General features: G+C 69.5%; 47 protein-coding genes and 3 tRNA genes (2 of these 50 only partly in view). 35 read left to right on the top strand and 15 right to left on the bottom strand.

The genetic code is table 11. The annotated features are described in order from the left end of the window. Positions 1-633, bottom strand: the beginning of a protein-coding gene (locus tag QQX02_RS05835) for a polysialyltransferase family glycosyltransferase (RefSeq protein ID WP_301141835.1). 711 nt of this gene lie to the left of the window's left edge; only the first 633 of its 1,344 coding nucleotides appear in the window; it begins with the start codon at positions 631-633; the stop codon falls past the left edge of the window. After that, the gene (locus tag QQX02_RS05830) at positions 630-1,595 is read right to left on the bottom strand and encodes a glycosyltransferase family 2 protein (protein ID WP_301141834.1); all 966 of its coding nucleotides are present in this window, start codon (positions 1,593-1,595) and stop codon (positions 630-632) included. Before QQX02_RS05830 ends, QQX02_RS05835 begins: the two co-directional genes overlap by 4 nt. A gap of 223 nt (positions 1,596-1,818) precedes the next feature. On the opposite strand from QQX02_RS05830, the gene QQX02_RS05825 reads away from it, so the two are divergent. After that, positions 1,819-3,684, top strand: a complete 1,866-nt coding sequence (locus QQX02_RS05825; protein ID WP_301141832.1) for a SpoIID/LytB domain-containing protein — start codon at positions 1,819-1,821, stop codon at positions 3,682-3,684. A 66-nt stretch (positions 3,685-3,750) separates the two neighbouring features. Here the strand turns inward: QQX02_RS05825 and QQX02_RS05820 are convergent, their stop codons facing one another. Continuing rightward, a complete protein-coding gene (locus tag QQX02_RS05820) occupies positions 3,751-5,964 on the bottom strand; it encodes an acyltransferase family protein (RefSeq protein WP_301141831.1) in 2,214 nt (737 codons plus the stop codon). A 68-nt stretch (positions 5,965-6,032) separates the two neighbouring features. Between QQX02_RS05820 and QQX02_RS05815 the strand changes: the two genes are divergently transcribed. Beyond that, the gene (locus tag QQX02_RS05815) at positions 6,033-8,120 is read left to right on the top strand and encodes a glycosyltransferase family 10 domain-containing protein (protein ID WP_301141830.1); all 2,088 of its coding nucleotides are present in this window, start codon (positions 6,033-6,035) and stop codon (positions 8,118-8,120) included. Positions 8,121-8,222: 102 nt separating this feature from the next. Continuing rightward, positions 8,223-9,410 carry a DegT/DnrJ/EryC1/StrS family aminotransferase gene (locus QQX02_RS05810; protein ID WP_301141829.1) on the top strand — a complete coding sequence of 396 codons (1,188 nt, stop codon included), beginning with the start codon at positions 8,223-8,225 and terminating at the stop codon, positions 9,408-9,410. A gap of 61 nt (positions 9,411-9,471) precedes the next feature. Here QQX02_RS05810 and QQX02_RS05805 read toward each other — a convergent pair whose 3' ends face one another. After that, entirely contained in the window at positions 9,472-10,425 is a 954-nt protein-coding gene (locus QQX02_RS05805) for a GDP-L-fucose synthase family protein (RefSeq protein WP_301141828.1), read from the bottom strand. 135 nt (positions 10,426-10,560) lie between these two features. On the opposite strand from QQX02_RS05805, the gene gmd reads away from it, so the two are divergent. The 3 genes from gmd (at position 10,561) to QQX02_RS05790 (ending at position 16,418) form a co-directional block, all read left to right on the top strand. Further along, positions 10,561-11,586: a GDP-mannose 4,6-dehydratase gene (gene gmd / locus QQX02_RS05800; protein ID WP_301141827.1), complete on the top strand. Its 1,026-nt coding sequence runs from the start codon at positions 10,561-10,563 to the stop codon at positions 11,584-11,586. A gap of 122 nt (positions 11,587-11,708) precedes the next feature. Then, the gene (locus tag QQX02_RS05795) at positions 11,709-13,643 is read left to right on the top strand and encodes a DUF2264 domain-containing protein (protein ID WP_301141826.1); all 1,935 of its coding nucleotides are present in this window, start codon (positions 11,709-11,711) and stop codon (positions 13,641-13,643) included. A 156-nt stretch (positions 13,644-13,799) separates the two neighbouring features. After that, positions 13,800-16,418, top strand: a complete 2,619-nt coding sequence (locus QQX02_RS05790; protein WP_301141825.1) for a glycosyltransferase — start codon at positions 13,800-13,802, stop codon at positions 16,416-16,418. 32 nt (positions 16,419-16,450) lie between these two features. Here QQX02_RS05790 and QQX02_RS05785 read toward each other — a convergent pair whose 3' ends face one another. Continuing rightward, on the bottom strand, positions 16,451-17,476 hold the full coding sequence (locus QQX02_RS05785; protein ID WP_301141824.1) for a glycosyltransferase family protein: 1,026 nt from the start codon (positions 17,474-17,476) through the stop codon (positions 16,451-16,453). Between the two features lie 92 nt (positions 17,477-17,568). Here QQX02_RS05785 and QQX02_RS05780 point away from each other — a divergent pair, with 92 nt between their 5' ends. The 6 genes from QQX02_RS05780 (at position 17,569) to QQX02_RS05755 (ending at position 25,805) form a co-directional block, all read left to right on the top strand. Next, positions 17,569-18,618, top strand: a complete 1,050-nt coding sequence (locus tag QQX02_RS05780) for a hypothetical protein (RefSeq protein WP_301141823.1) — start codon at positions 17,569-17,571, stop codon at positions 18,616-18,618. A gap of 35 nt (positions 18,619-18,653) precedes the next feature. Continuing rightward, positions 18,654-20,999 carry a glycosyltransferase gene (locus tag QQX02_RS05775; RefSeq protein ID WP_301141822.1) on the top strand — a complete coding sequence of 782 codons (2,346 nt, stop codon included), beginning with the start codon at positions 18,654-18,656 and terminating at the stop codon, positions 20,997-20,999. Positions 21,000-21,225: 226 nt separating this feature from the next. Then, the gene (locus QQX02_RS05770) at positions 21,226-22,068 is read left to right on the top strand and encodes a class I SAM-dependent methyltransferase (RefSeq protein WP_301141820.1); all 843 of its coding nucleotides are present in this window, start codon (positions 21,226-21,228) and stop codon (positions 22,066-22,068) included. 107 nt (positions 22,069-22,175) lie between these two features. Further along, the gene (locus QQX02_RS05765; protein ID WP_301141819.1) at positions 22,176-23,321 is read left to right on the top strand and encodes a thiamine pyrophosphate-dependent dehydrogenase E1 component subunit alpha; all 1,146 of its coding nucleotides are present in this window, start codon (positions 22,176-22,178) and stop codon (positions 23,319-23,321) included. Then, positions 23,321-24,337, top strand: a complete 1,017-nt coding sequence (locus tag QQX02_RS05760) for an alpha-ketoacid dehydrogenase subunit beta (protein ID WP_301141818.1) — start codon at positions 23,321-23,323, stop codon at positions 24,335-24,337. Before QQX02_RS05765 ends, QQX02_RS05760 begins: the two co-directional genes overlap by 1 nt. A gap of 10 nt (positions 24,338-24,347) precedes the next feature. Continuing rightward, positions 24,348-25,805, top strand: a complete 1,458-nt coding sequence (locus QQX02_RS05755; RefSeq protein WP_301141817.1) for a dihydrolipoamide acetyltransferase family protein — start codon at positions 24,348-24,350, stop codon at positions 25,803-25,805. Here QQX02_RS05755 and QQX02_RS05750 read toward each other — a convergent pair. After that, positions 25,802-26,398, bottom strand: coding sequence for a TetR/AcrR family transcriptional regulator (locus QQX02_RS05750; protein WP_301141816.1), 597 nt, complete (start codon positions 26,396-26,398; stop codon positions 25,802-25,804). The two genes, QQX02_RS05755 and QQX02_RS05750, sit on opposite strands and share 4 nt — an antisense overlap. Before the next feature lie 77 nt (positions 26,399-26,475). Between QQX02_RS05750 and QQX02_RS05745 the strand changes: the two genes are divergently transcribed. Both QQX02_RS05745 and QQX02_RS05740 read left to right on the top strand, forming a co-directional pair. After that, the gene (locus QQX02_RS05745) at positions 26,476-27,087 is read left to right on the top strand and encodes a dihydrofolate reductase family protein (protein WP_301141814.1); all 612 of its coding nucleotides are present in this window, start codon (positions 26,476-26,478) and stop codon (positions 27,085-27,087) included. Between the two features lie 52 nt (positions 27,088-27,139). Continuing rightward, positions 27,140-27,649, top strand: a complete 510-nt coding sequence (locus QQX02_RS05740; RefSeq protein ID WP_301141812.1) for a hypothetical protein — start codon at positions 27,140-27,142, stop codon at positions 27,647-27,649. Here the strand turns inward: QQX02_RS05740 and QQX02_RS05735 are convergent, their stop codons facing one another. Beyond that, positions 27,650-28,768, bottom strand: a complete 1,119-nt coding sequence (locus QQX02_RS05735) for a winged helix DNA-binding domain-containing protein (protein ID WP_301141811.1) — start codon at positions 28,766-28,768, stop codon at positions 27,650-27,652. It lies immediately after the preceding gene. 252 nt (positions 28,769-29,020) lie between these two features. Here QQX02_RS05735 and QQX02_RS05730 point away from each other — a divergent pair, with 252 nt between their 5' ends. Next, complete coding sequence (locus tag QQX02_RS05730) at positions 29,021-30,052, top strand: DUF2332 domain-containing protein (protein ID WP_301141810.1); 1,032 nt, start codon at positions 29,021-29,023, stop codon at positions 30,050-30,052. Positions 30,053-30,065: 13 nt separating this feature from the next. On the opposite strand, the gene pgm is transcribed toward QQX02_RS05730, so the two are convergent. Then, the gene (gene pgm / locus QQX02_RS05725) at positions 30,066-31,745 is read right to left on the bottom strand and encodes a phosphoglucomutase (alpha-D-glucose-1,6-bisphosphate-dependent) (RefSeq protein WP_301141808.1); all 1,680 of its coding nucleotides are present in this window, start codon (positions 31,743-31,745) and stop codon (positions 30,066-30,068) included. 127 nt (positions 31,746-31,872) lie between these two features. Here pgm and QQX02_RS05720 point away from each other — a divergent pair, with 127 nt between their 5' ends. Both QQX02_RS05720 and pheA read left to right on the top strand, forming a co-directional pair. Further along, entirely contained in the window at positions 31,873-32,844 is a 972-nt protein-coding gene (locus QQX02_RS05720) for a glycosyltransferase family 2 protein (RefSeq protein ID WP_301141806.1), read from the top strand. Further along, a complete protein-coding gene (pheA, locus tag QQX02_RS05715; protein ID WP_301141805.1) occupies positions 32,841-33,809 on the top strand; it encodes a prephenate dehydratase in 969 nt (322 codons plus the stop codon). The genes QQX02_RS05720 and pheA overlap by 4 nt, the downstream gene beginning before the upstream one ends. A 21-nt stretch (positions 33,810-33,830) precedes the next feature. On the opposite strand, the gene QQX02_RS05710 is transcribed toward pheA, so the two are convergent. Then, positions 33,831-35,057: a diacylglycerol/lipid kinase family protein gene (locus QQX02_RS05710; RefSeq protein WP_301141804.1), complete on the bottom strand. Its 1,227-nt coding sequence runs from the start codon at positions 35,055-35,057 to the stop codon at positions 33,831-33,833. 37 nt (positions 35,058-35,094) lie between these two features. On the opposite strand from QQX02_RS05710, the gene serS reads away from it, so the two are divergent. The 3 genes from serS (at position 35,095) to QQX02_RS05695 (ending at position 38,743) form a co-directional block, all read left to right on the top strand. Beyond that, positions 35,095-36,366, top strand: a complete 1,272-nt coding sequence (gene serS, locus QQX02_RS05705) for a serine--tRNA ligase (RefSeq protein ID WP_301141803.1) — start codon at positions 35,095-35,097, stop codon at positions 36,364-36,366. 207 nt (positions 36,367-36,573) lie between these two features. Further along, positions 36,574-37,434, top strand: coding sequence for an HAD family hydrolase (locus tag QQX02_RS05700; protein WP_301141801.1), 861 nt, complete (start codon positions 36,574-36,576; stop codon positions 37,432-37,434). Positions 37,435-37,510: 76 nt separating this feature from the next. After that, complete coding sequence (locus tag QQX02_RS05695; protein WP_301141799.1) at positions 37,511-38,743, top strand: AGE family epimerase/isomerase; 1,233 nt, start codon at positions 37,511-37,513, stop codon at positions 38,741-38,743. A gap of 40 nt (positions 38,744-38,783) precedes the next feature. Here the strand turns inward: QQX02_RS05695 and QQX02_RS05690 are convergent, their stop codons facing one another. Next, positions 38,784-39,749, bottom strand: a complete 966-nt coding sequence (locus QQX02_RS05690) for an NAD(P)H-quinone oxidoreductase (protein WP_301141798.1) — start codon at positions 39,747-39,749, stop codon at positions 38,784-38,786. A gap of 176 nt (positions 39,750-39,925) precedes the next feature. On the opposite strand from QQX02_RS05690, the gene QQX02_RS05685 reads away from it, so the two are divergent. From QQX02_RS05685 to QQX02_RS05640, 10 genes are all read left to right on the top strand, one after another. After that, positions 39,926-44,902: a sensor histidine kinase gene (locus tag QQX02_RS05685; protein WP_301141797.1), complete on the top strand. Its 4,977-nt coding sequence runs from the start codon at positions 39,926-39,928 to the stop codon at positions 44,900-44,902. Between the two features lie 73 nt (positions 44,903-44,975). Continuing rightward, the gene (locus QQX02_RS05680) at positions 44,976-45,416 is read left to right on the top strand and encodes a roadblock/LC7 domain-containing protein (RefSeq protein ID WP_436968501.1); all 441 of its coding nucleotides are present in this window, start codon (positions 44,976-44,978) and stop codon (positions 45,414-45,416) included. Between the two features lie 15 nt (positions 45,417-45,431). After that, entirely contained in the window at positions 45,432-45,827 is a 396-nt protein-coding gene (locus QQX02_RS05675) for a DUF742 domain-containing protein (RefSeq protein WP_301141795.1), read from the top strand. Then, the gene (locus QQX02_RS05670) at positions 45,808-46,407 is read left to right on the top strand and encodes a GTP-binding protein (protein ID WP_301141794.1); all 600 of its coding nucleotides are present in this window, start codon (positions 45,808-45,810) and stop codon (positions 46,405-46,407) included. The genes QQX02_RS05675 and QQX02_RS05670 overlap by 20 nt, the downstream gene beginning before the upstream one ends. An 88-nt stretch (positions 46,408-46,495) precedes the next feature. Continuing rightward, positions 46,496-46,927 carry a hypothetical protein gene (locus QQX02_RS05665; protein WP_062137608.1) on the top strand — a complete coding sequence of 144 codons (432 nt, stop codon included), beginning with the start codon at positions 46,496-46,498 and terminating at the stop codon, positions 46,925-46,927. Between the two features lie 10 nt (positions 46,928-46,937). Beyond that, a tRNA-Ser gene (locus tag QQX02_RS05660) sits at positions 46,938-47,025 on the top strand. A 71-nt stretch (positions 47,026-47,096) separates the two neighbouring features. Next, positions 47,097-47,186, top strand: a tRNA-Ser gene (locus tag QQX02_RS05655). A gap of 75 nt (positions 47,187-47,261) precedes the next feature. Further along, positions 47,262-47,334 (top strand) — tRNA-Arg (locus QQX02_RS05650). A gap of 95 nt (positions 47,335-47,429) precedes the next feature. Continuing rightward, complete coding sequence (locus QQX02_RS05645; protein ID WP_301141790.1) at positions 47,430-49,064, top strand: DUF885 domain-containing protein; 1,635 nt, start codon at positions 47,430-47,432, stop codon at positions 49,062-49,064. Between the two features lie 109 nt (positions 49,065-49,173). After that, entirely contained in the window at positions 49,174-49,566 is a 393-nt protein-coding gene (locus QQX02_RS05640) for a PLDc N-terminal domain-containing protein (RefSeq protein WP_301141789.1), read from the top strand. 27 nt (positions 49,567-49,593) lie between these two features. On the opposite strand, the gene QQX02_RS05635 is transcribed toward QQX02_RS05640, so the two are convergent. The 3 genes from QQX02_RS05635 to QQX02_RS05625 are packed head-to-tail and all read right to left on the bottom strand — an operon-like array spanning position 49,594 to position 52,432. Beyond that, entirely contained in the window at positions 49,594-50,634 is a 1,041-nt protein-coding gene (locus QQX02_RS05635) for a DUF8320 family protein (RefSeq protein ID WP_301141788.1), read from the bottom strand. After that, positions 50,631-51,803, bottom strand: coding sequence for an ATP-binding protein (locus QQX02_RS05630; RefSeq protein WP_301141787.1), 1,173 nt, complete (start codon positions 51,801-51,803; stop codon positions 50,631-50,633). Before QQX02_RS05630 ends, QQX02_RS05635 begins: the two co-directional genes overlap by 4 nt. Then, entirely contained in the window at positions 51,800-52,432 is a 633-nt protein-coding gene (locus QQX02_RS05625) for a response regulator transcription factor (protein ID WP_301141785.1), read from the bottom strand. Before QQX02_RS05625 ends, QQX02_RS05630 begins: the two co-directional genes overlap by 4 nt. 267 nt (positions 52,433-52,699) lie before the next feature. On the opposite strand from QQX02_RS05625, the gene QQX02_RS05620 reads away from it, so the two are divergent. After that, a complete protein-coding gene (locus tag QQX02_RS05620) occupies positions 52,700-53,221 on the top strand; it encodes a variant leucine-rich repeat-containing protein (RefSeq protein WP_301141783.1) in 522 nt (173 codons plus the stop codon). A gap of 54 nt (positions 53,222-53,275) precedes the next feature. Here the strand turns inward: QQX02_RS05620 and QQX02_RS05615 are convergent, their stop codons facing one another. Together QQX02_RS05615 and QQX02_RS05610 are read right to left on the bottom strand one after the other, a co-directional pair. Beyond that, on the bottom strand, positions 53,276-53,920 hold the full coding sequence (locus QQX02_RS05615; protein ID WP_301141781.1) for a septum formation family protein: 645 nt from the start codon (positions 53,918-53,920) through the stop codon (positions 53,276-53,278). Beyond that, a complete protein-coding gene (locus QQX02_RS05610; protein ID WP_301141779.1) occupies positions 53,917-54,708 on the bottom strand; it encodes an exodeoxyribonuclease III in 792 nt (263 codons plus the stop codon). The genes QQX02_RS05615 and QQX02_RS05610 overlap by 4 nt, the downstream gene beginning before the upstream one ends. A gap of 89 nt (positions 54,709-54,797) precedes the next feature. On the opposite strand from QQX02_RS05610, the gene QQX02_RS05605 reads away from it, so the two are divergent. From QQX02_RS05605 to QQX02_RS05590, 4 genes are all read left to right on the top strand, one after another. Continuing rightward, positions 54,798-55,562: an SDR family NAD(P)-dependent oxidoreductase gene (locus tag QQX02_RS05605; protein ID WP_301141778.1), complete on the top strand. Its 765-nt coding sequence runs from the start codon at positions 54,798-54,800 to the stop codon at positions 55,560-55,562. 61 nt (positions 55,563-55,623) lie between these two features. Beyond that, positions 55,624-56,190 (top strand): orotate phosphoribosyltransferase, encoded by a 567-nt coding sequence (gene pyrE, locus QQX02_RS05600; RefSeq protein WP_301141776.1) that lies wholly within the window; start codon positions 55,624-55,626, stop codon positions 56,188-56,190. A 46-nt stretch (positions 56,191-56,236) separates the two neighbouring features. Further along, entirely contained in the window at positions 56,237-57,145 is a 909-nt protein-coding gene (locus tag QQX02_RS05595) for a hypothetical protein (RefSeq protein ID WP_301141775.1), read from the top strand. Positions 57,146-57,234: 89 nt separating this feature from the next. Continuing rightward, on the top strand, positions 57,235-57,671 hold the 5' portion of the coding sequence (locus QQX02_RS05590; RefSeq protein WP_301141773.1) for a LemA family protein. Its footprint extends 124 nt past the window's final position; the window shows 437 of its 561 coding nt (coding positions 1-437); the start codon lies at positions 57,235-57,237; its stop codon lies off the right edge, out of view.

The following is a 57,671-nucleotide window of genomic DNA, read 5'->3' as shown; positions in this document are numbered from 1 at the left end:
GCCCGCATCCCCCCAGCGCTCGCCGAGGATCAAGGCTTCGTCGCCGGGAGTCGGCGCCTGGCTGCCCGCGAGGCCGGCGATCACCGTGCGAATCGCTGGCGACCCCACGGTCACAGTCTCGACGCCGAACTCCACCAGCTGTCGTGGCTGCGCCCCGGGGACGAGGTCCGCGTGGACCACGCGCTCCACGCGCTCCGTGACGCTGCGGGGGATCGACCGGGGTGTGGGTCCGTAGGCGACGAGTCGATCGACCACCAGGTCGATGCGCGCCTCGGGGAACATGCGCGCGAGCGTCATCGACACCTCGCTGTCCAGCGACGCCAGCACGAGTCGCGAGACCGGTCCGCCGGCCATCTCGGCCAGGCGTGCGCGTGCGGCCCTCGCGTGCGAGTCGCCAGCGACCACCGACCCCGGGAGGTGAGGGGCGACGGCCTCGTTGAGGTCGAGCACGGCGTCGAATCGCGAGGCGAGCGACTCGAATCCTGGGGCATCGGCCACTCCCGCCATGACCTCTGGTATCGCGGCCTCGTTCACGGTGACGAGCACGCGGCGCCCGGGAAGGAGATCCTCGTCCACTGCGGCGGCGACGATCGCCGCCGAGAGCATGGAGGCAGTCACGGCAATCGTCGTCATGAGGCTCGACCTTTCGCCGTCAGTGCTCGGGCGATGATGCGCTCGGACATCGACAGGGTGCGCAGGGCATCATCCATCAGGTCGTGGGGGTAGGACGCGAGGAGCGACGACGAGCGGTCGAACAGCTCCGTCTGCAGCGGCGGCGACAGGCGCGCCCGCCGGGCGACGTGAAAGGCGCAGATGCGTGCCGCCGCGGCGGCGGCCTTGGTGATCCAGTCCTCGCGTCCCGTGGGAATCACGATGTCGCGGACCACGCCGGAGGCGTCGAGGAAGTGGAGCGTGTGGGCGTTGCCTGCCTGCGTGAGGGCGGTCGGGTTGTGGTCCTTGCGGTAGAAGTAGCCGTGGAGGTCGACCACCGCCGTGGTCTCTGCCTGCATGTAGAGCCGCCAGAACCAGGGCCGGTCGGCAGCCGTGCGCAGGCGCTCGTCGAAGAGGAACAGGTCGCGAGACAGCCGAGTCGTGTCGTAGATCCCCGCCCACAGGAACGGGTAGTCGACCATGGAGCGAGTCCCAGCGGGGCCGATGCCGGACTCGGCAGGCATCGCCTGGCCCCTCCGCGCATCGGGCGCTCGCTCGAGCGTGCGTCGTGACCGGTCGACGCGCACGTGATCGGTGCGAACGAAGTCGACCTCGAGTTCCTGGATCGCTCTCACCAGCGCGCTCAGGTGGCCGGGCGCGTACCAGTCGTCGACGTCGAGGTAGGTGAGGTACCGGCCGTCGGCGAGGTCCAGTGCGATGTTGCGCGAACGGGCCACGCCCAGGTTGGAGTCGTTGCGCACCACCGTGAGCTCGGGCATGCGTCGGCGGGCCTCGTCGAGGATGTGCGGTGTCGCGTCCGTCGAGTGGTCGTCCACGACGATGAACTGGGTGCCCTCGGCCTGGTTGAGCCGCATGACCTCGACGCACGTGGGCAGGAAGTCCTCAGCGTTGTACATGGGGACGATCACGCTGACGGTGTGCACGACGAACTCCTGAGGGTGATGAGGCAGGGCGACCGGCCTGGACCATCCTATGCGGGGCGGGACCAGGGCCCGAGTGGGACGAACCGCCATCAAGCCCGGCGTGAGCGCGTTACTTCTGTCACACTGGCCCCACCTGTCACGCGACTTCGCGTAATGTGACGACCGTCTGCGTCCGCGCGCATCGCCGAGTCGCATCGGTCACGTGCTATCCAAGGTGGTTCCCATGCCCTTCCCGACACTGAGGGCCCTCGGCCGCGCCACGGCCGCGCTTGCTGCGGCCGTCCTCGCCGTTCCGCTGTTCGCCGTGGCCGCATCGGCCCAGGACTTCTCGGACATCCCGCCGAGCCACAAGTTCTACAAAGAGATCACGTGGGCTGCCCAAGAAGGCATCACCAACGGACTCAGTGACGGCAGGTTCGGGCCGAACTCGTCGGTGACCCGCGACGCCTTCGCCGTCTACCTGTACGAGCTGGCCGGCAGCCCCAGTGTGACGCTTCCCTCGAAGTCCCCGTTCAAGGACGTGACCCCGAGCACCACGTTCTACCGGCAGATGGTGTGGATGGATCAGCAGGGCATCAGCAATGGCTATGCCGATGGCACCTTCCGTCCCAAGGACAACATCAACCGCGACGCGATGGCGGTGTTCATGTATCGGTACCTGGGGGAGCCGTCCTTCACTCCGCCGAGCAGGTCGCCCTTCACGGACATGACCCCCAGGTCGAAGTTCTACAAAGAGGTCGCCTGGATGGATCAGTCGGGGATCTCGGGCGGATACTCGGACGGGACCTTCCGCCCGCGCGACGATGTCACGCGCGGCGCGACCATCGTGTTCCTGTACCGGGCCTCAGGGAGTCCAGACGTCGATCTTCCGGCCATCGTGCCGACGTCCTTCACCGTCAAGGGTGCCGGATTCGGTCACGGCGTCGGCATGTCCCAGTACGGCGCTCAGGCGATGGCACTCGAGGGATACTCGGCCAACAGCATCCTTCAGAAGTACTACACCGGCACGTCCGTCAGCACGGTCGCGGCCGATCGCAACCTCAAGGTCGAAGTGTTCGGATCGGGCACCGACTCCCGCAACAGTGTGGATCTCATCGCCCGCGGCAAATGGCGACTGAGTTTCTATGACGTCGGAGCCACGCCCGCCGACACCTGGTACGGCAATGCGGGAGAGCGTCTCAAGGTCACCCGCGACGGCAATGAAGTGGAGGTCGAACGACCCGATGGACGCACGTTCACGGCAGAGCGTGTGATCCTGAACTGGGAGGGCACTCGCGACTACCAGAGCGGGTCGAGCGTCAAGGCGTACGCCGAGCTCTACAAGCGGGGCACGAGTACGCGCGCTTCGCATGGCACGTACCGTCACGGTCAGCTCCGCGTGAGCGTCCCGAGCGAGTCGTACCCACGGCTCATCATCTCGAACCAAGTGAAGCTCAACACCGAGTACCTGTACGGCATCGCCGAGATGCCCTCGTCGTGGGATCCCGATGCGCTCCAGGCGCAGGCGATCGTCGCCCGAGGGTACGCACTTCGCCAGATGGGCAACTTCTCGGACAACTGCGACTGCCACATCTACGACGACACTCGTGATCAGCAGTTCTCGGGTTGGCAGAAGGAGAACGAGGGAACCAACGCCTACTACGGCAAGCGCTGGGTGGCGGCCGTCGACGCGACCAATGCCTCGAGCGGCACCACGGGGAAGGTCCTCACCTCCGGTGGCTCGATCGCCCAGACGTACTACTACTCGTCCTCCGGCGGACAGACGGAGAACAGCGAGGACATCTGGAGCGCGGCCCTCCCGTACCTGAGATCGGTCGACGACCCCTGGTCCGAGACGAGCATCAACCCCAACCGTGCGTGGACGCAGACCATGTCGCAGTCCAAGGCACGGTCGGTCTTCGGTCTCGCAGACGTGGTGTCGATCCGAGTGGTATCGCGCACGGCTGGTGGCTCGGACGCGGCGGCCACGAAGGTCACGGCGACCTCGTCCACGGGGAAGACGTCCTCGATCACCGGCGCGGAACGCATCCGGAGCAGACTGGCGAACGGCAAGTCGCCGTGGCTGTGGTCGTTCACCCCCAACCACTGACGGGCGGAGTTTCGGCGCGGGGTTGTCCGAAGACCTCTCACCCCTGAGTGTCTGCGGCCTCGCGCGTCAGCTCTCCCGTGCGACTCTGTAGGCGCCGCTGAGGCGTTCGACGAGAACGTCGTGCATCGACTGCGCATAGGTGCTCGTGATGTGGGACCCCTGCCGGTAGACCAGCGCGCCGCCGATGACAGGGGTGCAGGACTCCCCGGGACAGATGTAGTCGTGGAAGTCCACCACCTGGACGTCTGGGACGAGCGCCGCCGCCTTGAGCTGCGTGGGCGCGGCGCTCCATGCGATCGCATCGGCGCGGTCGAACGAGCAGGTATCCATGGCGTCGGGGTTGGCGGCGGTGCACTCGAGCATGATGAGATCCTTCGGCGGCGCCGGATTGTCGAGCACGACGATGATCTCGGTGCCCCGGTCCTGCAGCGCGGTCCAGCGGGCTGCGAGCCCGGCAACCATGTCCTCTTCAGTCCGCTCGCGAAAATCGTCGCCAAGGTACCCGAGGCTCAACCGCTGTGATGTGATGGCGAGATCCTGGGGATTCTCGTCGAGCCACTCGAGCACTCGGCCGTTGAAGACTTCGCACCCGGTGTACGGACGTGTACCACCGTCCGCGGCAGAGCGCGCGTCCGAGAAGGCGCAACTCGACTTTGTCATCACGGTGCCCGACCACCCCAGTTCTGCGAACACTCCGTCGAACGCGTCGGCGTACTGCTGGATCTTGGAGTCCCCGAGGACGACCACCGCGACGTCTCCATCGGGGTCCCCAATGGCGCAAGGGTTGAGTTCATCGCTCGCGGTAGTGGCCGACCAGCATTCGGGGATGTCCTCGTGGGCGACCAAGGGGTTCGGCTCGACTGATCCGTACGACGCGCGCGGTGTCGCCTCGACGGAGGACTCTGGATCGTCTCCCAGCGCCCGGGCCCCGATCACGTCCTCAGGTGGACCCGACGGGGACGTGCTGGTCGTTGCCCCGAGGAGCGGGTTGATGACGACCATGAGCGCCGCAACGACGCTCGCGAGGACGAGGTTGAGACCCACCGAGAGGGAGCCGCTGGCATTGCCGCGGAGCGTGCGCGAGAAGCGGACGGGATCCTCGACGAACCGCCGACTCAGCCACGCCGGAAGAATGCTCGCGAGCACGATCACGACCCCCCACCGACGCCCCTCGAACCCCATCCAGTCCTGCAGCACCACCAGCATCGGCCAGTGCCACAGGTAGAGCGAGTACGAGAGTCCACCGATCCACACGAGCGGTCCCCAGGACAGCACGCGCTGTGCCAGTCCGGACCCTCCGCCTATCGCGGCGGCGATCACGAGGGCCGCTCCCACGACCGGCACCGCGGCGCGCCATCCAGGGAACGGGTCCGTCGCCTCGAGGCCGAATGCGGCGATCGCGATCAGGATGAGCCCCACCCAAGCGAGCACGGCCCGCGTGCGCTGTCCCACGCGGGTCAAGTGCACGGACGCCACTGCGATGATGGCCCCGACGGCGAGCTCCCAGAGGCGGGTGGTGGTCACGAAGTATGCCTTCAACGGCTCCGACGAGGTGTAGAGGAGCGACCACCCGAAGGACGGAATGAGAATCGCCGCCAGGGCGTACAGGCTCGTGGAGCGGAGACCGCGCCCTCGCTTCAGAGCAACGGCCGCCACCACCGCTATGAGCAGGGGCCAGACCACGTAGAACTGCTCCTCCACCGCAAGCGACCAGAAGTGCTGCACGGGCGACACTCCGACGTCCTCGGCCAGATAGTCGACCGAGCGATCCGCGAGTCGCCAGTTCACCACTGAGGTGGCGGAAGCGATGATGTCGCCCGCGAACAGGGTGCGCTGTGTCACCGGCCCCACCGCCCACGTGGCGGCCACGGTGGCAAGGAGGACCACCGTCGCCGCTGGCAGGAGGCGCCGCACGCGGCGCGCCCAGAAAGATGCCATGTGGACGCGGCCCGTCGTCTCGATCTCGCGCAGCAGCAAGCTGGTGATGAGGAAGCCGGAGATCACGAAGAACACGTCCACGCCGACGAAGCCGCCCGAGATGAGCGGAAGGCCAGCGTGGTACGCCAGGACGAGCCCTACCGCGACGGCGCGTAGCCCCTCGATGTCTCGGCGGAAGCCACGCCCATCCGCGCTCCCGGCAAGCGCGCGGGCCGCGTGGCGCGGCTGGGACGCCGGCGGTGCCGTCATTGAGGCCTTCTCCTTGTCGATCGGCTGCTCTCTCGTCACACGGCTGAGCCGCAGATCTCCGCACACCTCGGTGCCGCAGACCAGGAAAGTCAAGCACAAAGGGGAGCACTCGGGTGCTAGCCTGGGCGCGTTCACCTCCCACGCATGCGAGAGGCCTCCCGTTGTCCAGGGTCTTCATCAGCGCCCGCTCGACCTACATGGCGAGTCCCCAGGCGCGAGCGAGGCTCGAGTCCTCCGGTCACGAGCTGGTCGCAGCTCCCGGCGATGCGGACTGGGCGATCGCCTACCACCAGGACGAACTCGACGGCATTCTCGGGGTCGTGCCCGAGGTGGTGCTTCACACGTACGAGCCCTTCTACACGCCTGCGTGGCCCCTCGATGCCTCCGCCGACGGCACGCGCGTGAGGTCGTTCAGCCCGTGGACCGTGGGTCTCGAGGAATCATGGCGGCATTGGCTGACCAATGGTCCGCGCGAGTACGTCGACCCGAGGCAGGGGCGACGGTCCGGCACGGCGCTGCTGGCATCGGTCAAGCCCTTCCGTCACGGCGTGGTGAGCGAAGATCTCACGCAGATCCGCTACGACCTCGGAGTCCGGGGCTACGAGCGCGGCCAGGTGGACGTCTACGGCCAGGGCTGGGACGGCGTCGAGATCGTCGAGGACTCGCGGCATCCGAAGGGAGAGTCGTTCTCGGACGCCAAGCACCGGATCCTCCAAGGGTGCGCCGTCAACATCAGTCTCGAGAGCGCACACGTGCGCGGCTTCGTGACGGAGAAGCTCTGGCAGGCGATCCGGGCCGGGTGTCTCCCGGTGTACTTCGGGTCGTCCTGGCTCGACGAGCTCATCCCCCGAGGCGCATACGTCGACCTGCGCGACTTCGACGGCGTCGACGCGGTCCTGGATGGCATCGCGTCGCTGCGGCGATCGAAGATCGCTGACCGCGTGCTGGAGCTGCAGCGCGCCCTGCGCGAGCTCGAGAGCGGAGCCAAGGGGCGCGATCCCGTGCGCACGCGCTGGATTGACGACGTCGTGGGCTACATCGACTACCGGAATGACACCGCAGTCCGCGCGCAGGGCGGGCTCGGCGCCGGTGCGGCCAGCATCCTGGACTACCGCGACAAGCGTCTCGGTCGGTTCGTCGCCGACATCGAGACACACGTCGCCGAGACGGCGCCGACGACGAGCGTCGCGGACCGCCCTGCCGCGCGCACCGTGTATCTCTCCGACGCGATCCCCTACATGAACAGTGAGGACCGCAAGGACGTCTGGCGTGAACGCGGATTCACGGTGGTCGACGACCCCGCAGACGCCGCGTGGGCTGTCGCCTATCACCAGCGCGAACTGTTCGATCTTGCAGGCCAATCGCCCCGAATCGTCTTTCACACCTACGAGCCGCTGTTCACCAGAAGTCTTCCGCTCTACTCGCGGATCGGCACGTCAGAGGTCTTCTCGTTGGGGGTGTGGACGGCGGGCCTGGAGGACACGTGGCGCTACTGGCTCCGGTCCGGGCCGCGGCAGTACCTCGACCCGGCCGAGGGCGACCGGTCGCGCGCCGTGGTGCTCGCATCGACCAAGGCCTGGGCGCATGACAAGTTCGCCGAAGACCTCACGGGCCTGCGCCACAGGATCGCGGTCGGAGGTCAGCAGCGAGGGCTGTTCGACATCTACGGTCGCGACTGGGGCGATGTCACCACCATGGGCGAGTCTCGGAGCCCCACGGGCGGGTGGCCCGAGGCGAAGCATGCGATCCTCGGTGGCTATTCGTTCAATCTCTGCCTCGAGAACAACCACGTGCCTGGCTTCGTGACAGAGAAGCCGTGGCAGGCCATTCGCGGTGGATGCCTCCCCATCTACTACGGCTCGAGCTGGATGGACAGACTGTTTCCGTCGAAGGAATATCTCGATCTCCGCGACTACGAGTCGATCGAGGCGCTCTACGAGCACATGGAGCGGATGCCTCGCGACGAGATCGTGGCGCGGGTGCGACGCCTGCAGGACCAGTTGAAGGAGCTCGAGCAGGCAACGGAGGGTGGCAAAGCGGCCCAGGGCCTGTCCTGGCTCCAGGACGTGGCCTCGTTCATCGAGGGAGTCGATGAGAATGACGCGCGTCGCGGCACGGCGTGGGACGTCTCGCACCTGGCCGCGCGTGACTTCGCGCTGCTCGCGCAGCGGGGAGATCCCCTCCCGGAGCCGCGTCCGCTCCGTGCGGTGCAGCCACCCCGCCGTCGCTGGTGGCAGTCGCGGAGTTAGGCCGGGGCTTCCGTGCCACAGGTGCGCGCGGGCTCTTCATCACGCGTACGTCATGGAATGATGGGGACTTCCGAGTGCTCGGCTGACCCGCATTGGAGTGACGTGCCCCCTTCTGACGACTTCTCGTTGCCTCTCGCCACGTCCACATGGGATGACCGCGAGCGCGCGGCGCTCATCGATGTCATCGACTCCGACCGGTTCACTATGGGCCCTCGCGTCGCAGAATTCGAGAGGGCGTTCGCAGAGTTCGTGGGCTCCGGCCACGCAGTGATGGTCAACTCTGGCTCGTCGGCGAACCTGCTGGCCGTGGCGGCGGCGATCCTGAACCCCGAGATCCGCCTCGCCCCGGGTGACGAGGTGCTGGTGCCGGCGGTCTCGTGGGCCACCACGTACTCACCGCTGCATCAGTACGGTCTGCGCCTGGTCTTCGTCGATGTCGATCCCGAGACGTTGAACATGGACCTCGACAAGGCTCGGGAGGCGATCACTCCTCGCACCCGCGCCGTGTTCGCCGTCAACCTGCTGGGCAATCCTCAGGACTTCGACGCCCTCGGCGCCCTCACCGCGGAGCACGACCTGCTTCTTCTCGAGGACAACTGCGAGGCCCTCGGCGCCACGTTCGCGGGGCGCCAAGCGGGCACCTTTGGGCTGCTCGGCACCTACAGCTCCTTCTTCTCGCACCACATCTCGACGATGGAGGGCGGGCTGGTCGTCACGGATGACGAGCGGACCTACCAGACGCTGCTGTCGCTGCGCGCTCATGGCTGGATCCGGGACCTCCCGGCAGACAACCTGCTCCACCGCAAGTCGGGCGACCCGTTCGAGGACTCGTTCCGGTTCGTGCTGCCGGGCTACAACGTCCGGCCGCTGGAGATGTCCGGCGCCCTGGGTCTGCTGCAGTTGGAGAAGCTCCCCTCGATCGTTGCGGGCCGCCGGCGCAACGCGGAGGCGTTCCAGCGCGCCTTTGCCTCGGTGCCGGGTGTCAGGATCCAGCGAGAGGTGGGCGAGAGCAGCTGGTTCGGCTTCGCACTGACGCTGACCGACGGGCTCGAGGGGCGTCGCGGTGAGGTCGTGCGCGCACTTGCCGATGCCGGGGTCGATGCCAGGCCCATCGTGGCGGGCAACTTCACGCGGAACCCTGTGATCGACTACTTCGACGCCACGGTGCCGGCCGAACTCCCGCATGCAGATGACGTCCACGACAACGGGCTGTTCATCGGGAACCATCACTACGACGTATCGGAGGCGCTGAACCGCGTCGCGGCCCTGATTCGGGGCCTCACCGCGTAGTCCCTTTCACCGCGCAGTCCCTCTCATCGCGCAGTCCCGCTCGCTGAGGGAGCGCGTCTCGCTACTCGTGCGCCGCGACCTCGGACAGGAACCACTCGTACGTCTGGCGCAGGCCCTGCTCGAGCGAGGTCGACGACGTCCATCCGAGCTCCTGCATGCGTGAGGTGTCGAGCAGCTTCTGAGGCATCCCGTCCGGCTTGCTGAGGTCCTGGGACAGCGTGCCGTCGTAGCCGACCACCCGTGCCACGAGTGCGGCCAGGTCGGCGATGGAGATGTCCTCACCGCTGCCGACGTTGATGAAGTCCGACCCATCGAAGTGCTCGAGCGCATGAAGCGTGCCGTCTGCGAAGTCGTCAGCGAACAGCAGCTCCCGGCGGGCGCGTCCCGTGCCCCAGACCGCCACCTCCTCGACGCCGTTGACCTTCGCCTCGTGAAAGCGACGGATCATGCCAGGCACCACGTGGGACTTCTGGGGGTGGAAGTTGTCACCGGGCCCATAGAGGTTCGACGGCATCACGGAGATCCACTTCAGTCCGTACTGCTGGCGCACCGCCTTGACGTGCATGATGCCTGCGATCTTCGCCACCGCGTAGGCCTCGTTCGTCGGCTCGAGCGGGCCGGTCATCAGGTACTCCTCGCGCAGCGGCTGGGGCGCGAGCCGCGGATAGATGCACGACGATCCGAGGAAGACCAGCTTCGGGACCCCCTTGGCGGCGGCGGCATCCATCACGTTGGCCTGGATCTGCAGGTTCTCGCTCAGGAAGTCCGTCGGCGCCGCGATGTTGGCGGCGATGCCGCCGACGCGGGCCGCAGCGAGGAAGATCACGTCCGGCCGCACGTCCTCGATCACGCGCCTCGCTGCCTGACGGTCCCGGAGGTCCGCCTCCGCCGACGGCACCCCCACGAGCGAGGAGAAGCCACGCGCCTCGAGGCCGCGCCAGAGCGCTGAGCCAGCCAGGCCGCGGTGTCCCGCGATGTAGATGGTGGCGTCTCGGGGGAGCGTCAGAGTCCGCATCGTTGGCCTCCTGGCCGCTAGGGAGTGGCCCATGCTATCAACGTGCCCCTGCCGCGAGCCCGCCGCTACACTGATCTGGTTTCGCCACGCACGGGCCTCAGCGCACGGCGTGCTCCTCGATCGACAAGGACCACCATGACGACCACTGATAGGAAGCGCGCCGTTGTCACTGGCGTCACCGGCCAGGATGGAAGCTACCTGACGGAGCTGCTGCTGTCGAAGGGGTACGAGGTGCACGGCCTCATTCGACGGGCGTCGACATTCAACACGCACCGCATCGATCACCTCGTCTCGGCCCCTCAGGAGGAGAAGCGCCTTCACCTTCACCACGCCGACCTCACGGACGGTTCACGGCTCGTGACCCTGCTGGACTCGATCCAGCCCCACGAGGTCTACAACCTGGCCGCGCAGTCGCACGTCCGCGTCAGCTTCGACGAGCCCGAGTACACGGGTGACGTCACGGGCCTCGGTTCCACGCGGCTCCTGGAAGCCATTCGCGTCATCGGTCTCGACACCCGCTATTACCAGGCCTCGAGCTCGGAGATGTTCGGGGCGACCCCACCCCCGCAGAACGAGGACACTCCCTTCTATCCTCGGTCGCCGTATGGCGCCGCCAAGGTGTACTCGTACTGGATGACAAAGAACTACCGCGAGGCGTACGGGATGTTCGCCGTCAACGGCATTCTGTTCAATCACGAGTCCCCGCGCCGTGGAGAGACGTTCGTGACGCGCAAGATCACGCGTGCGGTGGCGCGCATCCTGGAAGGCAAGCAGGACTCCCTGTACCTCGGCAACCTCGACTCCGTCCGCGACTGGGGCTATGCGCCCGAGTACGTGGAAGCGATGTGGCGCATGCTCCAGCACGACGAGCCGACCGACTACGTCGTGGCGACCGGTCACGCGGCGTCCATCCGTGACTTCCTCGATCACTCGTTCTCTCACGTGGGGCTCGACTGGGAGAAGTTCGTGCGCTTCGACGAGCGGTACCTGCGGCCCACCGAGGTCGATGCGCTCATCGGTGATGCCTCCAAGGCCAAGCAGCTGCTGGGCTGGGAGGCGAGGGTCCTCACGCCCGAGCTGGCACGCATCATGGTGGATGCCGACATCGAGTCCCTCAAGGTGGAGGGAACGCACTACGTCGACACCGCTCGCTTCACCTGAGACAGCCGCAGACGAGACGCATCCTCCGATGGTGAGAACTCTCGGCCTCGGATAGCCTCACGAGTCTGGGCGCTCGGTGCGCCGTTGCTAAGGGTGTCCGCCGACTCAGGGAGAGCGCACGCATGAACTCATGGGGTCAGAGCCGTGCCGAGTGGGTGGCGTTGGCAGACCGACTGGTCGAGCCTGCGGCCCGACGCATCGACGATGGCGGAGTCCACCTGAGGGGCGTCACGAGCGCGCACGGGGATAAGGCCGATGCCATGGAGGCGTTCTGCCGCACCTTCCTGCTTCACTCGTTCCGCCTGGCGGGCGACTCGACGTCGGCGCGTCCGGAGATCACCGACGTGTACCTCGAAGGCCTCACGTCCGCCGTCTCGGGTCCGGCCGAGAGGCGCGCGTGGCCGGACCCGGAGTACAAGGGCCATGCGACCGTCGAAGCCACATCCCTCGCGGTCGCACTCCAGGTCTCGCGCGCGGTGACGTGGGACCGACTCGAGACGCGCACGCAGGATGACCTCGCCCAATGGCTGGCGGCAGCCGCGGCGGCGACCGTTCCCGAGAACAACTGGCTGTTCTTTCCGCCGACCATCGCCGGCTTCCTGCGCACCGCCGGCTACGCGGACCTCGTCGCGGAGATCCCCACGATGCGTGAGGCGTGGCATCGCGTCGGCGAGTTTCCTCGCGGTGGCGGCTGGGTCTCGGACGGCAAGCGCGGAACGTACGACTACTACACGTCCTGGGCGCTGCTGTACTACCCCGCTCTGGCGGCGTGGCTGCACGACGACGAGAGCCTCGCCGCCGAGGTGGCGCCCTTGCTGCGCCGCCACGTCGAGGACCTCACGCACCTCGTCGACGACGCCGGTGCGCCGGTGCTGTTCGGACGGTCCCTGACCTATCGGTTCGGGATGCTGGCCGCGGTCGGTGCCGCCACCCTGGTCGATGCGCTTCCGTTCCCCGCGTCGCACGCGCGCACGTTCTCGGCCCGCACCATCGAGTTCTTCGTCGACCATGGCCTGCAGGACGACGAGGGCGTCGTCGGGGTTGGCTGCTGGTCCCGATCCGAGGCGCTGCGCCAGGACTATTCGGGCCCCGGAGCGTCGTACTGGCTAGGCAAGGGTCTGGTGCCCCTCGTGCTGGAGGCCGACCATGAGTTCTGGCGTGGCCCCTCGGCGACGCTGCCGTGGAGTGACGAACCAGCGATGTTCGAGACGGCGGGTCTGCTGATCGCCCCGACCCACGATGGATCCGCGGTTCGACTCTTCAATCATGGGTCGACGTCGCGGATCGAGAGCAGTTCGAAGGGTCGTGTGGACGATCCGTGGTACTCACGCCTGTCGTACAGCTCACGCACTGCCCCGGTGAGATCAGCCGAAGGACTGGCGGGGGCACTGAGTTTCGACGAGGGAGGTTCTCTCTCGTCCCGAGGATCCATCGAGCTGCTCGCCCATGGGCGCGACTGGGCCTCGTCTCGGGGCACCCACCGGGTCCCGTTGGGGTCGGGCGAGTACTCCTCGGCGGTCGCGGAGCGGGCCGCGAGTGTGGAGTTCGTCCGACAGAAGGTGCACAACGTCAGCGTCGTGACGGGCGACTGGGTCATCGAGGTCGCGCGGGTCCCTCGAGGGGAGTATCTGCGAGGGTCGGCTCGGTGGGCGGGTCTCGCCGTCCATCAGGCGACCGAGGAGACGGTGGATGTCGGGAGTGCTCAGCCGTTCGCGCTCGTGTCCAGTCGAGAGACCTGCAGCGCGATCGTCGGGCTCGTCGGCCTCGACGGCGCCCTCATCTCGCGCCCGGCTGACGAGAACCCCCTCGGTGTCGGGACGGCGATGCCGGTGCTGACGAGCGATCTGCGTGCGGGGCCTGAGGAGCATCGATGGTTCGCGTGTGCGACCTTCCTCGGCTCAGTGGATCCGGAGACCGCGCGCCACGCCATGGACACCAAGCCCGCACTCGTGCGAGCGGGACGCGATGGACTCGACGTGCGCGCCTTTGATGGCGAGGTCGTCTCGATCACGTGGAGCAATGGCTTCGAGGTGACTCGTCACGAGAACAGCAGATAGCCCCACGGCGGGCAGCGCCGCGATTGAGGAGCCAAGCCCCTGTCCACCCCCGGGAGCCCCTGGCAGTCACTGGTATCGTTCGTCGGCAACACGTCCTTCGGCCGAGCACGCCACCCTCAGAGGCTGCCGACCGCGTATGGGAGGAGCAGGACTCACGTGACGTCTGACATCGGTTCTGACTCCGCGGCAAGCGCGGGGTCGACCGCACCTGACGCCGACCTGCAAGAGCTGCGAGAGCTTCACGAGCGCATCCGCGCCCTGGAGTCGTCGCTCGTCGCGGTCCGATCCGAACTCGAGAGCGAGACCCGCGCCTTGGGTGCGCTCTTCGTGAATGCACGGAAGCTGAGCGCGGATCGCGACGCGCTCATTCGTCACTCGGACGATCTGCGTGATCGGCTCGGCACGGTGCTCGGGTCGCGACGATGGCGTCTGCTTGAAGCCCCGCGAGCCGCAGTCCGTGTGCTTCGGCGGGCGATGGGAAGGCCGACAGGGGTACGTATGACGGTTCCTGCGCCACCCGCGCTCAAGGCCCGCCGAAGGCTCGTGCCGCGCCCGGAGGAGCCCGCGCGAGACGTGACAGCGATCGCGCGTCGCGACAGAGGCGCCTTGCTCGTGAAGATGCGCGAGTGGGAGCGCCTGAGCCTCGATGAGTCATCTTGGGTGGCTTACCACGTGGCCATGATCAAGTGGTGTGCCCGCGCGTTGGGACCCGGGTTCACGGTTCAGTCGTTCGAGGCGCTCTCCGACAAGTACGACGCCGTGCCCCGTGCGCTGCGGCGGCGGCTCGGAGAGCGAACGTACGTCGAGGTGGTCAGAATCGCCGCTGCGGCGATGACCCGCGTGGGGCGCTACGACGACGCTGTCCAGCTGATCAGTTCCGAGATCGAGAGTGGCTCGAGTGAACTGCGGTTCGACCGTGCGGAGATCTCATGGAGCCGCGAGCCCGAGCGGGCGGTCGAGGACATCGTGGCCGTCCTCGCCGATGAGCAGCTACCGCCAGAGCGCCGCACCCGCGCAGAGCGCCTGCTCTCCCATCTCGATGGCACCGCCGTCGGTGGCGATGACTCCGCCGACCCCCAGCTGTGGCTGACCCGCGCGAACCATGCACTGAAAGAGGGCAGGCTCACCGACCAGCGTGACGCGCTCAACGCCTACTTCGACGCGGTCGGCCGTGCTCGCCCCCTTGCCGACGATGCGGGTGCGTTCTCGTTCGAATCGTTGGTGAAGCGGACGGAGAACAGCTTCAGCGACGGTCCGCTCGTCTCGGTCGTGATGAGCACCTACAACTCGAGTGCCACTCTTCAGTATGCGGTGCGGTCGATCCTCGAGCAGACGTACGCCAACCTGGAACTGATCGTCGTCGACGATCTCAGCACCGACGGCACGCCGGAGGCGCTCGCCGAGATCGCACAGGCGGATCCGCGAGTGAGGCTGATCCTGCCCGAGACCAACGGCGGCACCTACCGCAACAGGAACCTGGCGTTCCGGGCTGCGCGTGGCGAGTACGTGACATTCCACGACTCCGACGATTGGGCGCACCCGGAGCGGATTCAGGTTCACGTGGATGCGATGCAGGCCGACCCCGGTCTGCTCGCGACGCGATCCGAGTGGCTGCGGTCCTATCCCGACGGCAGGATCGAGTTCCGTCGCTGGGGCGTCACTCTCGCACATCCCAACCCTGCCTCGACGTTCTTCTCACGCGAGGTGATCGACCGCATCGGCGATTACGACACCGTGCGCTTCGGCGCCGACTCGGAGTACTGGAAGCGTGCGGTCGCCGTGTTCGGTTCGAGCGCCATTCGGGACATCCGGGAGACGCTGGGCTTCGGACTGCTCCACGAACAGTCGCTGACCCAACGCGGGGCAGGCGCCTGGTCGGAGGACCACCATTCGGCCGCGCGCGCGCAGTACACGTGTGCCTTCACCGTCTGGCACCTGACGTCCGAGCTCGATCGCCTTCGAGTCGACGCCGAGTCATCTCAGAGGGAGTTCTGGGCTCCGCCCGCGATGCTGAGCGGTCCGCGCCGCCAGCCCAGCGCGGGGTCCCTCGCGCAGACCTACCCGGTGGACGGGACCTCCGCAGTGCTGTTCGCCATCGTGGCTGAGAGCAGCGCGAGCGGCGCACTGATCGAGCAGACCCTCGCCTCGCTGACCGCGCAGACCGACGGCCACTGGCGCGCGATCGTCGTGGTCCCGGCCGACACGACGTTCGACGCTGCCGACGGTCGGGTCGCAGTGGTGGACGCTGCGGAGCCACTGTCCCCTCATCACCAGATCGCCGTCGCGGCACAGCGGCTCCGGGCACTTGGCGGCGGTCATCTGGGCATCCTCGATGCAGGAACGCTGGTCCACGAGGGGATCACGGCGGAGCTGAGGAATCATGTCGGTCAGACCGTCGAGATCGCTCGCGGACTGGTGGTCGACCCTCAGTCCGGTGCCGTTGCCGAGTGCTCGACACAGGGGACGCTCGGCATCGACGATCTCGTGTCGTACAGCCGCATCCCGTGGATTCCTCGTCGGGCGCTCCCTGTCGCGACCGACGGCGCCTCGCTCGACGGCCCCTGGGAGCTGCCCGCCCTGATGGCCGAGTCCCACGTGTCTGCGCTACCCGGGTTCGCGGCACGCACCGATGGTCCGCAGGCGCTCGCAGCCAAGGCCCGTGTCGGAGAAGGCGAGTGGCGGAGCTTCGTCGACGGACTCGCCGCCGATGCGGAAGGGCGCGCAGACGTGGATCTCACGCGCCCGTTCGGCGCCTTCGCGCTCGACGACGCTTGAAGTCGACTGAGCGCTGAGGGCTGAGGCTCAGTTCAGCGGGGGCGGCGCTTCTTCGCGGCGGCCATAAAGACCTCGGCGTACATCGCAGCCGTGGTGCCAGGGTCGCGGCCTTCGAGACGTGGACGTTCCGCCGGTGGTGCGCTCCGCAGGCTCTCCACCGCAGTGGACACGCTGGAAGCCGTGAGCGGCGCACGGTAGCGGTGCACCCAGCCAGCCCCGACGCTCGTGGCCAGGCTCCGCGTCAGCGCGTTGTCGGGCACCAGGATCGGGCGGTCGAGCGAGAGGGCCATGAACATCATGTGCAGGTCCTCGATCTCGCTGGTGTTGGGGAGGACCACGAGTTCCGAGCCAGTGATCTCCTCCACCATGGTGCCGTCGGAGATGCGCTCGATGCGCGTCGATACAGCATCGGGCTTCGCCTGTGCGAGCCGCTCAATGCCGTCTGCGCGTTCGGGCGGAGCCGATCCGACCACGCGAAGAGAGATGTGGGGCGCGTCTCCCCCCACGAAGGCCTCCACGACCTGGTCGACGTTCTTGTGGAGATGCGGCGCGATGCAGAGCACTCGGCCCACGGTGGACTCCACGCGCGGGTAGCCGACGAACCGCTCACGGTAGTGGCCATACGGGATCAGGGCAGTGGATCCGCGGCGTGGCTCCGGAGTTGATGGGTCGACGATCACGAACGTCGTCGTCACCCGATTGAGAATCCAGTTCGCCAAACCCGCCGCGCGGCCACCTCCGCCTGACGCATCCGCACCGTGCCAGGTCCGCACGAGCGCGATCCGGTTCCTCTTGACCATGGCGGCGAACGCGAGGGCGACGGCGATGCGGTCCTTGCCGCTCATCGTGCGCGAGCCACCGAGCGCGTGGAGACGGTGCAGATGGATGACGTCCGCATTCGCACCTCTGCGCACGCCGGCGAAGGACCGAAACGTCAGGCCTTCGGAGTCCTCGCCGACGATCTGATCGACGTATCCCACGCTCGGAGACATCAGCTTCTGAGCGACGGACACCGTGATCGGGGCGGGGGCCTCCGTGAGGACAGGGGTGCTTTTCACCCACGCACGATACCGCGCGGCTCTTGACGCGGACAATTCGGATGCCACGACCGGCGGGCCCGTCAAAGACCCGTCCCATAGACTGGCGCCCTATGAACACGCGCACTGCACAGGACGTCTTCATCAATCTGGGCGGACAGGACGACAATCTCGGAGACTCTGCTCTGCGGGCGGCCTACTACGAGGCGGCACGAGGAGAAGGCACGCGCTTCCACATCCTCCTCGAGAATCGGTCGAGCGACTACGTGACGGGCCTTCCCCTCGACCCGGCTGACCTGATCTACACGAAGCGATCAGCGTGGGTGGCTGCCAGTGACGCAGCGTCCCGTCCGGTCCAGTTGTTCGAGGCAGGCGAGATCAACCCGCGCGGCCGCGCCTTTCCCGTGGAGTCCGTGGCGGCACCGCTGCGGCGCTCCGTCGACTCCGGCGGCCTGGTCATCGTGGCCGGCATGGGGCTCAAGGATCCGTCCACCGTGGACCCCGCGTGCTTCGACTCGGTGCTCCGGGACGCCGCGGTGGTCTCGTGGCGGGACGCGGGCTCACGCGACGCTGCCGGGTTCGGCGACGTCGCGCCGGACTGGGCGTTCGCCCTCGGCGCGCCGACTGCCGACTGGGCCGATCGCGGGGGCCGCCCTCTCCTTGCCGTGACTCTGCGCTTCGACAGGCCGTGGCCGGACGACGCATGGCTGGTGGCCGTGCGTGCGCTTGCAACCCAGACCTCGACCCGCATCGTCACGGTGGCACAGGTCGCTCGGGACGCACCGCGCGCGGTGCGTCTGGCGGAGGCGCTCGGCGGCGAGTACCTCGTCGCCGCGAGCACCCGGCACAGCGATCTTGATGCGCACGTCCGTGACGTCTATTCGCGGTCGCTCGTCGTCATCAGCGACCGCGCCCATGGGCTGATCATCGGTGCGACGGAAGGCGCCTACCCCATCGGGTCGGCGGCGGACCCGCAGAAGATCAGTCGACTGCTCGCGGCCGCGGACCTCGGCAGTCTCGTGAGCTCCTACGATCGCATGCCCGATGCGGCGGCCGAGCTGGAGTCGAAGCTCCCCGAGCTCGGCCCGGCCGTGGACAAGGCGCGAGCCTCGGTCGTGGAGCTCGGACAGCGCATCCGGTCCGCGATGAGCGCCGTGTCGTGAGCGTCCGCGCCACGGACCTCGAGGGAGACTCCCCCATGTCGTCACCTGCAGACGTCTCGATCATCATCCCCGTCCACAACGACGAGGGGTGGATCTCGACGGCCCTGGAGAGCTGCCTGCGCCAGACCCTCGACACGATCGAAGTGATCTGCGTCGATGATGCCTCCACGGACAGCACCCGCGAGGTCATCGAGGGCTTTCAATCGCGCGATCCCCGGGTCCGACTGATCCGTATGGAGAGCAACGTCTCGGCGCTGCAATGTCGCAGGGTCGGCGTCGAGTCCGCGCAGGCCGACCACATCCTGTTCCTCGACGGCGACGACGAGCTGGCCCCCGACGCGGCCAAGCGCGCCGTCGCGAAGGCGCGAGCGGCGAATGCAGATCTCGTCGGCTTCGGTGTCGAGGTCCTCAACCCCGATGGGCGCACGGTCGGCGGCTACCAGTCCAGGCTGCGCCACGCCCATGCGAGCCTCGAAGGCGATGCAGTCCTGCCGGGATTGTTCCCTGTCGGCAAGCCCGCCCAAGGGCAGTTGTGGCGCTACCTCTTCGCGACCTCTCTGCTGCGCGACGCGTATCGGATGCTGCCGGCCGAGCTCGTGCTCAGGCGCGTCAACGACCTGCCGGTCATGTTTCTCGTGGCGGCGCTCGCCAAGCGCTACGTGTCGATGGAGGACCACCTCTACAAGTACTACTTCCGTCGCGGCGGGAGCGGCCATCCCGTCGAGGAGCTCTCGCAGTTCGAGTTCTACCTGAGTGCGATCGACTCGATCGACAGCATCGCGCCGGCCGTGAGCGAGCTCGCAGCATCCAGCGCGGATGCCGCTCAGCTCCACGCGAGCTATGACTCGGCACGCCTGGCGTTGATCGCCAACGTGCTGGGCTACCTGCAGAGCAACGTCAATCCGGCTCTGCGCACCGAGAGTCTCGCGCTGCTCCACGACCGCGTGTCCCCTCACGACGTGGTGACGGCCGCCGTCACCTTCGGCAAGGATGCCCTGGAGGTGCTGGCAGAGCACGGTACGCGACTCGTCCTCGGCGAGCGCCCGGTGCGGAGCGTCCTGCTGGTGACGGCGACGCTGACGACGGGCGGCGTGTCAGCGGTCCTGCTGTCGCAGGCGAGGTACCTGATCGAGGCGGGCTGCCAGGTGACGATCGCCGCACGGCGTGCTGGCAGCGACCTGGACGGTCTGCCTGACGGTGCGCGGTTCGTGGAGGTGGGCGGTGATGGCCTGGCCGAGCGTGTCGAGACGTGGGCCGAGGTCTGCCGCCGCGATGCGATCGACGTGATCATCGACCACCAGATTCTTTACAGCCGCGACTGGCCTGCCTACGCGCTGATGGCCCGAGCGCTGGGCGTCCCCACCATCGGCTGGATTCACAACTTCGCGTTGCGGCCCGTGTACGACCAGGGCACGCTCTCGACGTTCCTCACGACACACCTGAATGCGCTGGCCACGCTCGTCACGCTCTCGCCCCTCGACGTGGCGTTCTGGAAGCTGCGTGGAATCGCGCACACCGCGTACCTCCCCAACCCGCCGTCGCCGATGCTGCTCGAGTCCTCTGGGATCACTGAGCCCAAGCCGGCGCCGCAGGGGCGGCTCGAACTTGTGTGGGTCGGTCGCCTGGATCAGCACACCAAGCAGGTGCGCCAACTCGTCGACGTCGCCGCCGAGCTTCAACGGCTCTCGGTCGACTTCCACCTCAGCATCATCGGGCCGGAGTGGGCCGGCTTCACCGAAGCCGATCTCGCTGCTGAGGTCGACGGACGTGGGCTGTCCGGCAGCGTCACCGTGGTGGGGCCATTGCGAGGTGAGGCGCTGATTGCGGCGATCGACACCGCAGACGTGTTCGTGACGACCAGCATCATCGAGGGGTATCAGCTGACTCTCGCGGAGGCGCAGGCGAGGGGGCTGCCTGTCGCGATGTACGAGCTGCCATGGCTCACCCTCGTGCAGGACAACCACGGGCTCATCGTGGCTCCGCAGAGTGACGCCACGGCGCTCGCGCGGCAGATCGCGGTGCTCGTCGACGACCCCGACCGCTACCAGCGGCTGTCTGCGGCGTCGATCGAGGCGGCCGAGCGGGCCCGTTCGTACGACTTCCGCGACCTCTACCAGCGGGTCATCGCGGGCACGCTGCCGCCGGAGTACTCACCCGAGCCCACCCTGGATGACGCGAAGCAGCTCATCGACTGGACGATCTTCTATGCGGAGCGCCACGCACCAGGCTCCCGCGCTCGTCGGAGGGCCGGTCGCGCGCGTGACACATCGCTGGCGGGTCGCGCCAAGCGGCGCCTCGCGACAGGGGCGCGCGGCGTGGTGCGCACGGTGCCACGCCTCGAGCCACTCGCACGACGGCTGCGGAGCAGATTCACCACGTGACTGGTTCGCGATCGTGATGGCATGCTGGAGGTGTCGCCGATCGTGCGACGAAGCTGGCGCACCAGGGGCGTGCGCGGGCACCATGTGAGCCGTGCTCGGCGTAGAGGGGTGGGCAGTGCTGAGGAATGCGATTCGGCGGGTCGTGCAGTACCTGCCCGTGACTGGGCGAACGGTCAGCGCGGCCGCCGCGAGGCAACGCGAACTCGCCCAGAGACAGCACCGCGAAGTGACGGCAAGCCTGGAGGCGCTGGACTCGCAGATCGCTCGCCTGCAGTCCGCGCTGCTTCCGTACGGTGACGGCGAGCGGGTCGGGCCTGGGCACGAGCCCAGCGGGATGAGCGATGCGTTGGCAGAGCTCACTGCTTCGGTCGAGGACGTCCGCCGCGGTTCGCGTGCTGGGCGTCGGGCCGCGCGCGAGGCCGTGTGGAGCGCGATCTACCACGACACGATTGCTGAGAGCGAGTGGTTCACGGAGAAGGCGGTGTCGCCCGGCCGCTGGGCCGTCGGCTATCCCTTCCTCTACGTGCTGTATCGCGTTCTCGACGAGATGAGGCCCACGACGATCCTGGAGCTCGGCCTCGGGCAGTCGACCAAGGTCGCGGCGCAGTACTCGCAGGGAACTGACGGCATCGCCCACACTGTCGTGGAGCACGACCCGGAGTGGATCACGAGCTTCGCCGCGAACTTCGCGCTTCCGAGCACGACGCGGGTGCGCAGGCTTGACCTCACCACGGTCGAGCAGGACGAGGGGGAGCCCGTGCTGCGCTACGACGGTTTCGCGGACGCCGTCAGCGACGCACGCTACGACCTCATCGTGGTGGACGGGCCGTTCGGGGGCGGAGCGGAGCGAGCGCGGATCGACGTCCTCGACCTCATTCCCCACTCGCTCGCGGAGCGATTCGTGGTCATGCTCGACGACTACAACCGCCCCGGTGAACGGCGCACCGCGGAGTCGATCCTCGAGGCGCTCGACGCCGCCGGGATCGCGTACGAGACGACGACCTACGAGGGCGAGAAGTCGCTGTGGGTGGTGACATCCCCCGACCTCAAGTTCTTCACCTCGCTGTGACGTGGCGTCGTCGCGCTTGAAACCTACGCGACCGTAGCCTACGCTTGCGTAAGTTAGCCAGGCGGGCCGCCTTCGCGCCCCGCGTCGCACGATCCTTGGGAGCCTCGGTGGACGCAGTCGGACCCCTGTCGTCGGAAGGTCTCGTCCAGTTGCTCACGCACACAGGTGAGCCGGTCGAGAACGAGACCTTCTCTCCGTATGCGGCACACCTGTCCGCGGACGATCTGCGCGCGTTCTGGCGGGACATGACAGTGCTGCGCGCCTTCGATCTGGAGGCCACGAGTCTGCAGCGCCAGGGCGAGCTGGGTCTGTGGGTGCAGTCCCTCGGTCAGGAGGGCGCGCAGATCGGCTCCGGCCACGCGCTTCGTGAGCCCGACTTCGTGTTCCCCAGCTACCGCGAGCATGGCGTCGCCCTCACGCGGGATGTCGACCTGGTCGACGTGCTGAAGATCTTCCGCGGCCTGCAGCACGGCGCGTGGAACCCCAAGGACCACGGCTTCCACCTCTACACCCTCGTCATCGGCTCGCACGCGCTGCACGCCACGGGCTACGCGATGGCCCTCGACCGCGACGGCCTGGTCGCCAGCGGCGACCCCGATCGTGATGGTGCAGCGGTCTGCTACTTCGGTGACGGCGCCACGTCGCAGGGTGACGTCAGCGAGGCGCTGACCTTCGCCTCCGTCTACAACGCACCGGTCGTGTTCTTCGTACAGAACAATCAGTTCGCGATCTCCGAGCCCGCGACGCGACAGTCGAAGGTGCCGCTCGCGGATCGCGGCAAGGGGTTCGGCATCCCCACCGTGCGCGTCGACGGCAACGATGTGATCGCGTGCCACGCCGTCACCCAGTGGGCCGTGCGTCACGCCCGCTCAGGCGGCGGCCCCGTCTTCATCGAGGCGTTCACGTATCGCATGGGGGCGCACACCACCTCCGACGACCCGTCGCGTTACCGGTCCAAGGCTCAGGAGTCGTACTGGGCGGAGCGCGACCCGATCTCCCGCCTCGAGGCCTACCTCACCAACCGTGGCGAGCTGTCCGCCGAGTTCCGTGCCGAGGTCGAGGCCGAGGCGAAGGCGCTGTGCGAACGTGCGCGCACCGCCGTGCGGTCGTGGGAGCGCGAGCCGCTGCTCACGATGTTCGACGACGTCTACGCACTCCCGCACGCCACCGTCGAGGCGGAGCGCGCATGGTTCGAGCGCTATGAGGCGTCGTTCGCCGACGGTGAGACCGCAGCCGAGGGGAAGGCGCACTGATGACGGAGCGGATGACGATGGCCGGCGCCATCAATGCGGGACTGCGCGCAGCGATGGAGCGCGACCCCAAGGTGCTGCTCATGGGTGAGGACATCGGCGCCCTCGGCGGCGTGTTCCGCGTGACGGATGGCCTCCACAAGGACTTCGGCGACTCGCGCGTCATGGACTCGCCGCTCGCCGAGTCAGGAATCGTCGGCACGGCGATCGGCATGGCGATGCGCGACTACCGCAGCGTCATCGAGATCCAGTTCGACGGGTTCATCTTCCCCGCCTACGACCAGATCACCACCCAGCTGGCCAAGATGCACTACCGGTCGCGAGGCGCGATCACCCTCCCCATCGTGATCCGCGTGCCGTTCGCAGGTGGCATCGGCGCGGTCGAGCACCATTCGGAGAGCCCCGAGGCGCTGTTCGCGCACACCGCCGGACTGCGGCTGGTGTCCCCGGCGACGCCGCAGGACGCCTACGACCTCATCCAGCAGGCCATCGCGTGCCCGGATCCGGTGATGTTCTTCGAGCCCAAGGCCCGCTACTGGGACAAGGGAGAGGTCGACATCGCGCGGGTCAAGGCCCAGCTCGACCAACCCGACGGCGAGGCGCTCGCGACCGCCGAGATGGCCAAGGCGCGCATCGCCCGCGAGGGCGCCGATGTGACGCTCGTCGCCTACGGCCCCACCGTGCGGCTCGCTCTCCAGGCCGCTGAGGTCGCACGGGAGGAGGGGACGGACGTCGAGGTCATCGACCTGCGCTCGATCTCCCCGCTCGATTCGGACACCGTGGTGAACTCGGCGAAGCGCACCGGCCGCGTGGTGGTGGTCCACGAGGCCCCGACCGCATTCGGCTCGGGCGCGGAGCTGTCGGCACGTGTGACGGAGCAGGCGTTCTTCCACCTCCATGCGCCAGTGCTCCGCGTGGGTGGCTTCCACACGCCCTACCCTGGAGCCAAGTTCGAGCACGACTACCTGCCGAGCCTCGATCGCGTGCTTGATGCCGTCGATCGAGTGATGGCGCACTGAGGAGCCCAGCATGCCGACCTTTCAGCAGTTCGCAATGCCGGACGCGGGCGAGGGCCTCACGGAGGCCGACATCGTCACCTGGTTGGTGGCACCTGGCGACGTCGTCGAGGTGAACCAGCCCATCGTCGAGATCGAGACCGCCAAGTCGCTGGTGGAGCTGCCATGCCCGTATGACGGCGTGGTCTCGCGTCTGCTGGTGCAGGAGGGCGAGACCGTCGAGGTCGGCGTGGCCATCCTCGAGGTGGACGTGGATCCGGACGGCGAGGCGCCTGCGGTGGCTCCCTCCGCGGGTGAGTCCGCGTCCGAGTCGCCATCGGCCGAACCGGTCCAGTCTGCTCGCTCCGCTCGCGAGGACCTCTCGGCCGACGCCGCCCCGTCTGCTCCGCGGTCGCAGGCCGCCGAAGCCAGCACAAGCCCGCAGCCGGCCGATGCTGGGGAGAGTTCGAGCGAAGAGTCCGGGGCCGTGCTCGTCGGGTATGGCGTCAAGGCCGGGTCCGCTCATCGCCGGCCCCGCAAGGACGAGTCCGTCGAGCCTGTCGGCGGCGCGCAGGATCTTGGCGAGTACCCCGTGCTCGCCAAGCCGCCGGTCCGCAAGCTCGCACGAGACCTGGGCGTGGACCTCACGACCATCACGCCCTCTGGCCCGGGCGGCATGGTCACGCGGGAGGACGTCGAGCAGCAGGTCAAGGCCACGTCCGCGCAGACTCTCGCCACGTATCCGGGCGACGAGCAGCAGTGGCTCGCGGCCGGCACGACGCAGTCCGACGGTCGCGCGACCCGCGTGCCGGTGAAGTCGGTGCGCAAGCGCACGGCTGAGGCGATGGTCCAGTCGGCCTTCACCGCTCCGCACGTGACCGAGTTCCACACGGTGGACGTCACCGAGACCATGAACCTGGTGAACCGTCTCAAGCAGGACAAGGACTTCGCCGACGTCCGCGTCACTCCGCTGCTCATCGTCGCCAAGGCGCTGCTGCTCGCGGTGCGCCGTCACCCGGAGGTCAACGCCTCGTGGGACGACGCTGCTCAGGAGATCGTCTACAAGCACTACGTCAACCTCGGCATCGCCGCGTCGACCCCGCGCGGCCTGGTGGTCCCGAACATCAAGGACGCGCACCGGCTCCCGCTGCACGAGCTCGCTCTCGAGCTTCAGCACCTGACGGCGGAGGCGCGCGCCGGCAAGCTCTCGCCCAGCTCGATGTCGGACGGCACCATCACGATCACGAACGTCGGCGCACTGGGAATCGACACCGGGACTCCGATCCTCAACCCAGGGGAGGCGGCGATCCTCGCGTTCGGTGCGATTCGCCAGCAGCCGTGGGTGCACGAGGGCGAGATCCAGGTGCGATGGATCACTCAGCTCGCACTCAGCTTCGACCACCGTCTGGTCGACGGCGGTCTCGGGGCACGCCTGCTCTCCGACGTGGGTCGAGTGATGAACGATCCCGCTCAGGGCCTCGTCTGGGGCTAGTCGTCCACGTGTCCGTGCACGTCGGGTGCACTCGCGCCGAGACGCGCGGTCGCGTCCCTTGCTGTGGAGACCGGGTCACTGGCGGGGTCCAACGGGACGGTGAGGTGGTCGAGCACCACGCCGTTGACCACGTGGTGCAGCATGAGAACGACCGTAGAGTCGCCTGGCAGTCCGCGGTCCCGATAGAACGCCATGTCGTCACGCAGGCCCTGCCGTAGGAACGGAGCGATCAGATCCGCGACGTCTGGTGAGCGCGAGGCCTCGAGTCTCAACTCGATCAGCGCCCGAGCGAGGTCGGGATTGCGCGTCAGTCTCTCGACGACGTATGCCACGTACTCCGGGAGCGCCTCGTCGTCAGGCACGGTCTCGAGCCGTGCGAGCTCCGCGGCCTCGGGGGCGACGCGTTCGAAAATGCGCTGCGCCATGGCGAGCATGAGGTCAGCACGGCGGGGGTAGTAGTTCCCGCACGTGCCGGGCGGCACCGTGGCGGCCCGATCGACTGCGCGGTGGGTGAGGCCGCGGCTGCCCTCGCGGCCCAGGACCTGCAGAGCGGCGTCGATGACCTCGGTGCGTCGTCTCGGGTTCGTTGGCATGGCGCCACCTTACGCTAACCACTACAGGTGTTGTACTCTCGTGATGACCACTGACGGACACATGAGAGGAGTGGCCGATGCGTGATCTCGTCTACTACGTGGCGGCATCTGTCGACGGATTCATCGCGGACGAGGACGGCGACGCCTCGCAGTTCCCGATGGATCCGGACACCGTGGCCGCATTGTTCTCGCGATACCCAGAGACATGCCCGGCTCCGTTGCGCGAGGCGTTCGGCGTCACGGGGGAGCGGCGTCGGTTCGACACGGTCCTCCTTGGCAGGCGCACCCACCAGCCGGCGATCGAGGCCGGATGGCAAGGCGGCGCGTACCCGCACCTCCGACAGATCGTGGTGACGCACCATGACCTGGGCGACACGCCAGGAGTCGAGACGCTCTCCGGGGACGTCGCGCTGGCCGTCGCTCGCCTCAAGGCCGAACCAGGGGATGACATCTGGCTGTGCGGAGGAGCGGACCTGGCCAGCCAACTCATCGACGTCATCGACGAGTTGCAGGTCAAGGTCAATCCGATCCTGCTCGGCGGCGGCATCCCCCTGTTTGCGCGCGGCCGAATGCCACGGAGTGTCGCACTGACGGAGGTCGACCATCTGCCGGGCGACGTCGTGCTCTCCACCTACCGGATGAGCGGTGGCCCCGGACTGGACTCTGAACTCTCGTCGCCCGTCGGCTGACTCGTCCAACGACCCTCGCTACGCTGGAGTCGCCAGGTGAGGGGAGGCGCCAGTGACGCAGCGGCCCGAGGACGAGTCCAGCGCGCGTGCCTCTGCGCCTGATGCGGGGCCGCTGGTTCCCCCCGACGATTGGACCGTGGCCCCTGGCGTCGGGCCGGCAACCCCCTCACCCGTTCCTCCGCCGCAGTTCGGAGCCCCTGCCGGCGCCACCGACGGTGGCCGAGGGTCTCGTCGCGAGCAGCTGCCCAGCATCGAGGGGCTGACGTTCGACCGCGCACGGGAGCTCAACAGTCGTGCTGTCATCGGCATGGTGCTCTCGGGCATCGCCGTGGTGTCGGTGCTCGCATGGTTCGCGGGGGCGCCCACGCCACTGCTGCTCACCGTCGCCGCCGCCATCGGCGGCACCGTGATGGGGCTGCGCGGCTGGGGTGCCGCGCGCCAGGGGTTCGCCTCCAATGGCGGACTGGGACTCGCGGCGGCGGCAGTCGGCGTCCTGGCGCTCACGGGCGTGGTGGTGATCTACGCGCTGGTGATTGCGGCGATCGGCCAGCTCACCGGCTGACTACTCGCCCCACCGGACCTCGACCTCGCGGCCCAGGAACGCGCCGTACTCGCCGAACGCCCGCTCGAACGCGGGGCGGTCCTGAGCGTCCAGGGGCTCCAGCAGCGCGATCTCGACCACGCACGTCCGCGTGCGCAGCGTGCGCTTCCACGTGCCCACCACGCGACCCTCGCGAACCAGGGTGGCGCGGAACACCCCGTTGCGCCCGGGCACGACGGCCTGCAGCTGCTCAGGGCGGAGCATCGCCTCGCGGTCCCCGTAGCCGAGCATGTACTCGTCGAAGCCCGGCGGCACGACGTGCCCGCCCGCGGACGGTGGAATGCCAGCGTCGAGGGCATCGGCCGCCGCCACCATCGAACCCGATGCGGTCTCCACGATGCGCAGCGCCTTCTTCGCGGCGGCGATGCCGGCGCGGCAGTCGCGGATCCCCATCCCGGTCCACCGGGAGAAGTCCTTCACGGTCGCGGGGCCACGGCCCCGGAAGAAGCGCACGGCGATGGTGGCGAGAGCCTCGTCGTGCGCGAGAGCGCGCTGATCGGGCGCCCACTCGTCGAGCAGCGCGAAGGTCTGCTCTTTGCCGCCGCCCGCGGTCTCGCGGCTGGGGGTCACGCACGTGATCCCCACCTGCGACGCGTACCAGAGCAGGTGATAGCCCACCTGGCCAGGCGTCGGGACGCCCGCATCGGCGACCGCCTGGAGGCACTCCGATCGCGACAGGCGCTTCCCTCCCCGCAGGGCGCCCTCGAGAGCGGCATTCGAGCGCTCGACGGTGTCCTCCGTGATTCCCAGGTACTCCCGCCGTCCGGCCGCGCCGGCCAGCGGCTTGGCGGACATGAGATCGAGCATCCACCGCGCGTCGCGCGAGGGGACCAGGTGCACCGTGCCACGCATGGGCCACGTCCTGAGCGCCTCACGGTTCTCCAGTGCCTGAACGATGTCGTCCTCAGTGCGACCCGGCAGCCGGATCCCCAGCGACCACAGCCCGCTCGCGAGATCCTGCGCCTGCATGGCCCCCATCCACGTGACGACCTCGCCCACCGACTCGTGAGGATGGTCGCCGCCCAGCAGCAGCGCACGCATGCGGAGGGCGCGGACGTCGGACTGAGTCAGAGTGCTCATGCCGCTCACGCTAGTGCCGCGGGACGACCGGAGTTCGCCGAGACCGCCTCTCTCGTGACGGATCTGCGCAAGTGTCGATTCTTGACTTGCCCTCGGGCACTCAACGCACGTGAATCGACACTTGCACGATGACAGTGCGCCAGGCTCGGCCCTCGAGCGCCTCAGAGATCACCTCGCGGGCCCCGCGCGCGGGAGCCAGTCGAGTCCCACCGGCCCTTGGCGACCCGTGTGCACGGTGTGACAATCGCAGCCATGGCCACGTTCGACTGGGCACGGCGCGACCGCGAGGACCTCGCGCAGGTCGCGGCGGTCGTGCGGGCGTGGATGGACTACGCGGCCGAGGCCCCGCTGTACCGCGCACTGGCGGGGGCGATCGCCGACGACGAGGAGATGCTGCGGCTGGTCGCGCGGATCGACAATGTGCCGCCGCTGAATCTGCTGTTCGCGGGCGTGAAGCTGATGCTGCGGACGGACGATGCGCTGGCGGCCTGGTACCCCCACCTCGTGGCGGGGGAGGCGCGCTCCCCGGACGGCGCCTTCGCCGCCTTCCGCGAGTACGCGCTCGCCCACGAGGAGGCACTGGTCCGCATCGGCCGCGAGCGACGCACCCAGACCAACGAGGTGGCGCGGGCCGCTGTGCTGCTGCCCTGGCTGCCGCGCACCGAGGCGCCGCTGCACGCGATCGACATTGGAGCATCGGCCGGCCTCAATCTGTGTCTGGACCGCTTCGCCTACCGGTACCGTCGTGACGGCGACGCGACTCGCCTCGGCGATGGCCCGTTGCTGCTCGACTGCGAGGACCGCGGGGGATTCGCGCTGCCTCCCGAGCCGCCGAGGCTGGCAAGCCGCACCGGCATCGACCTGCACCCCATCGACCCCGCCGATCCGGACGCGGCGGCGTGGCTCGAGGCCCTCGTCTGGCCGGACCATCAGGACAGGCTCGAGCGGCTGCGCCACGCCCTCGAGCTGCGACGGTCGGTGGGGGTGCGGATGGTCGCGGGCGACGCCGCCACGGTGCTCGCGGACGTGGAGCGCGCGATGCCACCCGGCCCGCTGGCGGTGTGGCACACCATCGCGCTCTATCAGGCCGATGAGGGGGCGAGGGTGGACATCGACGCGGCGGTCGAGGACGCGGCCCGCCGGCGCGACGTGACCCGGGTGGGGTTCGAGCCGGTCGAGGAGAGCCTGCATCCTGTGGTCCGGGTCGGACCCTCGTTCGACCATGCCGAGACCGTCGCGGTGGCGCACTCGCACGCCCGGTGGATCGACAGGCCCCCGTTCTGACGAGAGGGGTGGGCTATCCCTCGAGCGCCTCGGAGACCACGTCGCGCGCCGCCGCCTGGACCTCGCCCAGGTGGGACTCGGAGATGAACGACTCGGCGTAGATCTTGTAGACGTCCTCGGTGCCGGACGGGCGTGCGGCGAACCACGCATCGGCCGTCGTGACCTTGAGCCCGCCGATGGCCGCGCCGTTGCCGGGCGCGTTGGTCAGCTTGGCGGTGATGTCCTGGCCCGCGAGGCTGGTCGCGGAGACCTGCTCGGGCGACAGCGCCTTGAGGGTGTCCTTCTCCGCCTTGGTGGCGGGAGCGTCGACGCGGGCGTACCAGCTCTCGCCGAGCTCGCCGACGATCTCCCGGTGACGCTCCGTGGGGGTCTTGCCCGTGGCCCCCGCGATCTCAGAGGCCAGCAGGCACAGGATGATCCCGTCCTTGTCCGTGGTCCACACGCGGCCGTCGCGGCGCAGGAACGAGGCGCCTGCGGATTCCTCGCCGCCGAACCCGACCTCGCCGCTCAGCAGCCCGGGCACGAACCACTTAAACCCCACCGGGACCTCCTCGACGGTGCGGCCCAGCTGCTTGCCGACGCGGTCGATGAGGCTCGAGGACACGAGGGTCTTGCCGATGCGGGCATCGCTCGGCCACTCCGGGCGCGCACCGCCGTAGAGGTAAGCGATCGCGGTGGCCAGGAAGTGGTTGGGGTTCATCAGCCCGCCGTCGCGGGTGACGATGCCGTGGCGGTCCGCGTCCGCGTCGTTGCCGGTCGCGATGTCGTACGGGGCGTCAGGGTCCTCCATGAGGGCGCGCAGCCCCGCCATCGCGTACGGAGACGAGCAGTCCATGCGGATCTTGCCGTCCCAGTCCAGGTGCATCTTGGGCCACGCGGGGTCGACGGTCTCGTCGACCACCGTGAGCTCAAGCCGGTGCTCCTCGGCGATCGCTCCCCAGTAGTCGACGGCCGCGCCGCCCAGCGGGTCGGCGCCGATGCGGAGACCGGAGTTGCGGATCGCCTCGATGTCGATCACGTTCGGCAGGTCACGGACGTAGTTGGCCATGAAGTCGTGGGGCTTGACCTGCGGGGCGGTGCGCGCGAGCGCGTAGCGGACGCGCGGGATCTGCCGCCACTTGCCGCCGACGAGGAACTCGTTGGCGCGGCGAGCGATCCACCCGGTGGCGTCCGCATCGGCCGGACCGCCGTGAGGCGGGTTGTACTTGAAGCCGCCGTCGCGGGGCGGGTTGTGCGAGGGGGTGACGACAATGCCGTCGGCGAGGCCGGCGCCCTCCGTGCGCAGTCCCGAGGAGGACGTCGCGCCGTTCGCCACGAGGATCGCGTGACTGACGGCGGGGGTGGGGGTGAATCGGCCGCGCGCGTCGACGCGCACCTCGACCTCGGCGGCGACGAGTACCTCGATGGCACTCTCCATCGCCGGCATCGACAGCGCGTGGGTGTCGATCCCGAGGAACACCGGGCCGTCGGTGCCCTGCTTTCGCCGGTACTCGACGATCGCCGCGGTCGTGGCGACGATGTGCGCCTCGTTGAAGGCGGTATCGAATGCGCTGCCACGGTGACCCGAAGTTCCGAACACCACCTGCTGGTCAGGTTCGGAGGGGTCGGGCACCAGGTCGTAATACGCCGCCAACAGCGCTGACGCGTCGATGAGGTCCTGGGGCTGGGCGAGAGTTCCTGCGCGCTCATGCATGGTGCCCACTCTCCCACCATGGCGGGCCGTCCGGCAATCGGAGGATCCTCCTCAGGCAGGTCACGAGACGTTTACGGTTGCGTCAACGTCTGACAAAACCGCCCGGTGAGCGCGCTAGGCTTGGCGCGTGGCCGCGAAGCGCAAGGACAGGGCGTCCCCCTCGGCTGGCGATGGGGACGTGACTGCCGAGACGAGCCCGGTCGGCGAGGTCGCCGAGCGGGCGCCCGCTCCTGCGCGCAAGCGACCGCTCAGCTCCGCCGCCCGACGCCGCCGCTCGGTGAAGGAGCCGGAGGATCTGCGGGGCGCTGCGGCGCTGATCGTGGCTCACAACGAGGCGCGGCGCATCGCGGCCACCGTGCGGGCCGCCCGCGCCATCCCCGGAATCGACCTGGTGCTCGTGGTCGACGACGCCTCCACGGACAACACGCAGGAGCTCGCCCGCAAGGCCGGCGCCGTCGTGGTGCGTCACTCCCATCACCGCGGCCGCACCGCGTCCGTCGAGACCGGCGCCTCCGTGATCGCCATGCGCGACGAGCCAGGGCGGCACGCCCGCGCGATCCTGCTCCTCCCCGGCGGCCTGGGTCAGCATGCGATCGGCGCCGCGCCGCTGGTCCCCGCCGTCACGGAGCACGTGGCGGACCTCGCGATCGCCATGACCGAGGTTCCTGGCAAGGCTCCCAGCGCATCGGCCAAGGCGGCCAGGCGCGCCGTCGAGCGCGCCTCCGGCTGGGTGCCGACCGAACCGCTCGGGCCCATCCGCTGCCTGACCCGGGAGGCGCTTGAGGCCGCCATCCCGCTCGCCCACGGCGGCGGGCTCGAGGTGGGGATGACCATCGACGTGCTGCGTGCCGGGCTGACAGTGACCGAGGTCGAATGCGAAGTGCGGCACAAGCCGCAGGGGCCGGCCGGCCGGTCGGCGCCCGCGCGAGCCACCCAGTACCGTGACGTCATGATGGCCGTGACCGCCCGCCGCCTCCGAGGCTCGCTCGAGGGCACGCGTGATGCCGTGGGACGGCGGCGCTCGAGCGCGGCCGTCGCGACCGACAGCGCCGCCACTGCCTCCGATGCGGGCTCTGCGTCCGCGGAGGAAGGCCAGTGAGCGACGAGCCGGTGAGCGACGCTCCGCGGTACGCGTACCTCGGCCCCGAGGGCACCTTCACCGAGGCCGCGCTGCGCATGATGGTCCCGGCGGATCAGGCTCACTACCTGCCCGTGATCGACGTGCCGACCGCGATCGCCGCCGTGCGCGAGGGCGAGGCCGACTACGCGGTGGTCGCGATCGAGAACACTGTCGAAGGTGGCGTCACCGCCACGCTCGACACGCTCGCGGAGGGGTCGCCGCTGGTGATCCTGGGCGAGACGGTGCTGCCCGTGGCATTCGAGCTGCTCGTGCGCCCCGGAGTGCGGGTCTCGCGGATCAGGCGCGTGAGCGCGCACTCGCACGGCTGGGCGCAGGTGCGCCGCTGGGCGCATGCGACCCTGCCCGAGGCGACGTTCGTTCCCTCGTCGTCCAACGCTGCGGCCGCGCGCCTGCTGGCCGACTCGTCGGTGCCCGCGGACCAGGTGGGCTTCGACGCGGCTCTGGCGCCCCCGGGAACGGGCGCTGCGCTCGGCCTCGAGGTGCTCGCGGACAGGATCGCGGACAACGTCAACGCGGCCACCCGGTTCGTCCGGGTGGGGCGCCCCCAGGAGCCGCCGGCACCCACGGGAGCAGACAAGACCACCCTCGTGGTGCACCTTCCCACCGACCGGTCCGGTGCGCTGTTGGAGATGCTCGAGCAGTTCGCGGTGCGCGGGGTCAACCTGTCACGCATCGAGTCGCGCCCCATCGGCGAGCGACCCGGCGAGTACTCGTTCTCGATCGATGCGCTCGGTCACATCGCGGAGCAGCGCATGGCCGAGGCTCTCATCGGGCTCCGTCGGACCTGCCCGGTGGTCCGCTACCTGGGGTCATACCCGGCGGTCCACCGCGAGGTGACCCCCATCGCCACGGGCACCGCTGATGCCGACTTCGCATCGGCACGCGCGTGGGTCGACGAGCTCAGGCTCGGCCGCCACGCCTGAGCGGGTGACGAGGACGACGGCCTAGCCGACGTCGGCACCGGCCTCGATGGCTGCGGTGGCCTCCTTGGCCTCCTGGGCTTCCTTCGCGTCCCTGGCACCGCGTGCCTCATCGATGGGCACCCGCACCGTGAGGGCGCCGTGCTCGACGAACGCCGTCACCCTCTTCGCACGCCCCAGGGACTCACCGTCGACCTGGACGCGATACGGCGCGTCCATCTCGATCTCGACCTTCTCGCCGCGCGCGTGGTCGATGCGGGACACCCGCCACGCTCGCAACAGCTCCGACTGCTTGATGCCGGCGCCCTGGGCGATCACCGAACCGAACAGATCTGTCCACCCGACGATGCCTGCGCGCGCGTCGAGCGTCGCGATGTCGAGCTGGCCGTCGGTGATGGAGGCATCGGGAATGAGCTGGAGCCCGCCCGGCAGGCGCCCGGCGTTCGCGACCAGCACCGTGCGCATCTCGTTCTGCACGGGCTCGGCTCCGTCGATCGACACGGAGGCGGTCATGCGCTTGTCGTGGAGGTGGCGCAGCGCCGCGAAGAAGTACGCGAGCCAGCCCAGACGCCGCTTGAGCGTCGGGTTGGTGCTCGCCACCATCTCCGCGTCCATGCCCGCCCCCGCCATCACCAGGAACAGGTAGCGGCCGTCCTCGCCGTGGCCGGAGAACGCCCTCTCGATGTCCAGATAGCCCACGTCCACGGTGAGGTCGTCGCCGTCGAGGACGGCACGCAGCAGCGCAGGGGTGTCGCCCACGGGGAAGTCGAGGTTGCGAGCGAAGAGGTTGCCGGTCCCGAGCGGCAGGATGCCCATCGTGGCGCCCGTCCCCGCGCAGGCCTCGGCGACCGCGCGCACGGTGCCGTCGCCGCCCACGGCGACCACCACATCGGCGCCCGCGGCGATCGCGTCTCTCGCCATGCCGTAGCCCGGGTCCTCCTCCGTGGTGTGGAACCACATCGGCTGCGGGAGGTAGCGGATCGAGCAGGCGCGCAGCGCCCGCTCGTGCATCTCCTGCACGCCCTCCTTGGTGGGGTTCGCGATGAAGGCGATCGACGGCTTGTCAGGTGAGTCGGCCGTGAAGCGCCCCGAGTTCCCGGGGATGGTGGAACGCACCATGAGGACGCGCCGCCACATGCGGGGAACAGCGAGGGGGTCACGTGCGCCGAGGCTTCTGACCAGGGTGATCGCCATGACGAGCGCGACCAGGCTGATGCCCAGAGCGACGGACCCAAGGATGGTGCCGAGCATGGGCTGAGCCTACGCTCCCACGGCTAGACTCGCGGGCATGATCGACCTCAAGCTGCTGCGTGCCGAACCCGACGTCGTGAGGGAGTCCCAGCGTTCTCGCGGGGCGGATCCGGGCGTGGTCGACCAGGTGCTCGAGGCCGACGCGACTCACCGTGCGGCCCTGGCGGACTTCGAGGCGCGCCGCGCCGAGCAGAAGGCGCTAGGCAAGGAGGTCGCCCAGGCCTCGGGCGACGCGAAGCAGCAGCTGCTGGTCCGCACCAAGCAGCTCGCGGCCGAGGTCAAGGAGCTCCAGGCGAGCGCCGATGCGGCCGCTGGCCGGGCCGTCGAGCTCGCCCGGTCACTGGGCAACATCCCTGAGCCGGGCGTGCCGAGCGGCGGCGAGGACGACTTCACGGTGCTGCGCCACGAGGGCAGCCCGCGCGACTTCGCGGCCGAGGGCGTCGAGGTGCAGGACCACCTCGCCATTGGAGAGCGCCTGCGCGCGATCGACATGGAGCGCGGCGCCAAGGTCTCCGGCGCGCGGTTCTACTTCCTGACCGGCATCGGGGCTCGACTCGAGCTGGCGATCCTCAACGCCGCGATGGGGCTCGCCCAGGACGCGGGCTTCACTCCCATGATCACGCCGACCCTGGTGCGCCCCGAGACCATGGCCGGCACCGGGTTCCTGGGGGCTCACGCGGACGAGATCTACTTCCTCGAGCGCGACGAGCTGTACCTCACGGGCACGTCGGAGGTGGCGCTCGCGGGCTACCACACGGACGAGATCCTCGACCTGTCGGAAGGCCCGCTCCGCTACGCCGGCTGGAGCGCCTGCTACCGCCGCGAGGCCGGCTCCGCAGGCCGGGACACGCGCGGCATCATCCGCGTGCACCAGTTCCACAAGGTCGAGATGTTCAGCTACGTCACGGCGGCCGATGCGGCGGCGGAGCACGCGCGCTTCCTCGAGATCCAGGAGCGCATGCTGCAAGCGCTCGAGCTGCCGTACCGCCTGATCGACACCGCCGCGGGCGACCTGGGCTCCTCGGCGGCACGCAAGTTCGACTGCGAGGCGTGGCTTCCCAGCCAGGAGCGCTGGATGGAGGTCACCTCGACCTCGAACTGCACGACGTACCAGGCGCGCCGGCTCGCGATCCGCGAGCGCGGCGAGAACGGCACCACGCCGGTGGCGACCATCAACGGCACCATCGGCACCACCCGGTGGATCGTCGCGCTGCTCGAGAACCACCAGCAGGCGGACGGCACCGTCTACGTGCCGGAGATCCTGCGTCCCCACCTGGGCGGCCTCGAGTACCTCGAGCCCGTCGCCTGATCCTGAGCCGCGCATCGGCGCGGCACGCGTGGGCTGTGCACTGATGGTCGCGCCCTCGGTGGGTGCGCCACGCCCATCCGTCGCGTCTGCACTGATGGTGTGCCGTCGCGTCAGAGCCGAGCGCACAACCGAGCGGGCGGCGCCGTGCCAGGGCCCGAGCGGGTGGGGGTTCACATCGGCGTCACCTGGCCGTCGTAGGCTCATCGCATGAGCCAGGCCCCCGACCAACTGCGACCACCTCTCGACAACGACTCGTGGCGACTGGTCGGTCTCGACATCGACGGCACGCTGATGCACTGGGGCGGGGACATCACGCCGGCCGTGGTGCGCGCCGTCGAGCAGGTGCGCATGTGCCGCAACCACGTGATCCTTGCGACCGGTCGGAACATCATCGGCACTATGCCGGTCGCGCAGGCACTCGGGATCCGTCGGGGATGGGCGGTGTGCTCGAACGGCGCCGTGACGATCCGCCTCAACCCCGCGAGTCCTGGCGGCTATGACATCGTCGAGACCGTCACGTTCAACCCCCGCGCTGCGCTCGACCTGATCCGAGAGGAGATGCCGGACGCGTTCTTCGCGGTGGAGGACCTCGGCGTCGGGTTCCGCGTCAACCGTGAGTTCCCCATGGGGGAGCTCGTCGGACGCCAGCGCGTGGTCGACGACTTCGATGACCTGGCGCAAGGAGAGGCGACCCGCGTGGTGATCCGCGCGCCCGGCGTCGACGTGAGCCACTTCGACGACCTGGTCCACCGGATCGGTCTCAGCGACGTCACCTACGCGGTCGGTTACTCGGCGTGGCTGGACCTGACTCCCCCGAATGTGTCGAAGGCGTCTGCTCTCGAGGCGCTGCGTCGTCAGCTGGGGGTCTATCCCGATCACACGGTCGCGGCGGGCGACGGCAACAACGACACCGAGATGCTGCGGTGGGCGGGGCACTCGGCCGCGATGGCCACTGCGCCTGAACACGTGCGGGATGTCGCCGATGAGGTGCTCGGGTCAGTCGAGGAGGACGGCATCCTGCCGCTCCTGGAACGACTGATCGACCCCGACCGGCTCGCCGTCCTCTAGCGCCCCGGGGCCTCGCGGTCCGCTCCCGCGCGGCGCCGCTCTCCCCCTGACGCGCACGACCCCCTAGGCTCGTGTCATGACGTGGCTCACGACCCCTGCCCACCACCGTTGGCTCGAGGCGGAGGCCGACCGCCTCCTCGAATTCGGGGCCGGCAGCGCCGACCCCAGCGGCGGATTCGGCTGGCTGGATGAGGCCGGCGAGCTCGTCGAGAGCCACGACGTGGAGCTGTGGATCACCTGCCGCATGACTCACAGCTACGCGCTCGCGACGCTCATGGGGCGGCCGGGTGCCACCGCGCTCGTCGACCACGGGCTCGACGCGCTGCGCGGTCGGCTGCGCGACCACGAGCACGGTGGCTGGTTCGCTGCGGTGGGCCCGAACGGCCCCACCAACACGGCCAAGGAGGCGTACGGGCACGCCTTCGTGATCCTCGCCGCCGCATCGGCCACCGCCGCCGGGCGACCCGAGGCCCGCGAGCTGCTCGATGAGGCGATCGCCATCCACACCGAGCACTTCTGGGACGACGAGGCAGGCATGAGCCGGGAGGCCTTCGCGCGGGACTGGTCCGGCGAGGAGAACTACCGCGGCATCAATGCGAACATGCACACGCTCGAGGCATACCTCGCCGCTGCGGACGTCACCGGGAACAAGGACCTGCTGCAGCGTGCCCTGCGCATCGCCGAGCGCGCCGTCCACGTGTACGCCCGCGGCAACGGCTGGCGCCTCCCCGAGCACTTCGACGCCCACTGGGAGCCCGTGCTGTCATACAACGAGGACTCGCCGGCGCATCCGTTCCGTCCGTACGGCGCGACCATCGGGCACTGGTTCGAGTGGGCGCGCCTCACGCTGCAGCTGGCGGCGTCCCTGCAGCAGTCCGGCCTCGCTCACCCCGAGTGGATGCGCGAGGACGCCTGCGCCCTGTACGACGCGGGCGTGCGCGAAGGCTGGAGCGTCGACGGCGCCACCGGGTTCGTCTACACCGTGGACTGGGAGGGCCGCCCCGTGGTCCGCGAACGCATGCACTGGGTCGCGGCCGAGGCGATCGGCGCCGCCGCCGTGCTGTGGCAGGTGACGCGCCTGCCCATCTACGCGGAGCAGTATCAGCGCTGGTGGGACTACGTGGGAGAGCACCACCTCGACCGCGAGGGCGGCTCGTGGTGGCACGAGTTGGGACCCGACAACCGCGTGTCGCGCACGGTGTGGGAGGGCAAGGCGGACATCTACCACGCCCTCCAGGCCACGCTCATCCCGCGCCTGCCTGCCTCGCCCGCGCTCGCGGCCTCGCTCGCGGCGGGCAACCTGCGCTGAGCTGACCCCCTCAGAGCGGCCGATGCGAGGGCCGGCTGGGTCAGTCGGCGACGGTGAGCACGACCTTGCCGAACACGCCGCCACCGTCGAGCGCCCGATGCGCGTCGCCCGCGCGCGACAGCGGCACGGTGGTGTCGGTGATCGGACGCACCTGCCCGGGGACGAGCGGCCACACGTGCTCCCGCACCCCCGCAACGATCGCGCGGCGCTCCTCGAGGGGGCGTGACCTGAGAGTGGTGCCGATGATGCGGGCTCGACGCATGAGCAGGCGGCCGAGGTCGAGCTCCGCACGAGCGCCGCGCTGGAGGCCGATGACGACGAGCCGTCCTCCGATCGCGAGCGCATCGAGGTTGCGCCCCAGGTAGGCGCCGCCCACGACGTCGAGGATCACGTCCGCTCCGCCGGCGTCGGTCATGATGCTCACGAAGTCGTCGGCACGATAATCGATCGCGCGAGCGCCGAGGGCCGCGCACCGCGCCGCTCGCTCTGGGCCGCCCGCGGTCGCCCACACCTCCATGCCCAGCGCCGCGGCGATCTGAATCGCGAGGTGCCCCACGCCGCCCGAGCCGCCGTGCACGAGCACGCGCTCCCCAGCCCGCGCATCGGCCGCCTGAAGGTTGGACCACACGGTGCATGCGGCCTCGACGAGGCCTGCCGCCTCCACCATGGTCAGACCGGCGGGGATCGGGAGCGCGAGGCCGGCGTCGACCGCGACCTGGTCCGCGTAGCCGCCCCCTGGCAGCAGGGCGCACACCTGATCGCCCACCTGCCACGACGTCACGTCGGCTCCGACGGCCGCCACGACGCCGGCGACCTCGAGCCCGGGCCACGGCGGAGCACCCGGCGGCGACGGGTACAGGCCCTCGCGCTGCAGCAGGTCGGCGCGGTTGACTCCCGCCGCCGCCACCTGGATCACGATGTCCTGGGGACCCGGCTGAGGAGAGGGCGCCTCGTCGAGGATCAGCACCTCCGGACCGCCGAATCCGTGCAAAGTGGCGATTCTCACACCATTACTCCTGTTTCTTCGCGTCATAGTCGGGCCCCTGTACCGTCTCTGTCCATAGCGAGCCCCAGGATTACAGGTTCTCGGCGGGGCGGCCGATAACTGTGGAGTCCTCACGCTGTGTAGCGTGTCCGGCGTTCGGAAGCCACAGTCGTGGCGGCTCATGAGGGAGAGAGTAGATGCTCCAGAGGCTAGGTATCCGCGGGAAACTCCTCGCGGTGGTCGCGGTGCCCATTCTGGTGCTCGTGTTGGCAGCCGGGTTCATTGGTTTCGGCTCGCTGCAGGACCTCAGTTCGGCGCGCAACGCCGAAGCGCTCATCGACACGCTCGACCGCGCCCGCACCCTGCGATCCGATCTTCAGGATGAGCGAGCGGCGACCGCGAACTTCGTCCACGTCGCGCAGGACACCGAGACCAAGCTCAACGAGGCGTACGGGTTCACCGACACCGCTCTCGCGAGCCTCGACACGGCCATCGCCGAGTCGGGTGCCGAGGACCCTGACGCGCTTCGCGCTCAGCTGGATGCCGCGATCTCCCGCGAAGGCGGTTCCTACATGGCCGCCGAGCGCGGTCTCGAGATCGGTCCCGCCACGGAGGAGTCGGGCGGCTGGGCGGTGTTCCCCGCCGAGGACGAGATCACTCAGATGCAGGCCGGCTACGCCGCCGCCGTCGAGAACGTCAATGCGCTTGACGAGTCGCTCTCCGAGGACCTTGGCCTGTCGACTCTGCTCTCCGCCCTGGCGTTCCGTCTCAACGTCGAGAGCGAGTTCGCCACGAGCCTGTTCACCGAGCCCCTCGCGTACGTCGAGCCGATGGAGGCCGCGGCCGCCAGCGTCGATGCGGGCGTCCAGGCCCTGCGCGGCTCCGCCGCCGCGCTGGGCGGCAGCGAGGAGAACGCTCAGGTGGTCGCCGCCCTCCTCGAGGGCGAGGACGCGGTTGCGAGCATGCCCGAGATCCGCGCAGATGCGCGGACGCTGGGCACGGGACCCGTCTCGCTGACGGCCTTCTACACCGGAATCATCGAGACGATCGTGTCCTCCTCCGATGACGTCGCCGTCGCGATGGCCGACCGTGAGCTCGTGTCGACCGTCCAGGCGTACGGCGACATCGACTCACTGGTCGAGAACATCAAGCACGAAGAGGTCGTGTTCCAGCGGCTCATCCGTGCAGGACGGTTCCTCCCCGGCGAGGCGGCACAGGCGCGCACCATGGCGACCGCGACCGACATCGCGCTCGCGGAGGCCCAGGACGCGTCAGCCGGCATCTCGGGGGCCGACGAGGTCCCCGCCTTCGGATCGGACACGGACGAGACCACGAACTTCGCCTCAGTGCGTACCCAGGTGCTCACCGGCCTCGACTCGTCTCTGTTCACGGCCCGCGCCGCGGACTGGTCCGGCTTCGTGGCGGACGAGCTCCGCGTCTACGAGCCTCTTCGCGAGGACATGTGGTCGCGGGTCGAGTCCGGCGCGTCCAGCAACGCCCAGAACGCGCTGCTGTCGACGATCGTGACGATCGTCGCGATCGTCACGGTCATCATCGTGTCCCTCGTCATCGCGCTCGTCATCGCGCGTCGCATCATCGGACCGCTGCGACGCCTGACCACGACCGCCACCGCCGTGCGCCAGGAGCTGCCCCGACTGGTGGAGCGCGTCGCGATCCCCGGCGAGACCGTCGACGTCTCCGAGGTGCAGATCCCCGTCGAGTCCCGCGACGAGGTGGGACGACTGGCCGAGGCGTTCAACGGCGTCAACGCGGCGACGCTCGCAATCGCCGGCGAGCAGGCCGCGCTGCGTGGCTCGATCTCCGAGATGTTCGTCAACGTGGCCCGTCGCGACCAGGTGCTGCTGAACCGTCAGCTGTCCTCGATCGATGAGATGGAGCGCTCCGAGGACAACCAGGAGACGCTCACCAAGCTCTTCGCGCTCGACCACCTCGCGACCCGGATGCGCCGGAACTCCGAGTCGCTGCTGGTGCTCGCAGGCATCGACACCGGACGCCGCCTGCGCCGTCCCATGCCGCTGTCCGACGTGGTCCGCACCGCATCGTCCGAGATCGAGCTGTACGAGCGAGTCCAGCTCGAGCTCGACGCCGACCCCGCCATGCTCGGTCACTCCGCCCTGACGGCGGCGCACCTGTTCGCGGAGCTGCTGGAGAACGCGACGGTGTTCTCCGACCCCGGGACCGCCGTGGTGGTCCGCACCTTCGAGCGCGGCGACGAGTACGTGGTGGAGGTCGAGGACTCCGGCATCGGCATGACCGAGAAGGAGCTCGACGCCGCCAACGCGCGCGTCGCCTCCACCGCCGCATCCGAGATCCTCGGTGCGCAGCGCCTGGGACTGTTCGTGGTCGGTCGCATTGCGCGCCGTGTCGGCGCTCACGTGGAGCTGAAGTCGGAAGAAGGCGCGGGCACGCTCGCGACCGTGACCATGCCGCGGGCTCTCTTCGCGAAGGACGACGCACCGGCGCCCCAGCACGTGTCCTCCAACGCCATCGACGAGACGCTGCACGCCCCGACCGCCCTCGTCTCGCACGATGAGGCGGAGGAGATCACCGAGACCACGCGCCTTCCCGAGCGCGCCGGTTCCCGAGTCGATGCCTACACGCCCACGGCAGTCGAAGAGGGCGTCAGCCTCGCGGGACGCGGTGGCGCCGCCGACTCCGACCCGGATTCGATCGACGCTCTCATCGCCGCCGACGCGGCGAACGCACCCGTGGCGGAGGCGACCAGCCCCGAGGACCTGACGAGCGGCGCCTCGGCATCCGGGCTCCCCGCACGTCGCCGCCGCGAGGCCCCGTCTCCCGCGGACGCCCAGCGGGAGCGGGCGTCCATCGTGGGACTGCCTGCCCGGGCGACCGATGCGCAGCTGTCCGCCCTCGAGGCGGAGCAGGCGGGTGGCTTCATGCCCTCCATCTCGCCTGCCGAGATCACGCCCCAGTCACCCGAACAGCGCTCGTCGATGTTCCGCGGCTTCCGTTCGCGTCGCGAGACCGAGCAGGAGGCGGCGGAGTCTCCACAGACCTCGTTCGGGCCTGAGCTGCCCAAGCGCGAGCCGCTGCCGGCTCCTGAGCTCGAGCCCGATGACGCAGTCGAGTTCGAGGCGGACGACAGCACCGACTCCGCGCCGCAGGCAGACGCGGCCGAGGTCGCGGGTGCAGCGGGTGCTGCCGCGTTCTTCGCGCGCCGCGACCGCGTGCCGTCCGACGTCGACGCCGAGAGCGCCGCCGCACCGGCCTTCGAGCCCGCCGTCCCGGACCTGCAGGGCCACGAGCTCCACGAGAACGCGCCGCACGGCGATGTGCACGACGATGACGTGCCGGAGGGCGAGGCGAGCGCCAGTGTCCCGTCGGCACCCAGTGCGGACGAGTCCCTTCCCGTGTTCCGCATGCCCAAGCTGGACATCACCCCGTCTCCCGTCGCCGAGAGCACGCCCGAGCCTTCCGCGGCCGACACCGCGGTGTTCGAGTACGACGACGTCCCCGAGCAGGACCAGGCCGCGGCTCCGGTCGCCGATGCGGGACCGTTCGTGGTGCCGTCTCTCGAGGCGGACGAGGACGACGAGGTGGCCTCGGCCCCCTTGTACGAGCCCGAGCCCGAGCCCGAGCCCGAGCCCGAGCCGGCGCCGTACGGCGGCGTCGAGCAGGTGTCGCTGGTGGACGACGACGTGCCGCACGTCCGCTCTCCGTACGACGCACTCGGCAGTGACCATGCGGGCACTGATGACGCGAACGACGTCGGCTCCGCGCCGTACGACGCTCCTGCCGCGTATGACGCTCCTGCCGCGTATGACGCTCCTGCCGCGTATGACGCTCCTGCTGCGTACGAGGCCCCCGCCGCGTACGACGCTCCGCCCGCCACCAGTGATGACGCTCGGCCGTGGGATGCAGACTCCGCCCAGGCCGCGACGCCCGCCCGCGAGTCCGTGTTCGCTCCCGGGTTCATGACGAGCCCGCAGGCGCCCGCTGGCGATGACGCTCCCGAGGCCGATGCGCCTCGAGAGCCGCAGGCCGCGACGCCCGTCGAGGGGGCCGTTCCCGGCCACTCCTCCGACACTCCGTGGGATGGTGAGCCTCAGCAGCCCACGTCCCAACGCAGCCCGAGCCTCGATGAGCTGATCCAGAGCGCCGTCGACGACGAGACAGAGCAGCGCCCGGGGTTCTTCTCCCGGCTGTTCGGCAGGGGACGACGCGGCGACTCCGTCGCTGACCAGTCCACGCCTGCGAGCGCCGGCGCACCTGCGGGGCTGTGGGCCGCCACGGACGCGCCTCGATCGGTGCCCAGCGCAGCGCCCGCCTCGGCGGCCGGCGGATTCGTGCCGACGACGGACTCCGCACCGCAGCCGGCCTCGTGGCAGTCCGCACCTGAGGCCGTATCGGCCCCCGAGAGCGAGCCCCCGAGCCGCGCATCGGCCCCCGCACCGTGGGAGGCCGCGCCGACGTCGTTCGCGCCCGAGGCGTCCTCGCCTGCCCCCGAAGCCGTCCAGCCGGAGCCGTCGGCGTCCGCGCCCTGGCTCCAGTCCGCGCCACAGGCCGACGCACCCGCACCCTACGCTGATGGCGCCGCACCGCAGCACCCGGCCCCGTGGGAGCGTCCCGAGCCCAGTGCGCCCGTCGAGCCCTCGTACGGGGCCCCGCAGTCGTTCCAGCCCGACGCGGGCGCGAGCGCCGAGTCGAACGCGTGGGATGCGTCGCAGACGGTGAGCTCTGCTGAGCCGCCGTCGGCGTCGAGCGCGTCAGCGTTCAGCCCCGATGAGCTGGCGAAGCCGTCCGGATGGGAGGCCGCGGGCGCGAGTGCGCTTCAGGCCGCCGAGCCGGAGGGCGCGACCACCTATCAGCCGGTGATCCAACCGGACAACGGCGGCGATGGCATCGGCGGCGCGGATCTCACCAGCGCCGTCTTCTCGGAGCTCAGCTCTCTCGCGGCCGAACGTCCCAAGGTCGAGAAGACGCGTGCGGGCCTGCAGCGCCGTCGTCCCACCGACGCGGAACCCGTCGAAGTCACCCCGATCCAGGAGGACGCCTCGCTGGCGCCTGCGGACCGGGATGCCGACGCGGTGCGCAGTCGGTTCAGCTCTTTCTACTCCGGCACGAAGAGGGCTCGCGATGATGTCGCGGCCTTCGAGCGCCAGACCGAACCTGCGGAGGCCTCCGACTCATGAGAGCCTTCGCGAGTACCATCCCCACCATCGAGAACTCGCTCCGTCCCCGGAGCGGCCAATGCAAGGAGACGCAGTGACCGAGCTCAGCACCGAGGCCACCAACTTCGGATGGCTGCTGGACAATTTCGTCCAGACAGTCCCCGGGACGCGACACACGCTGGTGGTGAGCGCGGATGGACTGCTCATGGCGATGTCCAAGAACCTTGACCGCACGGGTGGCGACACTCTGGCCGCCGTCGTGTCCGGCATGGCGAGCCTCACCCGCGGCGCCGCACGCCAGCTTCAGGCAGGGGAGGTGCGGCAGTCGATCATCGAGATGGACGAGCTGTTCCTGTTCCTCATGAGCGTGTCGAACGGCTCGGTCCTCGCCGTCGCCGCCGACTCGACGTGCGACGTCGGCCTCGTCGGCTACGAGATGACCCTGCTCGTGTCGCGCACCGAGAACGCCCTCACGCCGCAGCTCATCACGGAGATGCGCCAGAACCTGCCCACCGACGGACACACGCGCTCCTAAGGAGGGGCAGCCGCCATGACAGACGCGATGACGCCATACGGCGACGACGAGACCTACGCGGTCCGTCCGTACGCCGTCACCGGCGGCCGTGTGAGTGCGGCGAGCAAGGACCTCCCGATGGAGGCCCTCGTCGAGGCGCGCTCCGATCCCCAGACTTTGAAGGGGTTGACCCCGGAGAAGAAGAAGATCCTGCAGCTCGCTGCGGGTGAATATCAATCCATCGCCGAGCTCTCGGCCCACACCCGGCTTCCGCTGGGAGTGGTCCGCGTGCTGGTGACGGACCTTGCTGAAGAAAACCTACTGACGATCTACACCGGCGGAACGGCCGACGACACGTCCACCCACGACGAGTCCGGCGGCCTATCCCTGAGTCTTCTGGAGAGTGTCCTTGATGGCATCGCAGCCCTCTGACGCGGCGGTCGCGACCCCCGCGCCTCATACCGCCCCTACCGTCGTCAAGATCGTCATCGCCGGCGGCTTCGCGGTGGGTAAGACCACCTTCATCGGCTCGATCTCCGACATCGACCCGCTGAACACCGAAGCCGCTATGACGGAGAAGTCGATCGGCATCGACGATGCCGGCGGCGTGACCGACCGCAAGACCACCACCACGGTGGCCATGGACTTCGGGCGCATCGCGCTGCCCGGATCGCTGTGGCTGTACCTGTTCGGCACGCCTGGACAGGACCGCTTCCTGTTCATGTGGGACGACCTGGTGCGCGGCGCGATCGGCGCCGTGGTGCTCGTCGACACCGAGCGTCTCGACCAGTGCTTCCCGGCCGTCGACTACTTCGAAGGCCGCGGCGTGCCGTTCGTGGTGTGCGTCAACTGCTTCGACGGAGTCGCTCGCCACACGCTCGAGGACGTCCGTGAGGCGCTCGGAATCCCCGAGGGCACGCCCATCATGTACACGGACGCCCGCGAGAAGGCTGCGACCAAGCAGGCGCTCATCGCGGTGGTCCAGCTCGCGATGCGTCAGCTCTCGAAGTAGTCCCCATCCAGACGGCCGATGCGTGCGCAACGGCGCGTGCGCATCGGCTGGCAGTCCGCGCAGGCGGCGCGGGGATAGTCTGGACGCTGTGATCTATCTCGACGGCTCCGCGCTCTGCAGGTTTCTGCCGGGTGTGAAGTTCTTCGACGAGTGGAACGCCTGGGCCGTGCCGCGCATCGACGACGTCGCGATGACCCAGTTGGGACTCACCGAGCTGCGTCAGGCCGCGGAGCTGTTCCCGCGCGAGACCAAGGGGCACGCGTACGACATCGTCGACCAGGTGCGGCGCACGATTCCGGTGATCCGCTTCTCCGACGAGAACGTGTCGGTGTCGACCCACGCGGCGGCAGTGCTGAAGCCGTTCGCCGCGCTTCACCTCGGGGCCGCCGTCGCCCACCCGGCGATCGACACGGTCGCGACCTACGACGCGGAGTTCGCGCAGGCCGCCGAGCTGTACGAGCTGGCGGTGGTTTCACCCGGACTGCCGCAGGGCTGGCACAATGGCACGGCTGGCGCGTAGCACGCGCCGAGGAGAGTTGACCGAGCGGCCGAAGGTGACAGTCTTGAAAACTGTTGAGGCGTAACCCGCCTCCGCGGGTTCGAATCCCGCACTCTCCGCTCCTCCGCCGGGGCGCCGGGCTGTTTTGCCCCGCGTGCCATGCGACCGGTACGCTGTCCAGGACCAATCGGGAGACGTGACTGAGCGGCCGAAAGTGCATCCCTGCTAAGGATGTGATGGGGTAACCCATCCGTGGGTTCAAATCCCACCGTCTCCGCCACGAGAACGAGCGGCCTCCCACGGACGGGCGGCACTCGGCGAGGCTGTATACTCGTGACTCGGCCCGCGCGGCCGTGCGCCCGTAGCTCAACGGATAGAGCATCTGACTACGGATCAGAAGGTTGGGGGTTCGAATCCCTCCGGGCGCGCTTCATGACTCAAGCTCCTGCCGCTCCTGCGGTGGGGGCTTTCGTCGTCTCTGCCCCTGACGCACGGGCCGCGCGTCGCGATTAGAGTCGTCGGCATGAGCGCTCTCATCACCCTCGCGGACGAGTACTACGCCTACCGTCAGACCACCGATATCAACCGTCACCTGTGGGACTGCTCGCTCGAGCAGCTCGAGCACTGGGAGGACGTCGCCCCGGACGCCGTCGCAGCCCGGCAGGCCCGCCTGCTGGAGTTCGCTGACCGTGCCGACCGGCTGGTCATCGACGAGCACGACCCGATGCAGCTCGCGCTGCGCGACTCGATCGCCTTCACTGCGCGGTCGAAGGCCCATCAGCTGACGTGGGATGCCGAGCTGCAGGCGATCAATCCCGCGATGGGGCTGATCCCGCTCGCCATGGTGTTCATCAGTCGCTTCCCGTTGCGCACGGACGAGCACGGCGAGCAGTACCTCCGGAAGATGAGCGGCCTCGCCCCGCTCGTGGACGACCTGGTGGCCGCGCTGCAGGCGGCGGCGCTCGAAGGGCGTGTGGCACTCGCCCGCCACCTGAGCGCATCGGCCGATGCGCTCGAGGCGTATCTGGCCGCGCCCGTGGGCGAGGACGATGCGCTGACGGCTCAGGCACCGCCGCTCGAGTCCACCGACCCGGAGGACTGGAAGCGCCGGCTGGCGGGCATCGTCGAGGCGGAGGTGCGGCCCGCGCTGCGCCGCTACGTCGAAGCGCAGCGGGCGCTGGCGGAGCGGGGCCGCGACGACGATCACCCCGGGCTGGTGCACCTCGACGGAGGCCTCGAGCACTATAAGGACCTGGTGTGGGCGCACACCACGCTGCCGCTCGAGCCCGCCGAGGTTCACCAGCTGGGCCTCGAGGTCGTCACGGCGCTGGAGGAGGAGTACCGCGAGCTCGCGGGGCCGCTGCTCGGCACCACGGACAACGCGGAGATCTATGCGCGGCTGCGGGACGACGAGGAGATGCACTACCACTCAGGCGAGGACATCGTCCGGGACGCGACCCGCGCACTCGAGCGCGCCACCGAGGCGGCCCCGGAGTGGTTCGCGCATCTGCCGCGATCCGCCTGCGTGGCGGTCGCGATCACCTCGGGTCCGGTGGCGTTCTACTCGGCGCCGGCGGCCGACGGCTCCAAGCCAGGCGAGTTCTTCTTCAACGCGGCTGACCCGAGCGCATGGTCGACCTACGAGCTCGAGGCGATCACCTATCACGAGTCGATTCCGGGCCACCACCTGCAGTTCGCGCTGCACGCCGAGTCCACCACGCTCCACCCGGTGCTGCGCCACCTGAACGTGACGGCATACCTCGAGGGATGGGGCCTGTACACGGAGCGCCTGGCGGACGAGATGGGGCTGTACACCTCGGACCTGTCGCGCGTGGGAATGCTGGCCGCCGACTCTCTGCGCGCCTGCCGCCTGGTGGTCGACACCGGGCTGCACGCTCTGCGGTGGACTCGCCAGGAGGCGATCGACTACATGGCAGCGCACTGCCCGCTCAGCATTCACCAGATCACCGCCGAGGTGGATCGCTACATCGGACAGCCGGGCCAGGCACTGGCCTACATGATCGGGCGCCGCGAGATCCAGGCGATCCGCCGTGAGGCCGAGCCGGCGTCGGAATTCGACATCCGCGAGTTCCACGATCAGGTGCTGCGGTACGGAATGGTGCCGCTGACGACGCTCCGCACTCTCGTGCTCGGATAGCCCGCTTCTCACCGCGCGCGCAAGGGCGCGGATCGCTAGCGTGTGAGCATCGGCGCTGACCGCGGCCCGCCGGGCCGTCCCGGCGCCGATCTGGGCCTAGGGGGCTGTCATGGAATTCCTCGAGAACTTCGTGTCGATCATGCTGTACACCCTGTGGATCATGGTGATGATCTCGTTCTTCGTGATCGTGATCAGGATCATCATGGATGTGTTCCGCGATCGCGATCTGAGCGGGTGGGGCAAGGCCGGCTGGCTGATCCTCATCGCGCTCGTGCCCGTGCTGGGCAGCGTCATCTACTTGCTGGCCCGCGGGACGGGCATGGCCAGGCGCGACGTCGCGGCGGCGCAGGCGATCCGTGAGGCTCAGGTCGACTACACCAAGGGCCTGATCGAGGAGGCCGGGGGCGCTGCGGGACAGATCCGCGCGGCCAAGGAGCTGCTCGACGCGGGAGCCATCACCGCTGCGGAGTACGAGGCGCTCAAGGCGAAGGCCCTCAGCTAGCGCGCAGCTTCACCCGGCGCCGCCGCGTCACTCGGTCGGGGAGCCGTCCTCCGCGAGCGTCACGCGCTCGACGTCGTCGCCGTCGGCCGCCACGATCGTCAGGGCGGCGGGTCTGCCCTCGGGGAGCAGTCGCACCGTCACCCGACCGCCGCGCGCACGCGTCAGGCCGGCCACGGTCGCGTCGACCATCCGGCTCAGTGTCTCGCCGTCGCTGGGAGCAGAGCCGCGGTCGTCGAGGATCGTCACCTCGACGCCGCGCCGGCGCGCCTGGGTGGCGGCGTCCACGACGGCGGGAACCGCGAGCGAGCGGCCGCGCACGCTGTCGCGTAGCAGCGCCTCCGTCAGCGAGAACTCCCGGCGCATGCGATCGTCGGCGTCGGTGCCTGCCGCGATCTGTTCGAGCAGCGGCACGGCCACCTCAGCGAGTTCGGAGACACGAGCCCGGCGCACCTGGCGGGCCGCATCGGTCGCCGCAGCATCGGCAGCCGAGGACACGGATCGCTCGTTGAGCGCGTTGATGCGGGCCGAGGTGCGGCGCAGGATGAGGGCGAACAACGTGCCCACCAGCAGGATGCCGATGTGGGTGTCGAGCATGGTGATGCCGGTCAGGGCTCCCCGGCCCGCGGACGCTCCCCATGCGGCGGTGATCGCCGCCATGAGCGCCATGCCCAGCCAGGCGAACCATGCGCGGCGACGCACGGCGAGGAAGAACAGCAGCCACGTGTTGGATCCGAGATGCCACGTCGCTCGGCCGAGGTCCCCTTCGTCGGGCAGGGCGTAGGCCATCATCGCGCTCGACAGCGCCACGGCGGTGAGCACGACCGCGGTGTCGCGCGCAGGGAACGGATCCGGGTGCGTGCGAACCAGCAGCACCGCTGTGGCGCTCACTACCAGCATCGCGACGTAGGCGGCCCTGGGGTAGGCGAGGACGTGGGCGGTCGCCACCGTGAACACGGCGTTCGAGACGACGAACAGCACCACGAGAAGCCGTGCCGGAGTCGTGTCGAGGAACAGCAGCCGGCTGACATCGGCGCGTTCCAGCGCCGTCTGCGTCCTGGCGGCGGTCATGGGCGCGTCCACATCAGGGTGACCCAGGTGCCGCTGCCTGGCCGCGACGCGATTGAGGCCACGCCTCCTGCGACGGCGGACATCCGATCCTCGATGCTCACACGGATGCCTAGCCGCGCCGCAGGCACGCTCTGCCGGTCGAAGCCGCGGCCGTCATCCTCGACCGTGACCACCACGGCATCGTCATCCACCGCAGCCGTGGCGTGGATGGTCGCGCCCTCGCCAGCGTGTCGCACGGCGTTGCGAAGCGCCTCTCCGAGCGCCTCTGCGAGACCGGCGACCGCCGCCCCGGGCACGCTGGCGCCGCCGCGCAGCTCGTACTCGAGGTCGAGATCGGGGACCACCTCGCTCGCCGTGGCGCGCAGCAGCGCGACGACTTCGCTCGGCGTGTACTCGGTGGGAGCGTCGCGTTCGGGGGACGCGATCTCCGTGACGGCATCGAGGGCACGCTTCGCCTGCACGGCGAGCGTGGGCGGGGTCTCCGCCCGTGACGCGGTCACCAGCACGGACATGATGTCGTCGTGGACGATGGCGTCGATGCGCCCCAGCTCCCGTTCCCTGGTGCGCCGCCGAGCGTCGATCGATGCCTGCGCCCGTGCGCGTTCCGCCGCATCGTCCTGAAGGTCGGCGGCGCGCACCACGGCCATCGCCGTGCCCGCGAGGATCGAGCAGAACAGCGTCGCGCCGAGGCCGTTCAGGACCGCGTCGAGAGCTGGAGACGAGCTTGCCTGGATCTGCACGATGGCCACGATCGGCCCCTGCATCAGGGGCACCGACCACGCCCAGCGCGTGCGCCACGCGACCACCGCGAGAGTCGACGGCAGGGCATTGATGCCCTGCAGCCACGGGTCGCCAGACTCCGCGAGCGTGGGCACCGTCATCGCCGGCACCCACAGCAACTGCGAAGCCACGAACCCGATGACGGCGGCGCGAGCCACCATCCGTGCCGCCGTCACGGAGATGCGGGTGACGAGGATCAGCGACATGGGGATCAGCACGGCGAACGTCCAGGACAGGGACCAGAACCAGGGCAGGAGCTGCGTGCGCTGCTCCACGAACCCGCTGGGTCCCGTCACGAGGAGCGCGCCGAACACGATCGCTCCGATGCCGGACGCGGTGTAGACCACACGCTCCATGCGCTCCCGGGCGGAATGGACGTCGGTGGTCACTCGAGAATGCCGTCCTCGACGGCGCGCCGATAGAGGTCGACGCGTGATGTCGCAGGGCGCCCCACGCTGCCGTACTTGCGGCGTATCGCCTTGACGTAGTCCGTGACGGTGTCGCGAGTGATGCCGAGCTCGGAGGCGACCGAGGCGGCGGTCTCGCCCGAGGCGTACATGCTGAGCACGGTCTGCTCCCGCTCCGAGAGCTTCGCGTTCGCCAGCTCTGCATCGGAGTCGATCGCGGAGGCCCAGTCCGTGTTGAAGACCGCCTCGCCACGCACGGCGCGGCGGATCGCGGTCAGCAGAGTGGCAGGGTCGGACGACTTGCGGACCAGGCCCAGCGCACCGGATCGGGCGGCGGCCTGCACGAGGGCCCGGTCCTCGCCGCCGGTGTGGATCAGCACATAGGCGCCCAGGGCGTGGATCGCCGCGATGTTGGCGGCGGGATGGGAGCCGTCTGCGAGCCTGAGGTCGAGGACGACGAGCGTGGGCGGCGGGTCGATTCCGCACAGCTCCGCGACGGATCCCACGGCGGCCACGAGGTCGAGATCGGGGGCCTGCGCGATCAAGTCGCTGAAGCCGCGTGCGATGAGGGCGTGGTCCTCCACCAGCGCGATCCGACGCTGCGCCTCCATCTCACGCTCCCCTCATCACCGTGCGACGTGCCCACGATAGCGCTGTGGTGTGGCGAGGGGCACCGCCGCCGCGCGAACGTCGTTTACCTGATGTTCACCTTGACCCCCCACAACGGGGGATACCGGCGCCGCGGCGACGATGCCAGGCTCGGTGACGAGGTCGGGAGAGTTTGCGCTCTTCCCGCCACTCGGCCCGGGAGGAAAGCGATGTACTGGTCGGCGGAGGAGTTCGTCCTAGTCATCACTGCTTTCCTATTCTTGGCCATCGTGGCGTCCTCGCTCCTACCAGGGGTGGAACTCACCTCGATGTCACGCGCGACGTTTGCCATCGGCGCCGCAGCGTTCGTCGGGTCCGCCGCACTTCTGGCCAGGATCGAGGACGTCCGCTACCCACCTCTGCTGTGGGTCGTGCCGGTCGTACCGGTCGTCATCCTCGGCGTGCTGATGCGCGACGCGATCTCCCGATTCCGTCGCCCGGCCGCCGCCCCCGAGCCCACTGCGCGAGTGCGTCGCTCACCGGCGTTCGTGCCGCCGCTCGAGCAGGGGGCCATCCGCGAGGAGAGAGCGCACGGCATGCTGCGCGCCCGTGCCGCGAACCCGAGCGCGAGCCCTCAGGAACTGGCGAGCATCGCCTACTCGCATCCCGAGATCCGCGCCACCATCGCGGGCAATCCGGCGGCTCCCGCGAATCTTCTCGAGTGGCTGGCGGCGGTGGGGGACACCGCAGTGCACGCCGCGATCTCCGCCCGTGAGCCCGCCGCGATTCCCGGCCGCATCACCGCTGCATAGCAGCGCGCGGGCCCGTCGACGCTCGCAGAGCTCTCGGCGCTGACCCGACTCCGCTCAGGCGTCCTGGCCGTCGTTCACGGGCTCGTCGCCCTCCGCGGCGTCGATGCCGGCGGGGCTGAGCGGCTCCTCGCGGGGAGAGTCGAACACGGCGATGCACAGCGCGACTCGGTCGCCCCGCGCCCAGGACGCCTCCGACGGCGCCCACGCGACCCACGACGAGCCGTCCGGGAGCAGCCCTTCGATGCGGTCGCCGCACAGCTCGAGCGACTCCGCGCCGATCTCGTCCTCACCGGGAAACTTGGCGACGGAGAACATCACCGAGGTGAACACCTCCGCCCTATGGGGCGCGTCGCAGGGCACGACGGCGGCGTCGCCGACGGCGCCATCGTCGCCCACGCCGTCCAGGCACATGCCCGGCACCAGCTGCAGGGGGTGCAGGTCGCCCGTCGCGCCGATGTCCGCGGTGGCGAGCTCGCGGTCCGACCATGCGAGAGCCGCCGACCAGGAGATGCCGACCAGGAGCGCGAGTCCCGCGCCAATGGCGATCCAGGCGGCGAGGGCGACTCCCCCACCCGAGCGCAGCAGGCTGCGACGGCGCGGGCTGTCTGGCGCATCGGCCGAGCCGGAGGCGCTGCCGCGCGATGACGTCGGCTCCGGAGCCCGGCCGGGCCCCGGCGGCGGAGCGAAGTCGCTGCTCACGGCACGTCGATCTCGGCGACGACCGGCACGTGATCGGACGCGCCCTTGCCCTTGCGCTCGTCGCGCACAATCGTGACGCCGGTGGTGATGTCCGCGAGTGGCTGCGACCCGTAGATGAAGTCGATGCGCATGCCCTCGCCGCGCGGGAACCGCAGCTGCTGGTAGTCCCAGAAGGTATAGGTGTGCGGCTCCGGCAGGTGGCGCCGTGACAGTTCGACGTAGCCGGCGTCGGCGAACGAGGCGAAGGCCTCGCGAGCAGCCGCCGATACGTGCGTGGCGGCGTCCGCGTCCTCCTCTGACCAGATGTCCTCGGAGGTGGGGGCGACGTTCCAGTCGCCCGCCAGCGCGGTCGGCGCGTCCTTCCACTCGGCGGCGGCTTCCCGCAGCGCATTCAGGAACGCGAGCTTGTACGCGTAGTGCGGGTCGGTGAGGCCGCGACCGTTGGGCACGTACAGGCTCCAGACGCGCACGCCACCCGCTGTGGCGCCGATGGCGCGGGCCTCGACCAGCGGTTCGGCGTCGGGCTTCCCGAAGGCGGGCTGCCCCGGGAACTGGGTCACGACGTCGGACAGCCCCACGCGCGACGCGATGGCGACGCCATTCCACTGGTTCAGGCCGTGCAGCGCGACCTCGTACCCCGCGGCTTCGAACGCCGCGAGCGGGAACTGCTCGGGCTTGCACTTGATCTCCTGCATCGCCAGCACGTCGGTGTCCGAGCGCTGGAGCCAGTCCACGACGCGGTCGGAGCGGGCGCGGACGGAGTTCACATTCCAGGTGGCGAGACGCATGGCTCCACGCTACCGGGAGGGGTGCGGCCGATGCGCGTGCCTCGCGACACCGCGAATCCGTCACCGGCGTCCGGCGTACGCTGGGAAGCATGGCTACCGCACTGATCACCGGAGCGAGCAGGGGGCTGGGCGAGGAATTCGCCTGGCAGCTGGCGACGGCACGACACGACGTCGTGCTCGTGGCTCGCGACCGCGACCGACTCTCCGAACTCGCCGACACCATCCGCGGCGCCGCCGGCGTGCGCGCCGAGGTGCTCGTTGCCGACCTCGCGACCGAGGACGGGCAGGAGGCGGTCGCCGAACGGCTCGCCTCGGAGGATGAGCCGGTGAGCCTGCTGGTCAACAACGCGGGCTACGGACTGGGCCGCGGCATCCTGTCGACCACGTGGGAAGAGGAGAAGGCGGCCCTGGACGTGCTGGTGACGGCGCCGCTGCGACTGTCCCAGGTCGCGGCGAAGTCCATGACGGTCCGTGGTCACGGCGCGATTCTCAACGTCTCCTCCGTAGCCGCGCATCTCGGCAACAGCACGTATGCGGCGCACAAGCGATGGGTGCGGGACTTCACCGAGGCGCTCGCCGGCCAGCTGCACGGCACCGGAGTCTCCGCCACCGCGGTGCTGCCGGGCCTGGTGCGCACCGAGTTCCACGATGGTCCCGATCTCGAGTACATGAAGAGCGAGTACCCCGATGCGGCATGGATCTCATCGGAGGCCGTGGTCGAGGCCGCGCTCGCGGGCGTGCGTCGCAAAGCCGTCGTCGTGACGCCGAGTCTGCGCTATGCCGCAGGCGTGGGACTGCTGCGGATGCTGCCCAAGTCGGCCACGCGTCGCTCGGGCTCGCTGCGCCGCGGCTGAACCTCCCCTCGTCACGGCCCGCGCATCGGCCGCACGTCGGCGACGCCGGTACTCTGACCGCATGACCACCGGCACACCGCGCGAGCAGCTGCGCGACCTCATCACCGACCTCGCCGTGGTGCACGGCCACATCACCCTCGCCTCCGGCAAGGAGGCCGACTACTACGTCGACCTGCGACGCATCACCCTTCACCACCGCGCGGCTCCGCTCGTCGGCCACGTGCTGCTCGACCACCTCGAGGTGGCGGGGTTCGGCCCGGCAGACATCGACGCCGTGGGCGGCCTCACCCTGGGCGCCGACCCCGTCGCGACCGCACTGGTGCACGCCGCCGCGTCGCGGGGGCTCGACCTGGACGCATTCGTCGTGCGCAAGGAGAACAAGGCGCACGGGCTGCAGCGCCGCATCGAGGGCCCCGACATCGCAGGCCGCACCGTCGTGGCCGTCGAGGACACCTCCACCACGGGCGGGTCGGTGCTCACCGCCGTCGAGGCGATCAGGGCCGCGGGCGCGACCGTCGCCGCGGTCGCGGTGATCGTCGACCGTGACACCGGCGCTCGCGAGCGCATCGAGGCAGAGGGACTGCCGTACCTGTCGCTCTTCGGCCTCGAGGATCTCGGCCTGTCCTGATTCTCGGCGCCTTCCCGCGCGCACGAGCCGCGAGTAGGGTGTCGCCATGATCCGCCACCTCCACGGGCGCTGGACCGGGATCGTCATCGCGATGATCGCCGGAGGAGTGATCCTGGTCGGCGACGCCGCCACCTGGGTGCTCGCGCTGGCCGCGCTCGCCGTGGTGGGTGGCGCGACGTGGTCGATCTACGACGCCGTCCGGGCGCGGCACCTGCACGACGAGTACCAGGAGTTCGCCGAGGCCCACGGCTGGGAGTACCTCGCAAGGGCCTTCGAGTACGACTCGCGTTTCGCGTCCTTCCCGTTCGCCGAGGGCACCTCCCGCCGGCAGGAGGCCGTGGTCCGTGGCACGTTCAACGGGCAGCGGTGTGCGACCTTCGCCCAGGTGTTCGAGGTCAGGCCTGACCGCGACTCCCCGCCGACGGTGCAGGCATACCAGGTGACACTCGCGGAGCTGCCGATCGCCCTGCCACGCCTCGACATCGTGCCCCAGAACCTGCCGGCGACCGTGGCGACGCTGCTCGGCGGGCGGGACATCGACGTCGAGTCCCACGAGTTCAATCGGCGCTGGCGGGTGCTGTGCGACGACGCGAGGTACGGGCACGCGGTCATCGATCCGCGCATGATCGAGCGCCTCCTCGCCGCGGATGTCGAGGGCCTCGCGGTGCGGATCGAGGGAGGCGCCGTCTACGTCTGGCAGACGGGCCGGCAGGGCGCGGAAGGCTTGGCGCGGCGCCTCAACGTGGTGTCGGGCATCGCCCGACGGATCCCGGCCCATGTGATCCGTGAGTACACGGAGCGTGGTCACCACGTGCGACGCGGCGACGCCGCCACGCGACCGCTGACCGGCCCGGCGTGGGCGCTCGAGCCCGGCGCGCTGACGTCGCGCCGCTACACCGGCATCGGCATCGACGCGGATGGCGACGGCATCGAGGACTGGCAGCAGCTGCGCTGAGGCCGAGGGCGGCTAGTGCCCTGTGGGCAACGTCGATAGGCTCGGGGCCAACGGCGGGCGCGTCCCGCCATCGATACGGGGGTTTCTCCATGGAGTGGTTCTTCATCGCGCTCGGCGCGATCGTCGTCATCATCGTCATCTGGGCGATCGCGCAGTACAACGCCCTCGTCAGGCTCAGGAATCTCGTTCAGGAGGCCTGGCGTCAGATCGACGTCGAGCTGCAGCGGCGCCACGATCTGATCCCCAACCTCGTCGAGACTGTCAAGGGCTACGCGAAGCACGAGCGCGAGACCCTCGAGGCGGTCACACAGGCGCGCACGATCGCCGCCGCTCCTGGCTCGACTCCCGCAGAGCAGGCGCAGCAGGAGAACGTGCTGACTCAGGCGCTCGGCCGGCTGTTCGCCGTCGCGGAGGCGTACCCGGACCTGAAGGCGGACCAGAACTTCATGCAGCTCCAGCAGGAGCTCACGAACACCGAGGACCGAGTCGCGGCCGCGCGACGGTTCTACAACGCGAACGTGCGCGC

The organism is Demequina muriae (genome assembly GCF_030418295.1).
GTDB lineage: Bacteria > Actinomycetota > Actinomycetes > Actinomycetales > Demequinaceae > Demequina > Demequina muriae.
This window is presented reverse-complemented; position numbering and strand designations above follow the sequence as displayed.

Coding starts and splice junctions, on each gene's coding strand:
- QQX02_RS05825 (WP_301141832.1), top strand. CDS start 1,819: ATGCCCTTCCCGACACTGAGGGCCCTCGGCCGCGCCACGGCCGCGCTT.
- QQX02_RS05805 (WP_301141828.1), bottom strand. CDS start 10,425: ATGCGGACTCTGACGCTCCCCCGAGACGCCACCATCTACATCGCGGGA.
- gmd (WP_301141827.1), top strand. CDS start 10,561: ATGACGACCACTGATAGGAAGCGCGCCGTTGTCACTGGCGTCACCGGC.
- QQX02_RS05795 (WP_301141826.1), top strand. CDS start 11,709: ATGAACTCATGGGGTCAGAGCCGTGCCGAGTGGGTGGCGTTGGCAGAC.
- QQX02_RS05780 (WP_301141823.1), top strand. CDS start 17,569: ATGAACACGCGCACTGCACAGGACGTCTTCATCAATCTGGGCGGACAG.
- QQX02_RS05775 (WP_301141822.1), top strand. CDS start 18,654: ATGTCGTCACCTGCAGACGTCTCGATCATCATCCCCGTCCACAACGAC.
- QQX02_RS05760 (WP_301141818.1), top strand. CDS start 23,321: ATGACGGAGCGGATGACGATGGCCGGCGCCATCAATGCGGGACTGCGC.
- QQX02_RS05755 (WP_301141817.1), top strand. CDS start 24,348: ATGCCGACCTTTCAGCAGTTCGCAATGCCGGACGCGGGCGAGGGCCTC.
- QQX02_RS05750 (WP_301141816.1), bottom strand. CDS start 26,398: ATGCCAACGAACCCGAGACGACGCACCGAGGTCATCGACGCCGCTCTG.
- QQX02_RS05745 (WP_301141814.1), top strand. CDS start 26,476: ATGCGTGATCTCGTCTACTACGTGGCGGCATCTGTCGACGGATTCATC.
- QQX02_RS05735 (WP_301141811.1), bottom strand. CDS start 28,768: ATGAGCACTCTGACTCAGTCCGACGTCCGCGCCCTCCGCATGCGTGCG.
- QQX02_RS05730 (WP_301141810.1), top strand. CDS start 29,021: ATGGCCACGTTCGACTGGGCACGGCGCGACCGCGAGGACCTCGCGCAG.
- pgm (WP_301141808.1), bottom strand. CDS start 31,745: ATGCATGAGCGCGCAGGAACTCTCGCCCAGCCCCAGGACCTCATCGAC.
- QQX02_RS05710 (WP_301141804.1), bottom strand. CDS start 35,057: ATGCTCGGCACCATCCTTGGGTCCGTCGCTCTGGGCATCAGCCTGGTC.
- serS (WP_301141803.1), top strand. CDS start 35,095: ATGATCGACCTCAAGCTGCTGCGTGCCGAACCCGACGTCGTGAGGGAG.
- QQX02_RS05700 (WP_301141801.1), top strand. CDS start 36,574: ATGAGCCAGGCCCCCGACCAACTGCGACCACCTCTCGACAACGACTCG.
- QQX02_RS05695 (WP_301141799.1), top strand. CDS start 37,511: ATGACGTGGCTCACGACCCCTGCCCACCACCGTTGGCTCGAGGCGGAG.
- QQX02_RS05685 (WP_301141797.1), top strand. CDS start 39,926: ATGCTCCAGAGGCTAGGTATCCGCGGGAAACTCCTCGCGGTGGTCGCG.
- QQX02_RS05675 (WP_301141795.1), top strand. CDS start 45,432: ATGACAGACGCGATGACGCCATACGGCGACGACGAGACCTACGCGGTC.
- QQX02_RS05670 (WP_301141794.1), top strand. CDS start 45,808: ATGGCATCGCAGCCCTCTGACGCGGCGGTCGCGACCCCCGCGCCTCAT.
- QQX02_RS05645 (WP_301141790.1), top strand. CDS start 47,430: ATGAGCGCTCTCATCACCCTCGCGGACGAGTACTACGCCTACCGTCAG.
- QQX02_RS05640 (WP_301141789.1), top strand. CDS start 49,174: ATGGAATTCCTCGAGAACTTCGTGTCGATCATGCTGTACACCCTGTGG.
- QQX02_RS05635 (WP_301141788.1), bottom strand. CDS start 50,634: ATGACCGCCGCCAGGACGCAGACGGCGCTGGAACGCGCCGATGTCAGC.
- QQX02_RS05625 (WP_301141785.1), bottom strand. CDS start 52,432: ATGGAGGCGCAGCGTCGGATCGCGCTGGTGGAGGACCACGCCCTCATC.
- QQX02_RS05610 (WP_301141779.1), bottom strand. CDS start 54,708: ATGCGTCTCGCCACCTGGAATGTGAACTCCGTCCGCGCCCGCTCCGAC.
- QQX02_RS05605 (WP_301141778.1), top strand. CDS start 54,798: ATGGCTACCGCACTGATCACCGGAGCGAGCAGGGGGCTGGGCGAGGAA.
- pyrE (WP_301141776.1), top strand. CDS start 55,624: ATGACCACCGGCACACCGCGCGAGCAGCTGCGCGACCTCATCACCGAC.
- QQX02_RS05595 (WP_301141775.1), top strand. CDS start 56,237: ATGATCCGCCACCTCCACGGGCGCTGGACCGGGATCGTCATCGCGATG.